General features: G+C 64.7%; 52 protein-coding genes (1 of these 52 running past the window's edge). 39 read left to right on the top strand and 13 right to left on the bottom strand.

The genetic code is table 11. From position 1 onward, the window contains the following. The coding region (locus WCE05_RS02125; RefSeq protein ID WP_368815370.1) for a PAAR domain-containing protein at positions 1-209 on the bottom strand (209 nt) is incomplete at its 3' end. A 273-nt stretch (positions 210-482) separates the two neighbouring features. Here WCE05_RS02125 and WCE05_RS02130 point away from each other — a divergent pair. The 5 genes from WCE05_RS02130 (at position 483) to gcvP (ending at position 7,880) form a co-directional block, all read left to right on the top strand. Beyond that, positions 483-1,484: an extracellular solute-binding protein gene (locus WCE05_RS02130; RefSeq protein ID WP_253090966.1), complete on the top strand. Its 1,002-nt coding sequence runs from the start codon at positions 483-485 to the stop codon at positions 1,482-1,484. 184 nt (positions 1,485-1,668) lie between these two features. After that, the gene (locus WCE05_RS02135; protein ID WP_368815371.1) at positions 1,669-3,291 is read left to right on the top strand and encodes an ABC transporter permease; all 1,623 of its coding nucleotides are present in this window, start codon (positions 1,669-1,671) and stop codon (positions 3,289-3,291) included. 124 nt (positions 3,292-3,415) lie between these two features. Further along, entirely contained in the window at positions 3,416-4,498 is a 1,083-nt protein-coding gene (gene gcvT, locus WCE05_RS02140) for a glycine cleavage system aminomethyltransferase GcvT (RefSeq protein ID WP_225787648.1), read from the top strand. 47 nt (positions 4,499-4,545) lie between these two features. Next, positions 4,546-4,929, top strand: coding sequence for a glycine cleavage system protein GcvH (gene gcvH / locus WCE05_RS02145; RefSeq protein WP_225787647.1), 384 nt, complete (start codon positions 4,546-4,548; stop codon positions 4,927-4,929). 77 nt (positions 4,930-5,006) lie between these two features. After that, the gene (gene gcvP / locus WCE05_RS02150; protein WP_253090967.1) at positions 5,007-7,880 is read left to right on the top strand and encodes an aminomethyl-transferring glycine dehydrogenase; all 2,874 of its coding nucleotides are present in this window, start codon (positions 5,007-5,009) and stop codon (positions 7,878-7,880) included. A gap of 84 nt (positions 7,881-7,964) precedes the next feature. On the opposite strand, the gene WCE05_RS02155 is transcribed toward gcvP, so the two are convergent. From WCE05_RS02155 to WCE05_RS02165, 3 genes are all read right to left on the bottom strand, one after another. Then, the gene (locus tag WCE05_RS02155) at positions 7,965-8,279 is read right to left on the bottom strand and encodes a DUF2388 domain-containing protein (protein WP_225787645.1); all 315 of its coding nucleotides are present in this window, start codon (positions 8,277-8,279) and stop codon (positions 7,965-7,967) included. 89 nt (positions 8,280-8,368) lie between these two features. Continuing rightward, positions 8,369-10,048: a GspE/PulE family protein gene (locus tag WCE05_RS02160; protein ID WP_368815372.1), complete on the bottom strand. Its 1,680-nt coding sequence runs from the start codon at positions 10,046-10,048 to the stop codon at positions 8,369-8,371. 111 nt (positions 10,049-10,159) lie between these two features. Beyond that, on the bottom strand, positions 10,160-10,486 hold the full coding sequence (locus tag WCE05_RS02165) for a hypothetical protein (protein ID WP_368815373.1): 327 nt from the start codon (positions 10,484-10,486) through the stop codon (positions 10,160-10,162). 126 nt (positions 10,487-10,612) lie between these two features. On the opposite strand from WCE05_RS02165, the gene WCE05_RS02170 reads away from it, so the two are divergent. Continuing rightward, entirely contained in the window at positions 10,613-11,083 is a 471-nt protein-coding gene (locus tag WCE05_RS02170; protein WP_368815374.1) for an Lrp/AsnC family transcriptional regulator, read from the top strand. A gap of 57 nt (positions 11,084-11,140) precedes the next feature. Here WCE05_RS02170 and WCE05_RS02175 read toward each other — a convergent pair whose 3' ends face one another. Next, positions 11,141-12,508, bottom strand: coding sequence for a CYTH domain-containing protein (locus tag WCE05_RS02175; protein WP_368815375.1), 1,368 nt, complete (start codon positions 12,506-12,508; stop codon positions 11,141-11,143). 147 nt (positions 12,509-12,655) lie between these two features. On the opposite strand from WCE05_RS02175, the gene argE reads away from it, so the two are divergent. Beyond that, positions 12,656-13,798 carry an acetylornithine deacetylase gene (gene argE, locus WCE05_RS02180; RefSeq protein WP_253079834.1) on the top strand — a complete coding sequence of 381 codons (1,143 nt, stop codon included), beginning with the start codon at positions 12,656-12,658 and terminating at the stop codon, positions 13,796-13,798. A 124-nt stretch (positions 13,799-13,922) separates the two neighbouring features. Further along, on the top strand, positions 13,923-15,221 hold the full coding sequence (gene argA, locus WCE05_RS02185) for an amino-acid N-acetyltransferase (protein WP_225787639.1): 1,299 nt from the start codon (positions 13,923-13,925) through the stop codon (positions 15,219-15,221). An 81-nt stretch (positions 15,222-15,302) separates the two neighbouring features. Here argA and WCE05_RS02190 read toward each other — a convergent pair whose 3' ends face one another. Next, positions 15,303-16,679 (bottom strand): glutamine synthetase family protein, encoded by a 1,377-nt coding sequence (locus WCE05_RS02190; protein ID WP_225787638.1) that lies wholly within the window; start codon positions 16,677-16,679, stop codon positions 15,303-15,305. Positions 16,680-17,346: 667 nt separating this feature from the next. Here WCE05_RS02190 and WCE05_RS02195 point away from each other — a divergent pair. From WCE05_RS02195 to WCE05_RS02295, 21 genes are all read left to right on the top strand, one after another. Next, positions 17,347-18,705 carry a glutamine synthetase family protein gene (locus tag WCE05_RS02195; protein ID WP_225787637.1) on the top strand — a complete coding sequence of 453 codons (1,359 nt, stop codon included), beginning with the start codon at positions 17,347-17,349 and terminating at the stop codon, positions 18,703-18,705. A gap of 48 nt (positions 18,706-18,753) precedes the next feature. Next, entirely contained in the window at positions 18,754-20,115 is a 1,362-nt protein-coding gene (locus WCE05_RS02200; RefSeq protein ID WP_253079835.1) for an aspartate aminotransferase family protein, read from the top strand. A gap of 169 nt (positions 20,116-20,284) precedes the next feature. Continuing rightward, positions 20,285-21,382, top strand: coding sequence for a polyamine ABC transporter substrate-binding protein (locus WCE05_RS02205; protein WP_225787635.1), 1,098 nt, complete (start codon positions 20,285-20,287; stop codon positions 21,380-21,382). Positions 21,383-21,539: 157 nt separating this feature from the next. After that, positions 21,540-22,634 carry a polyamine ABC transporter substrate-binding protein gene (locus tag WCE05_RS02210; RefSeq protein ID WP_317235050.1) on the top strand — a complete coding sequence of 365 codons (1,095 nt, stop codon included), beginning with the start codon at positions 21,540-21,542 and terminating at the stop codon, positions 22,632-22,634. A gap of 72 nt (positions 22,635-22,706) precedes the next feature. Beyond that, positions 22,707-23,849: a polyamine ABC transporter ATP-binding protein gene (potA, locus tag WCE05_RS02215; RefSeq protein ID WP_225787634.1), complete on the top strand. Its 1,143-nt coding sequence runs from the start codon at positions 22,707-22,709 to the stop codon at positions 23,847-23,849. Next, complete coding sequence (locus WCE05_RS02220) at positions 23,846-24,766, top strand: ABC transporter permease subunit (RefSeq protein ID WP_225787633.1); 921 nt, start codon at positions 23,846-23,848, stop codon at positions 24,764-24,766. The genes potA and WCE05_RS02220 overlap by 4 nt, the downstream gene beginning before the upstream one ends. Beyond that, the gene (locus WCE05_RS02225) at positions 24,763-25,653 is read left to right on the top strand and encodes an ABC transporter permease subunit (RefSeq protein ID WP_225787632.1); all 891 of its coding nucleotides are present in this window, start codon (positions 24,763-24,765) and stop codon (positions 25,651-25,653) included. The genes WCE05_RS02220 and WCE05_RS02225 overlap by 4 nt, the downstream gene beginning before the upstream one ends. A gap of 158 nt (positions 25,654-25,811) precedes the next feature. Next, a complete protein-coding gene (locus tag WCE05_RS02230) occupies positions 25,812-26,900 on the top strand; it encodes an efflux RND transporter periplasmic adaptor subunit (protein ID WP_368815376.1) in 1,089 nt (362 codons plus the stop codon). Next, on the top strand, positions 26,897-27,964 hold the full coding sequence (locus WCE05_RS02235) for an efflux RND transporter periplasmic adaptor subunit (RefSeq protein ID WP_368815377.1): 1,068 nt from the start codon (positions 26,897-26,899) through the stop codon (positions 27,962-27,964). The genes WCE05_RS02230 and WCE05_RS02235 overlap by 4 nt, the downstream gene beginning before the upstream one ends. Further along, on the top strand, positions 27,961-31,011 hold the full coding sequence (locus WCE05_RS02240; RefSeq protein WP_368815378.1) for an efflux RND transporter permease subunit: 3,051 nt from the start codon (positions 27,961-27,963) through the stop codon (positions 31,009-31,011). Before WCE05_RS02235 ends, WCE05_RS02240 begins: the two co-directional genes overlap by 4 nt. A 171-nt stretch (positions 31,012-31,182) precedes the next feature. Next, positions 31,183-31,365 carry a sulfur starvation response protein OscA gene (gene oscA, locus WCE05_RS02245; protein ID WP_070092048.1) on the top strand — a complete coding sequence of 61 codons (183 nt, stop codon included), beginning with the start codon at positions 31,183-31,185 and terminating at the stop codon, positions 31,363-31,365. Positions 31,366-31,412: 47 nt separating this feature from the next. Further along, the gene (locus WCE05_RS02250) at positions 31,413-32,420 is read left to right on the top strand and encodes a sulfate ABC transporter substrate-binding protein (protein ID WP_368815379.1); all 1,008 of its coding nucleotides are present in this window, start codon (positions 31,413-31,415) and stop codon (positions 32,418-32,420) included. A gap of 89 nt (positions 32,421-32,509) precedes the next feature. Continuing rightward, positions 32,510-33,328: a sulfate ABC transporter permease subunit CysT gene (cysT, locus tag WCE05_RS02255; protein ID WP_225787627.1), complete on the top strand. Its 819-nt coding sequence runs from the start codon at positions 32,510-32,512 to the stop codon at positions 33,326-33,328. 13 nt (positions 33,329-33,341) lie between these two features. Beyond that, positions 33,342-34,214, top strand: a complete 873-nt coding sequence (cysW, locus tag WCE05_RS02260; RefSeq protein ID WP_368815380.1) for a sulfate ABC transporter permease subunit CysW — start codon at positions 33,342-33,344, stop codon at positions 34,212-34,214. Positions 34,215-34,217: 3 nt separating this feature from the next. Beyond that, complete coding sequence (locus tag WCE05_RS02265; protein WP_368815381.1) at positions 34,218-35,207, top strand: sulfate/molybdate ABC transporter ATP-binding protein; 990 nt, start codon at positions 34,218-34,220, stop codon at positions 35,205-35,207. A 291-nt stretch (positions 35,208-35,498) separates the two neighbouring features. Then, a complete protein-coding gene (locus WCE05_RS02270) occupies positions 35,499-36,290 on the top strand; it encodes an energy transducer TonB (protein ID WP_368815382.1) in 792 nt (263 codons plus the stop codon). Positions 36,291-36,326: 36 nt separating this feature from the next. Then, positions 36,327-37,049 (top strand): MotA/TolQ/ExbB proton channel family protein, encoded by a 723-nt coding sequence (locus tag WCE05_RS02275; RefSeq protein WP_225787623.1) that lies wholly within the window; start codon positions 36,327-36,329, stop codon positions 37,047-37,049. Between the two features lies 1 nt (position 37,050). Further along, positions 37,051-37,452 (top strand): biopolymer transporter ExbD, encoded by a 402-nt coding sequence (locus WCE05_RS02280; RefSeq protein WP_253090970.1) that lies wholly within the window; start codon positions 37,051-37,053, stop codon positions 37,450-37,452. Between the two features lie 181 nt (positions 37,453-37,633). Further along, positions 37,634-38,215, top strand: a complete 582-nt coding sequence (locus tag WCE05_RS02285; protein ID WP_225787621.1) for an alpha/beta hydrolase — start codon at positions 37,634-37,636, stop codon at positions 38,213-38,215. 64 nt (positions 38,216-38,279) lie between these two features. Further along, entirely contained in the window at positions 38,280-39,227 is a 948-nt protein-coding gene (locus WCE05_RS02290; RefSeq protein WP_253079839.1) for a sigma 54-interacting transcriptional regulator, read from the top strand. 184 nt (positions 39,228-39,411) lie between these two features. Beyond that, the gene (locus WCE05_RS02295) at positions 39,412-40,197 is read left to right on the top strand and encodes a MetQ/NlpA family ABC transporter substrate-binding protein (RefSeq protein WP_225787619.1); all 786 of its coding nucleotides are present in this window, start codon (positions 39,412-39,414) and stop codon (positions 40,195-40,197) included. A 418-nt stretch (positions 40,198-40,615) separates the two neighbouring features. On the opposite strand, the gene WCE05_RS02300 is transcribed toward WCE05_RS02295, so the two are convergent. Together WCE05_RS02300 and WCE05_RS02305 are read right to left on the bottom strand one after the other, a co-directional pair. Then, positions 40,616-41,434, bottom strand: coding sequence for an alpha/beta fold hydrolase (locus WCE05_RS02300; protein WP_225787618.1), 819 nt, complete (start codon positions 41,432-41,434; stop codon positions 40,616-40,618). A 108-nt stretch (positions 41,435-41,542) separates the two neighbouring features. Then, complete coding sequence (locus WCE05_RS02305) at positions 41,543-43,924, bottom strand: penicillin acylase family protein (RefSeq protein ID WP_368815383.1); 2,382 nt, start codon at positions 43,922-43,924, stop codon at positions 41,543-41,545. A gap of 85 nt (positions 43,925-44,009) precedes the next feature. On the opposite strand from WCE05_RS02305, the gene WCE05_RS02310 reads away from it, so the two are divergent. Next, positions 44,010-44,576 (top strand): sugar O-acetyltransferase, encoded by a 567-nt coding sequence (locus WCE05_RS02310; RefSeq protein WP_368815384.1) that lies wholly within the window; start codon positions 44,010-44,012, stop codon positions 44,574-44,576. On the opposite strand, the gene WCE05_RS02315 is transcribed toward WCE05_RS02310, so the two are convergent. After that, a complete protein-coding gene (locus WCE05_RS02315) occupies positions 44,555-45,124 on the bottom strand; it encodes a DUF6436 domain-containing protein (protein ID WP_225787615.1) in 570 nt (189 codons plus the stop codon). The genes WCE05_RS02310 and WCE05_RS02315 overlap by 22 nt on opposite strands. Positions 45,125-45,242: 118 nt before the next feature. Between WCE05_RS02315 and WCE05_RS02320 the strand changes: the two genes are divergently transcribed. Further along, positions 45,243-46,169 (top strand): alpha/beta hydrolase, encoded by a 927-nt coding sequence (locus WCE05_RS02320; protein WP_225787614.1) that lies wholly within the window; start codon positions 45,243-45,245, stop codon positions 46,167-46,169. On the opposite strand, the gene WCE05_RS02325 is transcribed toward WCE05_RS02320, so the two are convergent. Further along, positions 46,170-46,922, bottom strand: a complete 753-nt coding sequence (locus tag WCE05_RS02325; protein ID WP_225787613.1) for a DUF2059 domain-containing protein — start codon at positions 46,920-46,922, stop codon at positions 46,170-46,172. 113 nt (positions 46,923-47,035) lie between these two features. Here WCE05_RS02325 and WCE05_RS02330 point away from each other — a divergent pair, with 113 nt between their 5' ends. Together WCE05_RS02330 and WCE05_RS02335 are read left to right on the top strand one after the other, a co-directional pair. Beyond that, positions 47,036-47,656, top strand: a complete 621-nt coding sequence (locus WCE05_RS02330) for a 2OG-Fe(II) oxygenase (RefSeq protein ID WP_225787612.1) — start codon at positions 47,036-47,038, stop codon at positions 47,654-47,656. Beyond that, positions 47,646-48,146, top strand: coding sequence for a DUF523 domain-containing protein (locus tag WCE05_RS02335; protein WP_253079871.1), 501 nt, complete (start codon positions 47,646-47,648; stop codon positions 48,144-48,146). The genes WCE05_RS02330 and WCE05_RS02335 overlap by 11 nt, the downstream gene beginning before the upstream one ends. 41 nt (positions 48,147-48,187) lie before the next feature. Here WCE05_RS02335 and WCE05_RS02340 read toward each other — a convergent pair whose 3' ends face one another. After that, positions 48,188-48,670 (bottom strand): transporter substrate-binding domain-containing protein, encoded by a 483-nt coding sequence (locus WCE05_RS02340; protein ID WP_253079841.1) that lies wholly within the window; start codon positions 48,668-48,670, stop codon positions 48,188-48,190. A 204-nt stretch (positions 48,671-48,874) separates the two neighbouring features. Between WCE05_RS02340 and WCE05_RS02345 the strand changes: the two genes are divergently transcribed. Continuing rightward, positions 48,875-49,351 carry a DUF4399 domain-containing protein gene (locus tag WCE05_RS02345; RefSeq protein ID WP_225787610.1) on the top strand — a complete coding sequence of 159 codons (477 nt, stop codon included), beginning with the start codon at positions 48,875-48,877 and terminating at the stop codon, positions 49,349-49,351. 107 nt (positions 49,352-49,458) lie between these two features. Here the strand turns inward: WCE05_RS02345 and serA are convergent, their stop codons facing one another. Further along, on the bottom strand, positions 49,459-50,688 hold the full coding sequence (gene serA, locus WCE05_RS02350; protein WP_225787609.1) for a phosphoglycerate dehydrogenase: 1,230 nt from the start codon (positions 50,686-50,688) through the stop codon (positions 49,459-49,461). 169 nt (positions 50,689-50,857) lie between these two features. Here serA and WCE05_RS02355 point away from each other — a divergent pair, with 169 nt between their 5' ends. From WCE05_RS02355 to WCE05_RS02370, 4 genes are all read left to right on the top strand, one after another. Then, positions 50,858-52,255, top strand: coding sequence for an FAD-binding oxidoreductase (locus WCE05_RS02355; RefSeq protein WP_225787608.1), 1,398 nt, complete (start codon positions 50,858-50,860; stop codon positions 52,253-52,255). A gap of 20 nt (positions 52,256-52,275) precedes the next feature. After that, positions 52,276-52,941, top strand: a complete 666-nt coding sequence (locus tag WCE05_RS02360; protein ID WP_225787607.1) for a fumarylacetoacetate hydrolase family protein — start codon at positions 52,276-52,278, stop codon at positions 52,939-52,941. A 156-nt stretch (positions 52,942-53,097) separates the two neighbouring features. Beyond that, positions 53,098-54,024, top strand: coding sequence for an SdiA-regulated domain-containing protein (locus WCE05_RS02365; protein WP_368815385.1), 927 nt, complete (start codon positions 53,098-53,100; stop codon positions 54,022-54,024). A gap of 89 nt (positions 54,025-54,113) precedes the next feature. After that, a complete protein-coding gene (locus WCE05_RS02370) occupies positions 54,114-55,025 on the top strand; it encodes an SdiA-regulated domain-containing protein (RefSeq protein ID WP_225787605.1) in 912 nt (303 codons plus the stop codon). Between the two features lie 132 nt (positions 55,026-55,157). Here the strand turns inward: WCE05_RS02370 and rpiA are convergent, their stop codons facing one another. Next, positions 55,158-55,832, bottom strand: coding sequence for a ribose-5-phosphate isomerase RpiA (gene rpiA / locus WCE05_RS02375; RefSeq protein ID WP_225787604.1), 675 nt, complete (start codon positions 55,830-55,832; stop codon positions 55,158-55,160). 134 nt (positions 55,833-55,966) lie between these two features. Between rpiA and ilvA the strand changes: the two genes are divergently transcribed. Further along, positions 55,967-56,798 carry the 5' portion of a threonine ammonia-lyase, biosynthetic gene (ilvA, locus tag WCE05_RS02380; RefSeq protein WP_225787603.1) on the top strand. It continues 683 nt past the right edge of the window, so the window shows 832 of its 1,515 coding nt (coding positions 1-832); it begins with the start codon at positions 55,967-55,969; the stop codon falls past the right edge of the window.

Genomic DNA, 56,798 nt, shown 5'->3' on the forward strand with positions numbered 1-56,798 from the left:
ACGGGTCGGCCATCGGAAATGAAGAAGGGGTACCCCTCGACTATTCGGCCAACCTCGCCACACAGCGGACAGGGTGTCGTGGCGTCGCCCTCTCGAAGGACCATGCGTCCGCCGGAGAAATAACCCGTACCCGTACCGATACAGGTTGCGCCCGTGGTGGTGAGGTCGCCATCGACCGCCTGCCCTTTGCCATCCAGACTCACACGCATGTGCCAGCTCCTTGTGCTTGGTCAAGCCAAGGAACCTAGCAGCTCAGGCTGGGGTTTTTTCCCTGCATGCGGCGTAATAGACGCTTCCTACAAGCAATGCAGAAATTTCCGTTGCGCTGTCGCACTGAGTAAAAAGAGCTGGCCTCGACGCCTCTCCGATCTCGTTTCGCTTGCCATGGGTGGGCTGCAACATTCAGTAACCTCTATGCGGGTGAGAGGAAAAATGGGATTCACTACCATTCGTACCTCTAAACCCATCGAGGAGTGCCTTCCATGTTGCCCCGCAAGCCCCTACTGGCCGCCCTGGCCCTGACCCTGTTCGGCGGCACCGCTCAGGCGGCGGACGAAGTGGTGGTGTACTCCTCGCGCATCGACGAGCTGATCAAGCCGGTGTTCGACGCCTACACCGCCGAAACCGGCGTGAAGATCAAGTTCATCACCGACAAGGAAGCCCCGTTGATGCAGCGCATCAAGGCCGAGGGCGAGAACGGCGTCGCCGACCTGCTGCTCACCGTGGATGCCGGCAACCTCTGGCAGGCCGAGCAGATGGGTATCCTGCAGCCGATCAAGTCGGACGTCATCGACCAGAACATCCCCTCCCAATACCGTGCCTCGTCCCATGACTGGACGGGCCTGAGCCTGCGTGCGCGGACCATCGTCTACTCCACCGAGCGGGTCAAGCCCGAGGAGCTGAGCACCTACGAGGCCCTGGCCGACAAGCAGTGGGAAGGCCGCCTGTGCCTGCGTACCGCGAAGAAGGTCTACAACCAGTCGCTGACCGCCACCCTGATCGAGAACCACGGCGAGGCCAAGACCGAAGAGATCATCAAGGGCTGGGTCAACAACCTCTCCACCGACGTGTTCTCCGACGACACCGCCGTGCTCCAGGCCATCGAGGCCGGCCAGTGCGACGTGGGCATCGTCAACACCTACTACTACGGCCGCCTGCACAAGGAGAAACCCAGCCTGCCGGTCAAGCTGTTCTGGCCCAACCAGGCTGACCGTGGCGTGCACGTGAACCTGTCGGGCATCGGCCTGACCAAGCACGCACCGCATCCGGAGGCCGCGAAGAAACTGGTCGAGTGGATGACCGGCGAGCGCGCGCAGAAGCTGTTCGCTGACGTCAACCAGGAGTTCCCGGCCAATCCGAAGGTCAAGCCTTCCGATGAAGTCGCCGCCTGGGGCAGTTTCAAGGCCGACAGCATTCCGGTCGAAGTGGCTGGCAAGCGCCAGGCCGAGGCGATTCGCCTGATGGATCGGGCTGGCTGGAACTAAGCGGCAGGCCTTATCCTTTGGGGCCATTCAGGCCCTGATTCGCGGCGGTTCGGCGCCCCGACAAGCCCGCTCCCACATGGCCGGGTACATCACATTGTGTGATCGACTCGGCCCCTATTGGGCGCGGGCTTGCCGGGGCGCCGAACCGCCGCGATGCGGTCGCCACGTCACCGAGATTTCAGCTTTGTCCCACGCCCCCCAACGCCGCTGGTACCTCCCGGTCTTCCTCATCGCCGCCCTGGTACTCCTGCCCCTGAGCGTCCTTGCGCTCTCGTGGCAATCGATCGACACGCAGATCTGGTCGCACCTGCTCGACACCCAGATGACCCGGTTGCTGAACAACACCCTCACCCTGGTGCTTGGCGTGGGCATCGGCGTGACCTTGCTGGGTGTGAGCCTGGCCTGGCTCACCAGCCTCTGCGAGTTCCCTGGGCGGCGTTGGCTGGACTGGGCACTCATGTTGCCCTTCGCCATCCCGGCCTATGTGCTGGCGTTCGTCTTCGTCGGCCTGCTCGACTTCGCCGGCCCCGTGCAGACGGCGCTGCGCGAGGTATTCGGGCCCATGCGCCTACCGCGGGTACGCTCCACCGGTGGCGTGATCATCGTCCTGGTGCTGGTGTTCTATCCCTATGTCTACCTGTTGGCGCGGACCGCCTTCCTGGCCCAGGGCAAGGGCCTGATGGAGGCGGCGCGGGTCCTGGGCCTGTCGCCGCTGCAGGCGTTCTGGCGGGTGGCCCTGCCGATGGCGCGGCCGGCCATCGGAGCCGGCATCGCCCTGGCACTGATGGAGACCCTGGCGGATTTCGGCGCCGTGGCCGTGTTCAACTTCGATACCTTCACCACGGCCATCTACAAGACCTGGTACGGCTTCTTCAGCCTGTCCAGCGCTGCCCAGCTGGCCAGCCTGCTGCTGCTGGTCGTGATGCTGGTGCTGTATGGCGAGCGCCGTGCCCGTGGTGCGACCCGCATCGGCAACGAGCGACCCCGAGGCCAGGCGCTCTATCACCTGCGTGGCTTCAAGGCGCTGGCGGCCAGTGGCTGGTGCCTGCTGGTATTCGCCTGCGCCTTCGTCATCCCGCTGCTGCAACTGCTGGCGTGGTTCTGGCAGCGTGGCCGGCATGACCTTGACGAGCGTTACGTCGGGCTGGTCCTGCACACCCTTTACCTAGGCGCCATGGCGGCGCTGATCACCGTCTGCGTGGCCCTGCTGCTGGCTTTCGCCCGGCGCCAGGCGCCGACCGGTGGCGTGCGGGCCGGTGTCGGCCTGGCCAACCTGGGCTATGCCTTGCCCGGCTCGGTACTGGCGGTGTCGATCATGCTGGCCTTCAGTTACCTCGACAACCAACTGGTGGTGCCCCTCTCCAAGTGGCTCGGTGGCGCCGGCAAGCCACTGCTGCTGGGAGGTCTCTCGGCGTTGCTGCTGGCCTACCTGGTGCGTTTCATCGCCGTGGCCTACGGCCCGCTGGAAAGCAGCCTCGAGCGCATCCGCCCCTCGCTGCCGGAGGCATCGCGCAGCCTTGGCGTCGGTGGGGCGAGATTGTTTTTCAAGGTGTATCTACCGCTGCTGGTGCCCGGTGCGCTGAGCGCCGCCTTGCTGGTGTTCGTCGACGTGCTCAAGGAAATGCCGGCGACCTTGCTGATGCGTCCGTTCGGTTGGGACACGCTGGCAGTCCGGGTCTTCGAGATGACCAGCGAAGGCGAGTGGGCACGGGCTTCGTTGCCGGCGCTGACCCTGGTGCTGGTCGGCCTGTTGCCGGTCATCGGCTTGATCCGCCGCTCGGCCCGGCGCCCGGGGCACCCTCGCTGAGGGTGCCAGGCTTCGCCCTTGCAGCTACAATGCGCGGCATTCGCTGCAGCGGGCCTTACAAGATCGGATGACGGACAGACGTCGCCCCCCACCGCTGCTTCGCCACGCCCGGAAGGAGAAACCCATGGGACAGCGTACGCCTCTGTATGACCTGCACCTGGCGCTTGGCGCCAAGATGGTCGATTTTGGCGGTTGGGACATGCCCCTGCACTATGGTTCGCAGGTCGAGGAGCACCACCAGGTGCGCAGCGACTGCGGCGTCTTCGATGTCTCCCACATGACGGTGATCGACGTCGATGGCGTTGCCGCCACCCCTTGGCTGCAGCACCTGCTGGCCAACGACGTAGCGCGCCTGGACGGCCCCGGCAAGGCATTGTACAGCCCGCTGCTCAACGCGCAGGGTGGCGTCATCGACGACCTGATCGCCTACCGTACCGAAAGCGGCTACCGGCTGGTGGCCAACGCCGCCACCCGCGACAAGGTCCTGGCCTGGCTGCAGGCGCAGAGCGCCGGCTTCGCGGTCGGGTTCGTGGAGCGGCCGGAGCTGGCCATCCTGGCTATCCAAGGCCCCCATGCGCGGGAAAAGGTCGCCGACCTGCTCAGTGCCGCGCGCGCCGCGCTGATCCGCGAGCTGCGCCCGTTCGAGGGCGTCGCCGAGGGCGACTGGTTCATCGCCCGCACCGGCTACACCGGCGAGGACGGCCTGGAAATCATCTTCCCCGGCCAGCAGGCGCCGGCCTTCTTCAACGACCTGGTCGGCGCCGGCATCGCGCCGAGCGGCCTGGGCGCCCGCGACACCCTGCGCCTGGAAGCCGGCATGAACCTCTACGGCCAGGACATCGACGAAAACCATACTCCGCTGACGTCCAACCTGGGCTGGAGCGTCGCCTGGGAGCCGGCCGGGCGCGACTTCATCGGCCGTACCGGGCTGCTGGCGGAAATCGAGCACGGCGTGCAGGAGAAACTGGTTGGCCTGGTGCTCGAGGAGCGCGGCGTGCTGCGTGCCCACCAGGTGGTGCGGGTGGCCGGGATTGGCGAAGGGGAGATCACCAGTGGTAGTTTCTCGCCTACGCTGAGCAAGTCCATCGCCCTGGCGCGCGTGCCCATGGCCACCGGCGATCGCGCCGAGGTGGAGATCCGCGGCAAGTGGTACCCGGTGCGGGTGGTCAAGCCGACCTTCGTGCGCCACGGCAAGATCCTGATCTGAACAATTACCGGCGGGCCGACCGCTGAGCCAATCGAGGAATACAAGACATGAGCAATATCCCCGCCGAACTGCGTTTTGCCGAAAGCCACGAGTGGGCGCGCCTGGAAAGCGATGGCAGCGTGACCGTAGGTATCAGCGACCATGCCCAGGAAGCCCTGGGTGACGTGGTCTTCGTCGAGCTGGCGGAAGTGGGCAAGGTGTTCGCCGCAGGCGACGCCGCGGGCGTCGTCGAATCGGTCAAGGCCGCGTCGGACATCTACGCGCCGGTGGGGGGCGAAGTCATCGCCGTGAACGAAGCGCTGGCGGACAGCCCCGAAGAGCTGAACAACGACCCTTACGGTGCCTGGATCTTCAAGCTCAAGCCAAGCAATCCTGCTGAACTTGACAGCCTGCTGGACGCCGCCGGTTATAAAGCCGCCATAGGCGAGTAAGTTTTCCCACGGTATTGGCGATCCCTTCCTAGACTTATAAGTCTCCATGAGACCTGGTCTAGGAAGAGAGCGTCGCCATGTCCCAGTCGCCATCCCTGAGTCAACTGCAAGAGCTCAACCCCTTCCTGCATCGTCACCTGGGGCCTGACGCCTCGGAGCAGAAGGCCATGCTCGACGCCCTCGGCGTCGCCAGCCGCAGCGAACTGATCGAGCAGACCGTCCCGCCAGGCATTCGCTTCGATCGCCCTCTCGACCTGCCGCCCGCCCTGGATGAACAGGCAGCACTGGCCAGGCTGGCCGAGTACGCCGGGCAGAACCAGGTCTGGACCAGCCTGATCGGCATGGGCTACCACGGTACCGTCACGCCGACCGTCATCCTGCGCAACGTGCTGGAGAACCCAGGCTGGTACACCGCCTATACGCCCTACCAGCCGGAGATCGCCCAAGGGCGTCTGGAGGCGCTGCTGAACTTCCAGCAAATGGTCATCGACCTCACCGGCCTGCCCCTGGCCAACGCTTCGCTGCTCGACGAGGCGACGGCCGCCGCTGAGGCCATGGCCCTGGCCCGGCGCGTGGCCAAGAGCAAGAGCAACGCATTCTTCGCCGACGAGCACTGCCATCCGCAGACGCTCTCGGTGCTGCGCACCCGCGCCGAGGGTTTCGGCTTCGAACTGATCGTCGACTCCGTGGATAACCTGGGCCAGCACTCGGTGTTCGGCGCCTTGCTGCAATACCCCGACACCCATGGCGAGGTGCGCGACTTGCGGCCACTGATCGACCAGTTGCACGGCCAACACGCCCTGGCCTGTGTCGCCGCGGATATCCTCAGCCTGGTGGTGCTCACGCCGCCAGGCGAACAGGGTGCCGACGTGGTGCTCGGCTCGACCCAGCGCTTCGGCGTGCCCATGGGCTACGGTGGCCCTCACGCGGCCTATTTCGCCTGTCGCGACGAGTTCAAGCGGGCCATGCCAGGGCGCATCATCGGCGTGTCCCGCGATGCCCGTGGCAATACCGCCCTGCGCATGGCCCTGCAGACCCGCGAGCAGCATATCCGCCGTGAGAAGGCCAACTCGAACATCTGCACCGCCCAGGTGCTGCTGGCCAACATCGCTGGTTTCTACGCGGTCTACCACGGCCCCGAGGGGCTGCGACGGATCGCCCAGCGGGTGCACCGGCTGACCTTCATCCTCGCCGCCGGGCTGGAGGCAAAGGGCATCAAGCGGCTGAATGCGCACTTCTTCGACACGCTGACCCTCGACGTGGGCGGCACCCAGGCGGCCATCATCGAGAGCGCCGAGGCTGCGCACATCAACCTGCGCATCCTCGGCCGTGGCCACCTGGGCGTCAGCCTCGACGAGACCTGCACGGAAAAAACGGTGCTACGCCTGTTCGACATCTTCCTCGGCGTCGACCACGACCTGGACATCGCCGAGCTGGACCACAAGGCCCTGCCCGAAGGCATTCCCGCAGCTCTGGTGCGCCGCACACCTTTGCTCGAGCACCCGGTGTTCAACCTGCACCACAGCGAAACCGAGATGCTGCGTTACCTCAAGCAACTGGAGAACAAGGACCTGGCGCTGAACCAGTCGATGATCCCGCTGGGTTCCTGCACCATGAAACTCAACGCCACCAGCGAGATGATTCCCATCACCTGGCCGCAGTTCGCCCAGTTGCACCCCTTCGTGCCAGAGGCCCAGGCCCAGGGTTACAAGGCGATGATCGACGAGCTGGAACGCTGGTTATGCGCCATCACCGGTTTCGATGCCATCTGCATGCAGCCGAACTCCGGTGCCCAGGGTGAATACGCCGGGTTGATGGCGATCACCCGCTATCACCGCAGCCGCCACCAGCCCCAGCGCACCTTGTGCCTGATCCCGTCGTCGGCCCATGGCACCAACCCGGCGTCGGCGCAGATGGCGGGGATGGAGGTGGTGATCGTCGAGTGCGACGACGACGGCAACGTCGATATCGACGATCTCAAGGCCAAGGCCCATGCCGCCGGGGACAGGCTTTCCTGCCTGATGATCACGTATCCGTCGACCCACGGTGTGTACGAGGAAGGTATCCGCGAGATCTGCGAGGTGGTCCACCGGCAGGGGGGACAGGTCTACATGGACGGCGCCAACCTCAATGCCCAGGTCGGCCTGGCGCGGCCGGCGGACATCGGCGCCGACGTCTCGCACATGAACCTGCACAAGACCTTCTGCATCCCCCATGGCGGTGGTGGCCCAGGCATGGGGCCGATCGGCGTGCGCGCTCATCTCCAGCCATTCGTCGCCAGCCACCCGGTGGTACCGGTGCCGGGCCTGGACCCGAACAACAGCGCGGTCAGCGCCGCACCCTGGGGTAGCGCCAGCATCCTGCCGATCAGCTGGATGTACATTGCCATGATGGGGCCGCAACTGGTCGACGCCAGCGAGGTGGCGATCCTCTCGGCCAACTACCTGGCCAGCCAGCTGGGCGGGGCTTTCCCGGTGCTCTATCGTGGGCGCAACCAGCGCGTGGCCCACGAGTGCATCCTCGACCTGCGGCCGTTGAAGGCGCTGACCGGCATCACCGAGGAAGACGTGGCCAAGCGCCTGATGGACTACGGCTTCCATGCGCCGACCATGTCGTTCCCGGTGCCGGGTACCTTGATGGTCGAGCCGACCGAGAGCGAGTCCAAGGCCGAACTGGACCGTTTCGTCGAGGCCATGCTGGCGATCCGCGCCGAGATCGGCGAGGTGCAAGAGGGCAACTGGCCCGCCGAGGACAACCCGCTCAAGCATGCGCCGCATACCCTGGCCGACGTGCTGGCGCCGTGGGAGCGGCCGTACAGCCTGGAGCAGGGCGTTGCGCCCAGCGCTCACGTGCGCCAGCACAAGTACTGGCCGGCGGTGAACCGGGTCGACAATGTGTATGGGGACAGGAACCTGTTCTGTGCGTGCGTGCCGGTGGAGGCGTATCGCTGAGGGAGTGGCTTTGGGGCTGCAAAGCAGCCCCAGGATTACAACGCGCCTACAGGGTGAGCGACCTCGAAGCTCGCCCGAGGAGGTTTATTCGACGACGGCATTCTTGGCCAGGATCGCGTTGGCCAGTTCCATGTCGCTGGCTTGCACACCCGGATTGTCGGCACGCACCTGGCGGATCGCCGCCTCCAGGAACGGCCCGCGGATCGCGCCGTCGCTGGCGACGAAGCTGCCGGCGTCGTCCTGGGCGGCAACGATCAGCTTGTGGTCCTTGAACGTCAGGTAAGTCGATGCCGTGGTCGCGCCTGACGAGATGATATTGCGCCAGAAGGTGTCGGCCAGGGCAGAGCCAAAGGGTAACGAGAGCAGGGCAGTGACTGCGATGGCGGTTTTAAGACGCATGATGGTTTCACCTCGGTTGGTGAGGGCTGTGGATGACCGCTTTGAGCGTGTCGCGATGACGTAAGTTCCCTGTATACAAGGGGTTTTCCTCAGGAACAGACCCGTAGCACTTCCGCTGGGCTGGTCAGGCCGCGAGTCACTTTTTCGTCCCCGCAGCGCCGCAGATCGCGCAGTCCCTCGGCCAGGGCCAACTGGCGCAAGGCGGCGAGGTCCGTGCCGGGGCCGATGCTGGCGCGCAGGCGCTCGCCCGGCAGCAGCAGCTCGAACAGGCCGGTGCGGCCGTGATAGCCGGTGCTCCGGCAGGTCCGGCAGGAGGCTGCCCCGTGCTGGGCACTGCCCCGGCAGTCCTGGCATAGGGTGCGTACCAGGCGCTGGGCCATGACGCCGATCAGGGTGGCCTTGATCAGGTAGTCGGCTACGCCAAGCTCCTGCAGGCGGGTCACTGCGCCGCAGGCATCGTTGGTGTGCAGGGTCGAGAGCACCAGGTGCCCGGTGAGGGCGGCCTGGACTGCGACCTGGGCGGTCTCGCGGTCGCGTATCTCGCCGATCATGATGATGTCTGGGTCCTGGCGCAGCAGGGCGCGCACGCCATTGGCGAAGCCCAGGTCCAGCGCAGGCTGGACCTGCAACTGGTTGAAGGCTGGCTCCAGGCGTTCGATGGGGTCTTCGATGGTGCACAGGTTGACCTGCGGCGTGGCCAGTTGCTTGAGGCTGGCATAGAGCGTGCTGGTCTTGCCCGAACCGGTCGGGCCGGTGACCAGGATGATGCCTTGGCGCTGGCGCAGCAGGGCCTGCCAGCGTTGCAGCAGTTCGCCATCCAGGCCCAGGTTGTCGAAGTCTTCGTGCAACTGTTGCGGATCGAACAGGCGCAGCACCAGTTTCTCGCCGAAGGGCGTCGGCAGGGTGGACAGGCGCAGTTCCACTTCGCTTCCACCGGGCAGGCGGCTTTTCAGGCGGCCGTCCTGGGGGCGGCGTTTTTCGGCTACGTCCATGCGCCCCAGGTGCTTCAGGCGGCTGACCAGCGCCAGGGTGACCCCGGCGGGGAAGGCGTAGACGGTGTGCAGCAGGCCGTCGATGCGATAGCGCAGGCGGCCCTGCTCGCGGCCGGGTTCGAGGTGGATGTCGCTGGCGCGCTGCTCGATGGCGTACTGCAGGATCCAGTCGACGATGTGCACGATATGGGCATCGTCGGCGCTGGCTTCGGCCTGGCGCTTGCCAAGCTCCAGCAGTTGCTCCAGCTCCCCCAGGCCAGTGGCCTGGTATTGCGCGCCCTGTACCGAGTGGGCCAGGCGCACGAAGGTCTGGCCCAGTTGGCGGATCTGCACCGGGTTGGCCAGCACGCGACGGATCGGCTTGCCCAGGCTGCGGGCCAGGTCGATTTCCCAGTCGCGCTGGCAGGGTTGTGCGCTGGCCACGGTGACGCCGTGTTCATCGACCGCCACGGCGAGGATGCCATGGCGCTGGGCGAAGGCAGGGGAGATCAGCCCGGCGACCTGCGACAGCTCCAGTTGCAGCGGGTCGAGGCGCAGGTAGGGTTGGCCCACCTTGCCGGCCAGCCACTGGCCCAGGCTGTCCAGGTCCAGGCGCTGGCCGGGCTGCTGGCGATCGTCCAGGGCCAGGCTGGCGAGGGTTTCCAGGGGATGTTCGTCGGGGTGGCTCGCGGCCCGTTCGAGCACGCGCATGACGTCGTTGGCGTCCAGGCGTCGCTCGGCCAGCAGGGCGTCGAGCAGGCGATTAAGGTCCAGGGCATGGTGTTGGTCGGTATACATGGCGGCGTCCGTGCCAGGTGTAGGTGTCCTGGGGAAGGCTAGCCGGGGGGAAGCAGATGCGCGCTGGCAAAGGGTTTCCGGATCTTGCGGCACGGGCCTTGCGCGATGAGTTCAGCCCGCCGCGAGTTCGACCATCTTCGGCATGTTCTCCAGGCTGACGTCACCCACGCACACCAGGTTGCGCAGCTTCTGCGCGATCACCTCGGCCCGGTGCCAGCTCAGGCCGTCGACGCCCACTTCGATGTCGAGCAGGTCATCCCGCTGGTTGACCTGGACGCGATGTGGCGTGAGGAACTGCAAGGCGAACAGGTTGAGCACCCGGCACAGGCTGTCTGGCTCGGCTTCGGCCTGCAGGCGGTAGTGCACGGTGCAGTGGACGGCGCTGGCGGCCCAGGTGTCGGTGCGGTGCGGGGTGTCGGGCCGTTCGAGTGCGTTCATGCCGGTCTCCATCGGTGAGGGAGAAATTCTTGCACGCCTTGGCGGGTATTTTTTCGCTATGATTCCATCAATTTGCCTATTGGGCAGATAGATCTATTCGCCATTAGGCAGATTGGAGAATCATTCATGCAAGGTGAGCTGGACGCCTACGACCGACGCATCCTGGCGCTGCTGCAAGAAGACGCCTCGCTGTCCAGCGCGCAGATTGCCGAGCGCGTGGGCCTGTCGCAATCGCCGTGCTGGCGGCGTATCCAACGGCTCAAGGAGGAAGGGGTGATCCGTGGCCAGGTGACCCTGCTCGATCGCAAGAAGGTCGGCCTGAACACGCAGATATTCGCCGAAGTGAAGCTCAACGCCCACGGGCGCTCCAACTTCGCCGAGTTCACCGAGGCGATCCGGGGCTTTCCAGAGGTGCTGGAGTGCTATGTGCTGATGGGGTCGGTGGACTTCCTGCTGCGCATCGTGACCTCGGACATCGAGGCTTACGAGCGTTTCTTCTTCGAGAAACTGTCGAATGTGCCGGGGATCCAGGAAGTCAACTCGATCGTCGCGTTGTCGGAGATCAAGTCCACGACCAGCTTGCCGCTGGGGCGGTGATGCCGCCAGTTGGGACTGCAAAGCAGCCCCAATATCGCTTCGGCGGCCCCGGGTGGCTCAAGCCTTGAGCAGGTGCTTCCAGGCGCGGCTCTTGTCCACCAGACGTGCCTGCTCGACGCGGGCTTCCAGCAACTCATCCGACAGTGGCCGTTCGGCCAACTGGTGCAGCTTGTTCAGCTCACCATAGAGACGGTCCAGCTGCGGCGCCTCGACCACCTGGCGGGCATGGTGCAGCCAGGCCTGCAGGCGCTCGATACGTGGCAGTTGCTCGGCCAGGTCTTCCGGGCGCTGGGCATACAGTGGCAACTGCAGGGCGCGGGCTTCCTCGGCGAGCAGGTGCAGCAGCCAGCTGGCCAGTTGCGCCTTGCCCTGGCGCTCGCCGCGGCCGGTGCGTTCGGCGGTCCAGGCGCGAGCCAGCAGCCAGCGCGAGGTCTCCAGGGAGAACTGGCCCCAGCGGGTGTCTTCCAGCTCCTCGGCGAACTGCTCCGGGGCGGCGCGGCGCACGTCCTCGTCGTCGTTGCCGGCTTGTACCAGTGGACGCCAGTCTTCCAGCAGGGCATCGAGGCTGGTGCGCAGGGTGCGGGTGCTGGTCCGTGGCGCAGCCTGGCCCAGGCTGCCGACCAGGGCACGCAGTTCGACCAGGCAGCCGACCCAGTCCTGCAGCAGGCGCCAGTGGCCGTTGTGGCGGTATTGCTCGGCCAGGCGCTGGCTGCTGCCCAGCAACTGCCAGGCGAGGGCGGCGAAGGCGTCGTCCAGCGCCATCTCGGCGTCCAGCTGGGTGCTCGGCAGGCTCAATTCGTAGCTGTCGGGCTCGAGCAAGCGGTAGCCGCGCTCGGCCTTGCTGATGTCGCAAGGCATCAGCGGCAGGCTGGCGGCCAGCTCCGCCGCGAGCTCCAGCAGGGCTTCGGGGGCGCCTTCACGCAGTTCCAGCTCCAGTTCGCTGATCGCTTCCTTGCGCTTGCCGGCGATGACGAAACCCTGGTCGAGGGCGGCCTCGATCACCACCTTGGCCTTGCCGCGGCCCCAGGCGATCTCGGCGTATTCGCGGGTGAAGTCGGTGGTGAACAGCGGCTTGATGGTCTTCTTGTCCAGGTCGGCCAATTGCGCCGGCCAGCAACTGTCGTCGAGCTTCTTCAGGTCGAGCTTGACCTTGTCCAGGTACCATTCGTACTCGTTGCGCTCGGACAGGCCGGCCACGCTCTGGCCACGGCACTTGAGGGTCTGGATGATCACCTCGCCGTCGCGGCGCAGGCGCAGGGCGACGCGGGCGGCGGCGAGGTCGCGGGCCGGGGTGTCGAAGTACTGGTTGAGCAGCTCGCGGGTCTGCCAGCCGGACTTGTTGCGCTTTTTCAGCAAGGGGTGCTCGCGCAGCGCGGCGAGGGTTTCGCGGCTGGCACGGAGCTTGAGTTCGGTTTCTTTGTGCATCGCAGGCTCGAAGGAGAGGGCATCGTTGCCAGGCAGTTTACAGGAGTCGCTTGCGCACTGTGGGTTTACTGCTGGGGGCGGGCCGTCAGCTTGCCCGGGGACGGGCGTGCGTTGCTATGATGGGCAACGATTCCGAGGAGAACGTGCATGCCCTTGCCGTCGCTGAAAGACCAGTTCGCCGCCCTGATCGCCGCCCCCTCGGTCAGTTGTACCCAGCCTGCGCTGGACCAGTCCAACCGCCAGGTCATCGATCTGCTGGCCAGCTGGCTGGGCGACCTGGGGTTCGCCTGCGAAATCCGCCAGGTCACGCCGGGCAAGTTCAACCTGCTGGCCAGCCGTGGCAGCGGCCCGGGCGGCCTGGTGCTGGCCGGACACAGCGATACCGTGCCTTGCGACCCGAATTTGTGGGCCAGCGACCCGTGGACGCTGACCGAAGTCGATGGCCGTTGGATAGGCCTGGGCAGTTGCGACATGAAAGGCTTCTTCGCCCTGGTCATCGAGGCGGTCAGGCCCTTGCTGGAGCATGGCTTCAAGCGACCGCTGCTGATCCTCGCCACCTGCGACGAAGAAAGCTCCATGTCCGGCGCCCGCGCCCTGGCCGAGGCCGGGCAGCCTCTGGGGCGTGCGGCAGTGATCGGCGAGCCTACCGGCCTGCGGCCGATCCGCATGCACAAGGGGATTCTCATGGAGCGCATCGAGGTCCTTGGTCGCAGTGGCCACTCGTCGGACCCGAGCCTGGGCCGCAGCGCCCTGGAAGCCATGCATGCGCTGATGGGCGAGCTGATGGGGCTGCGCCAGCAATGGCAGCAGACCTATCGCAACCCGCAGTTCACGGTACCGACGCCGACGATGAATTTCGGTTGCATCCACGGTGGCGACAACCCCAACCGTATCTGCGGCCAGTGTGCCCTGGAGTTCGATCTGCGCCCCTTGCCGGGCATGGACGCCGAGCAGTTGCGTGCGGCGATCCGCGAGAAGCTGGTGCCGGTGGCGGAGCGTTTCGAGGTGCAGATCGACTATGCGCCGCTGTTCCCCGAGGTGCCGCCGTTCGAGCAGGCCGCCGATGCCGAGCTGGTGCAATTGGCCGAACGTCTGACCGGCCATCGCGCCGAAGCGGTGGCCTTCGGCACCGAAGCGCCTTATCTTCAGCAACTCGGTTGCCAGACCATCGTGCTCGGTCCCGGTGACATCGCCTGCGCCCACCAGCCGGGCGAATACCTGGAAATGTCACGAATCGAGCCTACCGTACGTCTATTGCGTGACCTGATCCGGCATTATTGCCTGAGCTAAACGCCCATTGACCTGATTCGTTCCTGCCTAGAGGAGAGCGCGCGTGACCGCAAGCCTGTTCCGACGATGATTTTGAACCGCGTCCGTTTCGCCGTTCTCCGTTCACTTATCCACAGGCCCCGTCATGCCCGAATACGTCAACTGGCTACGTCATGCCTCCCCGTACATCAATGCCCATCGCGACTGCACCTTCGTGGTCATGCTGCCCGGCGATGGGGTGGCGCATCCCAATTTCGGCAACATCGTCCATGACCTGGTGCTGCTGCACAGCCTCGGCGTGCGGCTGGTGCTGGTGCATGGCTCTCGTCCACAGATCGAGAGCCGCCTGGCCGCCCGCGGGTTGACCCCGCACTACCACCGCGGCATGCGCATCACCGACGCGGCGACCCTCGAATGCGTGATCGATGCGGTGGGCGCCCTGCGCATCGCCATCGAGGCGCGCCTGTCCATGGACATGGCGGCGTCGCCCATGCAGGGCTCGCGCCTGCGGGTGGCCGCCGGCAACCTGGTCACCGCCCGGCCGATCGGCGTGCTCGAAGGGGTCGACTATCACCACACCGGCGAGGTGCGGCGGATCGACCGCAAGGGCATCAACCGCCTGCTGGACGAGCGCTCCATCGTGCTGCTGTCGCCCCTGGGCTATTCGCCCACCGGCGAGATCTTCAACCTGGCCTGCGAGGACGTGGCGACCCGCGCCGCCATCGAGCTGGGAGCCGACAAGCTGCTGTTGTTCGGTGCCGAGTCGGGCCTGCTCGACGAGCACGGCAAGCTGGTGCGCGAGCTGCGTCCGCAGCAGGTCGCACCGCACCTGCTGCGCCTGGGCAGCGACTACCAGGGCGAGTTGCTGGACGCTGCGGCCGAGGCCTGCAAGGGCGGCGTGGCGCGCAGCCATATCGTCAGCTATGCCGAGGACGGTGCGCTGCTCACCGAGCTGTTCACCCGTGATGGCGGCGGCACCCTGGTGGCCCAGGAGCAGTTCGAGATCGTCCGCGAGGCGTCGATCGAGGATGTCGGCGGCCTGCTGGAGCTGATCAGCCCGCTGGAAGAGCAGGGCATCCTGGTGCGGCGTTCGCGCGAGGTGCTGGAGCGGGAGATCGAGCAGTTCAGCGTGGTCGAGCGTGACGGCATGATCATCGCCTGCGCGGCGTTGTACCCGATCGCCGATTCCGAGGCGGGGGAGTTGGCGTGCCTGGCGGTGAACCCGGAGTATCGCCATGGTGGGCGGGGGGACGAGTTGCTCGAGCGGATCGAGAGCCGGGCGCGCAAGCTTGGGCTCAAGACCTTGTTCGTGCTGACGACCCGTACCGCCCACTGGTTCCGCGAGCGTGGCTTCGCGCCCAGTGGCGTGGAGCGGCTGCCGGCGGCGCGGGCGTCGCTGTACAACTACCAGCGCAATTCGAAGATCTTCGAGAAGCCCCTGTAAGTAGCCTGTAGCGCGGTTTCTGTGTGGGAGCGGCCTTGTGTCGCGAAAGGCCGCTCCCACATCTGGGGGCGGCGTTTTCGTTTACACGGTATGCAGGTACCAGTTGTACTCGAGGTCGGAGATCGAATGCTCGAACTCCTCCAGCTCGCTCTCCTTGCACGCGACGAAGATGTCGATGTACTTCGGATCGATGTACTTGTTCAGGATCTCGCTGTCGTCCAGCGTACGCAGGGCATCGCGCAGGTTGTTCGGCAGGCTCTGCTCCAGCTGCTCGTAGGCGTTGCCTTCGATCGGAGTGCCTGGGTCGACCTTGTTGGTCAGGCCATGGTGCACGCCGGCCAGGACAGCGGCCATCATCAGGTACGGGTTGGCGTCGGCGCCGGCCACGCGGTGCTCGATGCGCACGGCGTCCGGGGTGCCGGTCGGCACGCGCAGGGCCACGGTACGGTTGTCCAGGCCCCAGCTCGGCGCATTCGGCACATAGAACTGCGCACCGAAGCGGCGGTAGGAGTTGACGTTCGGGCAGAGGAACGCCATGGACGCGGGCAGGGTCTCGAGCACACCGCCGACCGCGTGACGTAGCGCGGCGTTCTGCTCGGGATCCTCGCTGGTGAAGATGTTGTTGCCATCCTTGTCCAGCACGGAGATGTGTACATGCAGGCCGTTGCCTGCCTGGCCCGGGTAGGGCTTGGCCATGAAGGTGGTGTCCATCTCATGGTCGTAGGCGATGTTCTTGATCAGGCGCTTGAGCAGCACCGCGTAGTCACAGGCCTTGAGCGGGTCGGCGACGTGGTGCAGGTTGACCTCGAACTGCGCCGGGGCGCTTTCCTTGACGATGGCGTCGGCCGGGATGCCTTGTTCCTTGGCGCCTTCGAGGATGTCCTGGAGGCAGTCGGCGTATTCGTCGAGGTCGTCGATCAGGTAGACCTGGGTCGACTGCGGGCGCTTGCCGGAGATCGGCGAGCGCGGCGGCTGCGGACGGCCATTCACGTTCTCCTGGTCGATCAGGTAGAACTCCAGCTCGAACGCCGCGCAGATGGTCAGGCCCATGTCGGTGAACTTGCTCACCACCTGGCGCAGCACTTCGCGCGGGTCGGCGAAGAACGGCTCGCCTTCGAGCTCGTGCATGGTCATCAGCAGCTGGGCGGTGGGGCGCTTCTGCCAGGGTTCGTTGGACAGGGTGCCGGGGATCGGGTAGCAGATGCGGTCGGCATCGCCGATGTCCAGGCCAAGGCCTGTGCTCTCGACGGTGGAACCGTTGATATCCAGGGCGAAGAGGGAGGCGGGCAGGTTGATGCCTTTCTCGTAAACCTTGTGGAGGCTGGTGCGTTCGATGCGTTTGCCACGCACCACACCATTCATATCTGCAATCAGAAGGTCAACGTAGAGAACCTCGGGATGTTCCTTAAGGAACGCGTTCGCTTCGTTAAGCTGAACGGCACGCGGGGGTACCGACATGATGCAACACCTTTGTTGTTAAAAATATCAATCAAGGGGGGCTTGCAAGCCCAGTCAATCCGAAAGACCAGGTGAAGTCAAGCCAGCCCCATGATGCCCTGAAATGGCACATCGACGGCAGATTTGCTGCATATAGGGGCGTGCCATTATCCGCTATTTTGCCGTGGAAGGGCTATCTCGGGCTTAACGTGTTTTATTTTTTACAGAGGTGTTGTGTAAAAAAATGAACAAGGCTAAGCTCGGTCTCAACCCAGAACACAATAATACGAGGGTCACATGGTCCGCCTGCCGCGACCTGAAAGCGCCGCCTGCGCCGCGCAGTCAGGTATTTCCGTCACTTGCCGCAAGGGCTTCGCACGCATCGCCGATCGCGTGAGCGCTCTGGCCGCAATAATTGACGGCGGGTACAGCCCATCCTCCTTTCGTAGCAGTTTACTGCACGCTTTTTCGCTCATCTGCCCTTCGAGTTCTGCCCGGACGCACTCCACTGGCGTGTATCCACTGTCGTCCTGCGCGGGGGTTTTTGCTTTAGCAATCCACTCCATCCAGAATCAAGGCACGGGTCTGCCGCGGCCGTTCGGGTCGCACGGCAACCCCCTTGACCGACGCCAGGCGTCAGCGGCGCCCGGCTTTCGCCGGCCGGGCCACATTACCTCCTGAGGTATTTATGAGTAACAACCTCGACCAGCTCACCGATTGGTTGAAAGAGCACAAGATCACCGAAGTCGAATGCCTGATCAGCGACCTGACCGGCATCACCCGCGGCAAGATCTCGCCTACCAACAAGTTCATCGCCGAAAAAGGCATGCGCCTGCCCGAGAGTGTCCTGCTGCAGACCGTGACCGGCGACTACGTCGACGACGACATCTATTACCAACTGCTGGACCCGGCCGACATCGACATGATCTGCCGCCCCGACGAGAACGCGGTGTTCCTCGTGCCTTGGGCGATCGAGCCGACCGCCCAGGTGATCCACGACACCTACGACAAGAAGGGCAACCCGGTCGAGCTGTCGCCGCGCAACGTACTCAAGAAAGTCCTCAAGCTCTATGCCGACAAGGGCTGGCAGCCGATCGTCGCGCCGGAGATGGAGTTCTACCTGACCAAGCGCAGCGAAGACCCGGACTTCCCGCTGCAACCGCCGGTGGGCCGCTCCGGTCGTCCGGAAACCGGGCGCCAGTCGTTCTCCATCGAGGCCGCCAACGAATTCGACCCGCTGTTCGAGGACGTCTACGACTGGTGCGAGCTGCAGCAGCTGGACCTCGACACCCTGATCCATGAAGACGGCACGGCGCAGATGGAGATCAACTTCCGTCATGGCAACGCCCTGCACTTGGCCGACCAGATCCTGGTGTTCAAGCGCACCATGCGCGAGGCCGCGCTCAAGCACAACGTGGCGGCCACCTTCATGGCCAAGCCCATGACCGGCGAGCCGGGCAGCGCCATGCACCTGCACCAGAGCGTGGTCGACGTCGCCACCGGCAAGAACATCTTCGCCAACGAGGACGGCAGCATGAGCGAGCTGTTCCTCAACCACATCGGCGGCCTGCAGAAGTTCATTCCCGAGGCGCTGCCGCTGTTCGCCCCCAACGTCAACTCGTTCCGCCGCTTCCTGCCAGACACCTCGGCACCGGTGAACGTCGAATGGGGCGAAGAGAACCGCACCGTCGGCCTGCGCGTACCGGACGCCGGCCCGCAGAACCGCCGCGTGGAGAACCGCCTGCCGGGCGCCGACGCCAACCCCTACCTGGCCATCGCCGCGAGCCTGCTGTGCGGCTATATCGGCATGGTCGAAGGCATCGGTGCCAGCGCGCCGGTCCAGGGGCGGGGCTACGAGCGGCGTAACCTGCGCCTGCCGCTGACCATCGAGGATGCGCTGGAGCGCATGCAGAACTGCCGGGCCCTGGACCAGTACCTGGGCAAGAAATTCATCACCGGCTATGTCGCCACCAAGCGGGCGGAACATGAAAACTTCAAACGGGTAATCAGCTCCTGGGAGCGCGAGTTCCTGCTGTTTGCCGTCTGATCAACCCTGGGGCCGCAGGAGCGCGGCTGTCGGATAACGGAGAAGCACATGAGCGTCAACAACCCGCAAACCCGTGAATGGCAAACCCTGAGCGGTGAGCACCACCTGGCTCCCTTCAGCGACTACAAGCAACTGAAGGAGAAGGGGCCGCGCATCATCACCAAGGCCCAGGGCGTGCATTTGTGGGACAGTGAGGGCCACAAGATCCTCGACGGCATGGCGGGCCTGTGGTGCGTGGCGGTCGGCTATGGCCGTGAAGAGCTGGTGCAGGCGGCCGAAAAGCAGATGCGCGAACTGCCGTACTACAACCTGTTCTTCCAGACCGCCCACCCGCCGGCGCTGGAGCTGGCCAAGGCGATCACCGACGTGGCGCCCAAGGGCATGACCCATGTGTTCTTCACCGGCTCCGGCTCCGAGGGCAACGACACCGTGCTGCGCATGGTGCGCCACTACTGGGCGCTCAAGGGCAAGCCGGGCAAGCAGACCATCATCGGCCGGGTCAACGGCTACCACGGCTCCACCGTGGCCGGCGCCAGCCTCGGTGGCATGAGCGGCATGCACGAGCAGGGCGGCCTGCCGATCCCAGGCATCGTGCACATCCCGCAGCCGTACTGGTTCGGCGAAGGGGGCGACATGACCCCGGACGAATTCGGGGTCTGGGCCGCCGAGCAGTTGGAGAAGAAGATCCTGGAAGTCGGCGAGGACAAGGTCGCCGCCTTCATCGCCGAGCCGATCCAGGGGGCTGGCGGTGTGATCATCCCGCCCGAGACCTACTGGCCGAAGATCAAGGAGATCCTCGCCAAGTACGACATCCTGTTCGTCGCCGACGAAGTGATCTGCGGTTTCGGCCGCACCGGCGAGTGGTTCGGCTCCGACTACTACGACCTGCAACCCGACCTGATGACCATCGCCAAGGGCCTGACCTCCGGTTACATCCCCATGGGCGGTGTGATCGTGCGTGACACCGTGGCCCAGGTGCTCAGCGAGGGCGGCGACTTCAACCACGGCTTCACCTACTCCGGTCACCCAGTGGCGGCCGCGGTGGGCCTGGAAAACCTGCGTATCCTGCGCGACGAGAAGATCGTCGAGCGTGCCCGCACGGAAACGGCACCCTATTTGCAAAAGCGTCTGCGTGAGCTGCAGGACCACCCGCTGGTGGGCGAGGTACGCGGCCTGGGCCTGCTCGGCGCGATCGAGCTGGTCAAGGACAAGGCGACCCGCAGCCGCTACGAAGGCAAGGGCGTGGGCATGATCTGCCGTAATTTCTGCTTCGAAAACGGCTTGGTCATGCGTGCGGTGGGCGACACCATGATCATCGCACCGCCTCTGGTGATCAGCCGTGAGGAGGTCGACGAGCTGGTGGAAAAGGCGCGCAAATGCCTGGACCTGACGCTCGAAGCGGTCCGCTGACCGCCTGCTACGCTAGCGAAGTGACATTAAGCGGTTACAAGGCCCTGCTTTCCTTGAAACAGCGCCTTGTAACTTGCCAGACTAGCGGCTGTTTCAGTCGCCCAGCGCTGCACCGTGGGATCTTGGCTGCTGAACAGATGGCTTGATAATAAATTCTGGAGCATTACGCATGAAGAAAATGGGCAAGACGCTGCTGGCCACGGCCCTGATGGGTGTCATGGCGACCGCTGTTCAGGCTGACGACAAGGTGCTGCACGTCTACAACTGGTCGGACTACATCGCCCCGGACACCGTGGCCAAGTTCGAGAAGCAGAGCGGCATCAAGGTGGTCTACGACGTCTTCGACAGCAACGAGACCCTCGAAGCCAAGTTGTTGGCGGGCAAGTCCGGCTACGACGTGGTCGTGCCATCGAACAACTTCCTGGCCAAGCAGATCAAGGCCGGCGTCTACCAGGAGCTGGACCGCTCCAAGCTGCCGAACTGGAAGAACCTCGACGAAGACCTGCTCAAGGCCGTCGGTGATGCCAGCGACCCGGGCAACAAGTACGCCTTCCCCTACATGTGGGGCTCCATCGGCATCGGCTACAACCCGGAGAAGGTCAAGGCCGCGCTGGGCGTGGACAAGATCGACTCGTGGGATGCCGTGTTCAAGCCGGAGAACATCGCCAAGCTCAAGAGCTGCGGCGTGAGTTTCCTCGATGCTCCGACCGAGATGATCCCGGCGGCCCTGCACTACTTGGGCAAGCCGACCGACAGCAAGGACAAGCAGGACCTGAAGGCCGCCGAGGAGCTGTTCCTGAGCGTCCGGCCGTCGATCACCTACTTCCATTCCTCCAAGTACATTTCCGACCTGGCCAACGGCAACATCTGCGTGGCCGTCGGCTACTCGGGCGACTTGGAGCAGTCCAAGGCCCGTGCCCACGAGGCCGGCGACAAGGTCAAGCTGGAATACGTCATTCCGAAGGAAGGCGCCGGTACCTTCTATGACATGGTCGCCATCCCCAAGGACGCCACGAACGTCGAAGGCGCCTACAAGTTCATGGACTTCCTGATGCAGCCGGAAATCATGGCCGAGATCACCAATGCCGTGCGCTTCCCGAACGGCAACAAGGCGGCCACCCCGCTGGTGGACAAGGAAATCTCCGGCGACCCGAGCATCTACCCCTCGGATGACGTGAAGAAGCAGCTGTATGCGATCAGCGACCAGGATGCAGGCACCCTGCGTCTGATCACCCGCAGCTGGACGAAGATCAAGTCGGGCAAGTAAGCCCGTCGCGGGCCCTCTGGGCCGGGGCTTCCCGGCCCAGAGGCGATGTGAGGCAAATAAGTTTGCGGCATCGATGCCGCGAAGGTAAGTTGCGCGCCGGTTTTGCGTGTACGGCCGCTTCGCGCCGTCACAGGCACTGATTGAGAGGACCACCCACTTGTCTATTTCCATATTTCGCAAGGCCATGATGGCTGGAGCGGGTCTGACGCTGGCATTCGGCGTCCAAGCAGCGCCTACGGTGCACATCTACAACTGGTCCGACTACATCGGCCCGACGACCCTTGCCGACTTCCAGAAGGAAACCGGTATCGCGGCCAAGTACGATGTCTTCGACTCCAACGAAACCCTGGAAGGCAAGTTGCTGGCCGGCCGTACCGGCTACGATGTGGTGGTGCCGTCCAACCATTTCCTCGGCAAGCAGATCAAGGCGGGCGCTTTCCAGAAGCTCGACAAGAGCCTGCTGCCCAATTATTCCAACCTGGATCCGGCGCTGATGAAGCGCCTCGAGAAGAACGATCCGGGCAACCAGTACGCCGTGCCTTACCTGTGGGGCACCAACGGTATCGGCTACAACGTCGAGAAGGTCAAGGCCGCGCTGGGCACCGACACGATCGACTCCTGGGCGGTGTTGTTCGAGCCGCAGAACATGGAAAAGCTCGCCAAGTGCGGCGTGGCCTTCCTCGATTCGGCCGACGAGATGCTGCCGGCGGTCCTCCAGTACCTGGGCCTGGACCCCAACAGCACCGACCCCAAGGACTACCAGAAGGCCGAGGAGAAGCTCCTGGCCGTGCGTCCCTACGTGACCTACTTCCATTCTTCCAAGTACATCACCGACCTGGCCAACGGCGACATCTGCGTCGCCGCCGGCTTCTCCGGCGATGTATTCCAGGCCAAGGCCCGCGCCGAAGAGGCCGGCAAGGGCGTGAAGCTGGCCTACGCCATTCCCAAGGAAGGCGGCAACCTCTGGTTCGACGTGCTGGCCATCCCCAAGGATGCCAGCAACGCCAAGGAGGCCCATGCCTTCATCAACTACTTGCTGAAGCCTGAGGTTATCGCCCAGGTCAGTGACTACGTCGGTTATGCCAACCCCAACCCCAAGGCTGGCGACCTGATGGACCAGGATGTGAGGACTGACGCTGCGGTTTACCCACCGCAGGAAGTACTGGACAAGATGTTCGTCAATGCCGAGTTGCCACCCAAGGTACAACGTTTGATGACCCGCAGCTGGACCAAGGTCAAGTCGGGCAAATAACAATCCAGAGCCGCCGCGCGCCCTGCAGCGACAGGGTGTGCGGGCATAAAAATCTTGTTGGGAGTTTCATTCATGGCAGTTGCCTCCGGAGCCTATAAGAAAGCCCTCGAGGGTAGCCAGCAGCCCAAGCAGGTGCTGGTCAAGATCGATCGGGTCACGAAAAAGTTCGACGAAACGGTAGCTGTGGACGATGTGTCCCTGGAAATCAGCAAGGGCGAGATCTTCGCCCTGCTGGGTGGCTCCGGCTCCGGCAAATCGACCTTGCTGCGCATGCTGGCGGGCTTCGAGCGCCCGACCGAAGGGCGGATCTTCCTCGATGGTGTCGACATCACCGACATGCCGCCCTACGAGCGGCCGATCAACATGATGTTCCAGTCCTACGCCCTGTTCCCACACATGACCGTGGCGCAGAACATCGCCTTCGGCCTGCAACAGGACAGGATGCCCAAGGCCGAGATCGACGCCCGCGTGGCCGAGATGCTCAAGCTGGTGCACATGACCCAGTACGCCAAGCGCAAGCCGCACCAGCTCTCCGGTGGCCAGCGCCAGCGTGTGGCCCTGGCCCGTTCGCTGGCCAAGCGGCCGAAGCTGTTGCTGCTCGACGAACCCATGGGCGCGCTGGACAAGAAGCTGCGCTCGCAGATGCAACTGGAACTGGTCGAGATCATCGAGCGGGTCGGCGTGACCTGCGTGATGGTGACCCACGACCAGGAAGAGGCCATGACCATGGCCCAGCGCATCGCCATCATGCACCTGGGCTGGATCGCCCAGATCGGCTCGCCGGTGGACGTCTACGAGACCCCGACCAGCCGCCTGGTCTGCGAATTCATCGGCAACGTCAACCTGTTCGAGGGTGAAGTGGTCGACGATGCCGAGGGCCACGCGCTGATCGCCTCGCCGGAGCTCGAGCGCAACATCTATGTGGGCCATGGCGTCACGACCTCGGTCGAGGACAAGCGCATCACCTATGCCCTGCGGCCGGAGAAGCTGCTGGTCACCACCGAGCAGCCGACCTGCGAGCACAACTGGTCGCGCGGCAAGGTCCACGACATCGCCTACCTGGGCGGCCACTCGGTGTTCTACGTGGAGCTGCCCACCGGCAAGGTCGTCCAGTCGTTCGTCGCCAACGCCGAGCGCCAGGGTACCCGGCCGACCTGGGGCGACGACGTGTACGTCTGGTGGGAAGACGACAGCGGCGTGGTACTGCGCTCATGAACATCCGCAAGCTCAAGCGAGCACTCAACAAGGTCACCCCGCAGGGGCGCCACCTGGTGATCGGTGTGCCGTTCATCTGGTTGTTCCTGTTCTTCATGCTGCCGTTCTTCATCGTCCTGAAGATCAGCTTCGCCGAAGCCGACGTGGCGATCCCGCCCTACACGGAGATCTACAGCTACGTCGAGGACAAGGTGCAGCTGGTGCTGAACCTGGCCAACTACGGCTTGCTGACCGAGGACGAACTGTACATCTCGGCCTACCTGGGCTCGTTGAAGATCGCTTTCTTCAGCACCCTGCTGTGCCTGTTGATCGGCTACCCCATGGCCTACGCCATCGCCAATGCACGCAAGGAAACCCAGACCGTACTGTTGCTGCTGATCATGATGCCGACCTGGACCGCGATCCTGATCCGCGTCTATGCCTGGATGGGCATCCTCAGCAACAACGGCTTGCTCAACAGCTTCCTGCTGTGGCTCGGGGTGATCGACCAGCCGTTGCAGATCCTCAACACCAACCTGGCGGTGTACATCGGCGTGGTCTATTCGTACCTGCCGTTCATGATCCTGCCGTTGTACGCCAACCTGGTGAAGCACGACCCAAGCCTGCTCGAGGCCGCGTCGGACCTGGGTTCGAGCACCTTCAACAGCTTCTGGAAGATCACTGTGCCGCTGTCGAAGAACGGCATCATCGCCGGCTGCATGCTGGTGTTCATCCCGGTGGTGGGCGAGTTCGTCATCCCCGAGCTGCTCGGCGGCCCGGAAACCCTGATGATCGGCAAGGTGCTGTGGCAGGAGTTCTTCAACAACCGTGACTGGCCGGTGGCGTCCGCCCTGGCGGTGGTGATGCTGGTGATCCTGATCGTGCCTATCCTGCTGTTCAACCGCAGCCAGGCCAAGGAAATGGAGGGCAGGGCATGAAGCGTTTCAGTTTCTCCACATTGATGCTGGTGCTCGGCTTGCTGTTCATCTACCTGCCGATGCTGATCCTGGTGATCTACTCGTTCAACGCCTCCAAGCTGGTGACGGTCTGGGGCGGCTGGTCGGTGAAATGGTACGTCGGCCTGCTCGACAACTCCCAGCTGATGGGTTCGGTGATGCGCTCGCTGGAGATCGCCTGCTACACCGCGGTCGCCGCGGTGGCGCTGGGGACCCTGGCGGCGTTCGTGCTGACCCGGGTGACCCGCTTCAAGGGCCGCACGCTGTTCGGCGGCCTGGTCACCGCGCCGCTGGTGATGCCCGAGGTGATCACCGGTCTGTCGTTGCTGCTGCTGTTCGTGGCCATGGCCCAGATGATCGGCTGGCCCCAGGAGCGCGGCATCGTCACCATCTGGATTGCCCACACCACCTTCTGCGCGGCCTATGTGGCGGTGGTGGTGTCGGCGCGCCTGCGCGAGCTCGACCTGTCCATCGAGGAAGCGGCCATGGACCTGGGGGCCAAGCCGTGGAAGGTGTTCTTCCTGATCACCATCCCGATGATCGCCCCGTCGCTGGCGGCGGGCGGCATGATGTCGTTCGCCCTGTCGCTGGACGACCTGGTACTGGCCAGCTTCGTGTCCGGTCCGGGCTCGACCACCCTGCCGATGGAAGTGTTCTCTGCCGTGCGCCTGGGCGTGAAGCCTGAGATCAACGCGGTGGCCAGCCTGATCCTGCTGTCGGTATCGCTGATGACCTTCCTGGTCTGGTATTTCAGCCGCCGCGCCGAAGAGCGTCGCCGCCGGGCGATCCAGCAGGCGATCGAGGAGAGTGCCGCCGGCGAGTGGCGCCAGCCAGAGGGCCAGCGCCCACCGGCTGCAGCATCCGCCTGATCCACTTCCTGGGGCCGCTTCGCGGCCCCAGGATGACAACGTCCCCGCCTGACTGCCCCACCTCGCCTCGAACACACCGCCCCAGTGCTGTTTATCGAACCCTGATCTACGCTAACAGTCGCATCCCTCGAATCATTGCGCGCAAACAAGGAGCCTGCATGACGTTGACGCGTCTGCTGTTGGTCGTTTGCCTGGTGCTGCCGTACATGCTGTCGGGCTGTAGCAGGGAAGAGAGCACGCCAGCGCTGCCCAGGGTCGGTGTCCTGCGGGTCGAGCCCACCGATTTCGCAGCCCGGGTGACCTTGACCGGCGATGTCCAGGCGCGGGTCCAGACCGACCTGTCGTTTCGCGTGGGCGGCAAGATCATTTCCCGCAGTGTCGATGTGGGCGACCACGTCAAGGCCAACCAGGTGCTGGCGCGCCTGGACCCGAAGGACCTGCAGAACAACGTCGACTCGGCCAAGGCCGAGGTGTTCGCCGAGCAGGCGCGGGTCACCCAGGCCAGCGCCGCCTTCGTGCGCCAGCAGAAACTGCTGCCCAAGGGCTATACCAGCCAGAGTGAATACGACGCCGCCGAAGCCGCCCTGCGCAGCAGCCAGAGCGCTCTGAAGGCCGCCCAGGCGCAGTTGGCCAACGCTCAGGAGCAACTGGGCTATACCGCGTTGGTTTCCGAGGCGGACGGCGTGATCACCGCGCGCCAGGCCGAGGTCGGCCAGGTGGTGCAGGCGACCATGCCGATCTTCAGCCTGGCCCGCGACGGCGATCGCGACGCGGTGTTCAACGTCTACGAGTCCCTGCTGGTGGCGCCGGCGAGCGATGAGGGCGTGATCGTCAGCCTGCTGGACGATCCGCGTGTCCGTGCCGAGGGGCATGTCCGCGAGATCACCCCGACCGTTTCCGCCCAGAGCGGTACGGTGCAGGTCAAGGTGGGCCTGCGCAACGTGCCGCCGGGCATGCGCCTGGGCTCGCCGGTGACCGCCACGGCCAGTTCCCAGGGGCGGCCGAGCGTCGAGCTGCCTTGGTCGGCCCTGACCAAGGCGCTGCACGAGCCTGCGGTATGGGTGGTGGGCGAGGGCGACAAGGTGGAGCTGCGCAAGGTCCAGGTGTCGCGCTACCTGACCGGCAAGGTGGTGATCGCAGGTGGCCTCAAGAGTGGCGAGACCGTGGTGGTCCGTGGCGGCCAGTTGTTGCATCCGGGCATGCAGGTGGAAAAGGTCGACACCCAGGATGAAGGGGGCGATCCATGAAGCGCCTGCTGCCGATGTTCTGCGCTGCCTTGCTGCTGGCCGCGTGCAGCAGCGATGAGCAAAACACCGAACCGGTGCGCCCGGTGCTGTCCACGCTCGTCGAACCCCAGGTACAGGCGCAATTGGGGCGCTTCGCCGGCAGCATCCAGGCGCGCTACGAAAGCACCCTGGGTTTTCGCGTGTCCGGGCGCATCGCCCGGCGCTGGGTGGACGTGGGCACCCAGGTGAAGCCAGGCGACACCCTGGCCACCCTCGACCCGACCGACCAGCAGAACCAGTTGCGCGCCGCCGAGGGCGACCTGGCCAGGGTCCAGGCGCAGTGGATCAATGCCCAGGCCAACGCACGCCGCCAGCAGCAGTTGTACGACCGTGGCGTCGGCGCCCAGGCCCAGCTGGACATCGCCCAGACAGACCTGAAGACCACCGGTGCCTCCCTGGAGCAGGCGCGCTCGGCAGTCAGCCAGGCCCGCGACCAGCTCGACTACAGCACCCTGCGCTCCGACCACGCGGCGGTGGTGACGGCCTGGCAGGCCGAGGCCGGGCAGACGGTCAGCGCCGGCCAGGCGGTGGTCACCCTGGCGCGGCCGGACGTCAAGGAGGCCGTGATCGACCTGCCGATCCACCTGGCCGAACAGTTGCGCAAGGACCTGACCTTCACCGTCGCCTTGCAGCTCGAGCCCAGCATCCACACCACCGCGACCTTGCGCGAGCTGGAGCCCCAGGCCGACGCCACCACCCGTACCCGGCGCGCCCGCCTGACCCTGGCCAGTACCCCCGATGCCTTTCACCTGGGCACTGCGATCAGCGTCACCCTGACCTCGGCGGTTTCCCCTCGCAGCGAACTGCCGAGCACCGCGCTGCTCGAGCGCGACGGCAAGACCCAGGTGTGGGTGGTCGACCCGCAGCAAAAGACCGTGGCCACCCGTGACGTCACCCTGATCGAGCGCAGCGCCAAGCGTATCGTCCTGGCCTCCGGCGTGCAGCCGGGCGAGCGGGTGGTCACCGCCGGCGTCAACAGCCTCAAGTCTGGCCAGAAGGTCACCTTCGACGAGGACGCGCGATGAAAGGAAGCTTCAACCTGTCCGAATGGGCCCTCAGGCACCAGTCCTTCGTCTGGTACCTGATGTTCGTTGGCCTGCTGATGGGTGTGTTCTCCTACTTCAACCTGGGCCGCGAGGAAGACCCTTCGTTCACCATCAAGACCATGGTGATCCAGACCCGCTGGCCCGGTGCGACCCAGGACGAGACGCTCTACCAAGTCACCGACCGCATCGAGAAAAAGCTCGAGGAGCTGGATTCGCTCGACTACGTCAAGAGCTACACCCGCCCGGGCGAGTCCACCGTCTACGTCTACCTGCGCGACACCACCAAGGCCGAGGACATTCCGGACATCTGGTACCAGGTGCGCAAGAAGATCCAGGACATCCGTGGCGCGTTTCCCCAGGGCATCCAGGGGCCGGGCTTCAACGACGAGTTCGGCGACGTGTTCGGCTCGATCTACGCTTTCACCGCCGACGGCCTGACCCTGCGCCAACTGCGCGACTATGTGGAGCAGGTGCGTGCCGAGGTCCGCGATGTCCCCAACATCGGCAAGATCGAGCTGATCGGCACCCAGGACGAAGTGCTCTACCTGAACTTCTCGACCCGCAAGCTGGCGGCCCTGGGGATCGACCAGCGCCAGGTCATGCAGGCGCTGCAAGCGCAGAACGCGGTGACCCCGGCGGGGGTGATCGAGGCCGGGCCCGAACGCATCTCCGTGCGCACCACCGGCCAGTTCGCCTCGGAGAAAGACCTGGAAGGCGTCAACCTGCGTATCAACGACCGTTTCTTCCGCCTGGCCGACATCGCCGACATCGAGCGAGGCTATGCCGATCCACCGTCACCGATGTTCCGCTACAACGGCCAGACCGCGATCGGCCTGGCCATCGGCATGAAGGCCGGCGGCAACATCGAGGTGTTCGGCCAGTTGCTCAAGACGAAGATGGACAGCGTCATCGGCGAGCTGCCGGTAGGGATTGGCGTGCACACGGTGTCCGACCAGGCGGTGGTGGTCAAGCAGGCAGTCGGCGGCTTCACCAGTGCGCTGTTCGAGGCGGTGGTGATCGTCCTGGTGGTGAGCTTCGTCAGCCTCGGCATTCGTGCCGGCCTGGTGGTGGCCTGCTCGATCCCGCTGGTGCTGGCCATGGTCTTCGTGTTCATGGAGTACAGCGGCATCACCATGCAGCGGATTTCCCTGGGCGCGCTGATCATCGCCCTGGGCCTGTTGGTGGACGATGCGATGATCACCGTGGAGGTGATGGTCACCCGCCTGGAGATGGGTGAGAGCAAGGAGCAGGCGGCGACCTTCGCCTACACCTCCACCGCCTTTCCCATGCTCACCGGCACGCTGGTGACCGTGGCCGGCTTCGTGCCGATCGGGCTCAATGCCAGCTCAGCGGGCGAGTACACCTTCACCCTGTTCGCGGTGATCGCCGTGGCATTGCTGGTGTCCTGGGTGGTGGCGGTGTTCTTCGCCCCGGTGCTGGGCGTGCATATCCTCAGCACCCAGGTCAAACCCCACGCGGCGGAGGCGGGGCGGGTCGGCAAGGCGTTCGAGCATGGCCTGCTGTGGTGCATGCGCCATCGCTGGCTGACGGTGATCGGCACCATCGTGCTGTTCGCCCTGTCGGTGGTCAGCATGCGTTTCGTGCAGAACCAGTTCTTCCCGTCCTCGGACCGGCCGGAGATCCTGGTGGACCTCAACCTGCCGCAGAATGCCTCGATCGAGGAAACCCGCAAGGTGGTCGATCGCCTGGAGGCGACCCTGAAGGGCGACCCGGACATCGAGCGCTGGAGCACCTATATCGGCCAGGGCGCGATTCGTTTCTACCTGCCGCTGGACCAGCAGTTGCAGAACCCCTACTACGCCCAGTTGGTGATCGTCAGCAAGGGACTGGAGTCCCGTGGCGCGCTCATGGCGCGCCTGCAGGAGCGCCTGCGCAAGGACTTCGTCGGCATCGGCACCAACGTCCAGTCGCTGGAAATGGGCCCGCCGGTGGGCCGGCCGATCCAGTACCGGGTCAGCGGCAAGGACATCGACCAGGTGCGCCGTCATGCCATCGAGTTGGCCACGCTGCTCGATGGCAACCCGCATATCGGCGAGATGATCTACGACTGGAACGAGCCGGGCAAGGTGCTGCGGGTGGAGATCGCCCAGGACAAGGCGCGCCAGTTGGGGCTGTCGTCCGAGGATGTGGCCAACGTGATGAACAGCATCGTCAGCGGCGTGCCGATCACCCAGGTCAACGACACTATCTACCTGGTCGACGTGATCGCACGCGCCGAGGACAGCGAGCGTGGCTCGCCCGACACCCTGCAGAACCTGCAGATCGTCAGCCCCAACGGCACGTCCATCCCGCTGCTGGCCTTCGCCACCGTGCGCTACGAACAGGAGCAACCATTGGTCTGGCGGCGCGACCGCAAGCCGACCATCACCATCAAGGCTTCGGTCAACGGCGACATCCAGCCCACCGACCTGGTGGCCCAGCTCAAGCCCAGCATCGACGCGTTCGCCAGCCAGTTGCCGGTCGGCTACGAGGTGGCCACCGGTGGTACGGTGGAGGAGAGCAGCAAGGCCCAGGGGCCGATCGCCAAGGTCATCCCGCTGATGCTATTCCTCATGGCGACCTTCCTGATGATCCAGCTGCACAGCGTTCAGAAGCTGTTCCTGGTGGTCAGCGTGGCGCCGCTGGGGCTGATCGGCGTGGTCCTGGCGCTGGTGCCCACGGGGACGCCGATGGGCTTCGTGGCGATCCTCGGGATCCTCGCGCTGATTGGCATCATCATCCGCAACTCGGTGATCCTGGTGACCCAGATCGACGAGTTCGAGGCGCAGGGGTACGCCCCCTGGGATGCGGTGATGGAGGCGACCAACCACCGGCGTCGGCCGATCCTGCTCACGGCAGCGGCGGCCAGCCTGGGCATGATCCCGATCGCCCGGGAGGTGTTCTGGGGGCCGATGGCCTACGCCATGATCGGCGGCATCATCAGTGCAACGCTGCTGACGCTGCTGTTCCTGCCGGCGTTGTACGTGGCCTGGTACAAGATCCGCGAGCCAGAGACGCAAGGCTGAAGACCGGCCAGGGCTGCAAAACAGCCCAGGCCTCTCACATCCAATGACGGTTGGTTATATAAAAATTCTTAAACAGTATTTTTCAGAATAAATACCGCTCTCTAAGATTGCCCTCAAGCCAGGCGCAAACCCCTTCCTCTGCCCGGCGCCCTCATTCACAGGAGAACGAGCATGAGTGCATCTGTGCGTAGCATCGACGGCCAGGACGAAGCCACCATTCTGCGTGAGATCCAGAGCGCACTGCGGGATCTGCGTTTCGGCGCGGTGGAGATCACCGTGCATAACGCCCAGGTGGTGCAGATCGAGCGCAAGGAGAAGTTCCGCCTGCAACAGCCGGGCAACAAGTCCGGCTGACACTGCATCACTTCCAACTAGAAAAAATGCCAATCGGGAGCTTCACCATGTCCATCCGCCGTTATGCCCTGGCCGCCCTGGCCAGTGCCGTTTTTGCCGGTTCCGCGATCGCCAAGGACTACGAACTGCTGAACGTGTCCTACGACCCGACCCGCGAGCTGTACCAGCAGTACAACGCCGAATTCATCAAGCACTGGCAGCAGTCCCACCCGAGTGACAAGGTGAAGATCCAGCAATCCCATGGCGGCTCCGGCAAGCAGGGCCGTGCCGTGATCGACGGCCTGCGTGCCGACGTGGTGACCCTGGCCCTGGCCGGTGACATCGACGAGATCGCCAAGCTCGGCAAGACCCTGCCGGAGGACTGGCAGAAACGCCTGCCGGACGCCAGCACGCCCTACACCTCGACCATCGTGTTCCTGGTGCGCAAGGGCAACCCCAAGGGCATCAAGGACTGGGGCGACCTGGTCAAGCCGGACGTCTCGGTCATCACCCCCAATCCCAAGACCTCCGGCGGCGCCCGCTGGAACTTCCTCGCCGCCTGGGCCTACGGCCTGAAGACCGGCGGCAGCGAAGAAAAAGCCAAGGAATACGTCCAGGAACTGTTCAAGCACGTGCCGGTACTGGACACCGGCGCCCGTGGTTCGACCATCACCTTCGTCAACAACGGCCAGGGCGATGTCCTGCTGGCCTGGGAGAACGAGGCCTTCCTGGCACTGAAGGAAGACGGTGGCAACGACAAGTTCGAGATCGTCGTGCCGTCCCTGTCGATCCTCGCCGAACCGCCGGTGGCCGTGGTCGACAAGAACGCCGAGAGAAAAGGCAACACCGAGATCGCCACCGAGTACCTCAAGCACCTGTACAGCCCCGCCGGGCAGAAGATCGCGGCAGAGAACTTCTACCGTCCGCGTGACGAGAAGGTCGCCGCCGAATATGCCAAGCAGTTCCCGAAACTCGAACTGGTGACCATCGACAAGGACTTCGGTGGCTGGAAGACTGCACAACCGAAATTCTTCAATGACGGTGGCGTGTTCGACCAGATCTACCAGGCACAGTGATATTGTTGCCCGACACGAGCTTCACCCTTCAGTAGCCTGCATGGGCCCGGGACGCGTCCCGGGCTTCGTGCGTTCAACCAGGGACCTTTATGTCACGTCGTATTTCCCCCGTCATACCCGGCTTCGGGCTGACACTGGGCTACACCTTGGTGTATCTCAGCCTGATCGTGCTGATACCACTGGCCGCCATGTTCGTGCATGCCGCGCAGCTCACCTGGGAGCAGTTCTGGAGCATCGTCAGCGCACCACGGGTGCTCGCCGCGCTCAAGCTGAGCTTCGGCACCGCCCTGGCCGCCGCCCTCATCAATGGCGTGATCGGCACCCTGCTGGCCTGGGTGCTGGTGCGCTATGACTTCCCCGGGCGCAAGATCATCGACGCGATGATCGACCTGCCGTTCGCCCTGCCCACCGCCGTCGCCGGCATCGCCCTGACTGCCTTGTACGCGCCCGCCGGCTGGGTCGGCCAGTTCGCCACCGACCTTGGCTTCAAGATCGCCTACACGCCGCTGGGCATCACCCTGGCGCTGACCTTCGTTACCCTGCCGTTCGTGGTGCGCACGGTGCAGCCGGTACTCGCCGACATCCCCCGCGAGGTCGAGGAGGCCGCCGCCTGCCTGGGGGCCAGGCCATTGCAGGTGTTCCGCCACGTGCTGGCACCGGCGCTGCTGCCGGCCTGGCTGACCGGCTTCGCCCTGGCCTTCGCCCGGGGTGTCGGCGAATACGGCTCGGTGATCTTCATCGCCGGCAACATGCCGATGAAGACCGAGATCCTGCCGCTGCTGATCATGGTCAAGCTGGACCAGTACGACTACACCGGCGCCACCGCCATCGGCGTGCTGATGCTGGTGGTTTCCTTCATCCTGCTGCTGCTGATCAACCTGCTGCAGCGGCGCATCGAAACCCCTTGAAGGAGGCCCGGTAATGTCTTCGTCATTCCTTGGCGCCGCCGCCGCGGCCAATGCCGCCCGCCGTAGCAGCGCCACTTCGCGGCGCGTACTGGTCGGCCTGGCCTGGCTGGTGTTCGCGCTGTTCTTGCTGTTGCCGCTGTTCATCGTGGTGTCCCAGGCTTTGAAGAACGGCTTTGGCACCTTCTTCGAGGCGATCTTCGAACCCGACGCCCTGGCGGCGCTCAGGCTCACCTTGCTCGCGGTGGTCATCTCGGTGCCGTTGAACCTGGTGTTCGGTGTCTGCGCCGCCTGGTGCGTGAGCAAGTACGACTTTCGCGGCAAGAGCGTGCTGGTCACCCTGATCGACCTGCCGTTCTCGGTCTCGCCGGTGATCGCCGGCCTGGTCTACGTGCTGATGTTCGGCGCCCAGGGCCTGCTCGGGCCATGGCTGCAGGACCACGACATCCAGATCGTCTTCGCCCTGCCGGGCATCGTCCTGGCGACCATCTTCGTCACCGTGCCCTTCGTCGCCCGCGAGCTGATCCCGCTGATGCAGGAGCAGGGCACCCAGGAAGAAGAAGCCGCACGCCTGCTCGGCGCCAACGGCTGGCAGATGTTCTGGCACGTGACCTTGCCGAACATCAAGTGGGGCCTGATCTACGGCGTGGTGCTGTGTACCGCTCGGGCCATGGGCGAGTTCGGCGCGGTGTCGGTGGTATCCGGGCATATCCGTGGCGTCACCAACACCTTGCCGCTGCACGTCGAGATTCTCTACAACGAGTACAACCACGTCGCGGCCTTCAGCGTGGCCAGCCTGCTGCTGATCCTGGCGCTGTTCATCCTGCTGCTCAAGCAGTGGAGCGAATCCCGTATTGACCGCCTGCGCCACGGCGCAGCGGAGGAATAATTCATGTCGATCGAAGTTCGTAACGTCAGCAAGCGCTTCAATACTTTCCAGGCCCTGGACAACATCAACCTGGACATCAACAGTGGCGAGCTGGTGGCCCTGCTTGGCCCCTCCGGTTGCGGCAAGACCACCCTGCTGCGCATCATCGCCGGCCTCGAGACCCCGGACCAGGGCAACATCGTGTTCCATGGCGAGGATGTCTCCGGCCATGACGTGCGTGACCGCAACGTCGGTTTCGTGTTCCAGCACTACGCCTTGTTCCGCCACATGAGCGTGTTCGACAACGTCGCCTTCGGCCTGCGCATGAAGCCCAAGGGTGAGCGCCCGAGCGAGCGCAAGATCGCCGAGAAGGTGCATGAGCTGCTGAACATGGTCCAGCTCGACTGGCTCGCCGACCGCTACCCCGAGCAGCTTTCCGGTGGCCAGCGCCAGCGCATCGCCCTGGCCCGCGCCCTGGCGGTGGAGCCCAAGGTACTGCTGCTCGACGAGCCGTTCGGGGCTCTTGACGCCAAGGTGCGCAAGGAGCTGCGCCGCTGGCTGGCGCGGTTGCACGAGGACATCAACCTGACCTCGGTGTTCGTGACCCACGATCAGGAAGAGGCGATGGAAGTGGCCGACCGTATCGTGGTGATGAACAAGGGCGTGATCGAGCAGATTGGCTCGCCCGGCGAGGTGTACGAGAAGCCGGCCAACGACTTCGTCTATCACTTCCTGGGCGATTCCAACCGGTTGAGCCTGAGCGACGACCATCATGTGCTGTTCCGTCCCCACGAGGTGTCGCTGTCGCGCCATGAGACCGAAGGCCACCATGCCGCCGAGGTTCGCGACATCCGCCCGCTGGGGGCGACTACCCGGGTCACCCTCAAGGTGCCGGGGCAGAGCGAGCTGATCGAAGCCGAGGTGGTCAAGGACCATGACAGCCTGACGGGGCTGGCGCGCGGAGAGACCTTGTTCTTCCGGCCGAAGGTCTGGCAGAAGGTGGTGGATATTTGATCGACCGTCAGGTTGAGAGGGCTAGGGGCTGCTTTGCAGCCCTTCGCTGGCAAGCCAGCTCCTCACCAGTTCCTCTCGCCGGCATCGATGCCTTGCATGAATATTTCGCATGCCCACGCTGCATCGCGATTCCGCTGCCCCGCTGCAGCCCTTGAATGACGCGGCTCAGCGGTAAATCATGAAAATTAATATTCAATAAAGTTCTATTTTTTAAGTTTAAACATTACTTTCAGAGATAAGCCTCTGGCACCGATGATTCAGCCATGAATCAACACCCCAGGAGTGTTATCGATGGGTAATGTCCAGACGGCCGTCAGGGCCTACGACCAGCCGTGGCGCCCGGCGCCAGGCGACCTGGTCGAGCTTGGACGGGCGCTTCGTCTGCCACTGTCGCACGCGCGCCTGCAACGCACACCGGTCAGCGGCCTCAAGCGTCGCGACAAGCTGGCGCTGGGGCTGCTGGTCCTGGCCCTGCACGGTGCCGCCGCCTACTGGATCAGCCAGAAGCCGATAACGCAGCTGCCGGTGGTGCCGCCGCAGGTTCCCCCCATGACCATCGAGTTCGCCGCACCTGCGCCGCCCGTGGTCGAACCACCACCGCCCGCACCGGCCCCGGCGGTCGTCGAACCGCCACCACCGCCGGTGGTCGACGAGCTGGCGGCCAAGCCTGCAGCCAAGCCCAAACCGAAGCCTGCACCCAAGCCGGTGGCCAAGCCCCAACCCAAGCCCAAGCCGGTCGAGGCACCTCCTGCCCCGCCCGTGGCGGCCCCCGCGCCGCCGGCGCCGCCCGCACCGGCACCGGTCACGCCGCCGTCGGCCAACGCCGCCTACCTGAAGAATCCGGCGCCGGAATACCCGCAGATGGCCTTGCGTCGTGGTTGGGAGGGCACCGTGCTGCTGCGCGTCGAGGTACTGGCCAGCGGCAAGCCCGGGCAAATCCAGGTGCAAAAGAGCAGTGGTCGCCAGGCACTGGACGCCGCCGCCCTGGCTGCCGTGAAGCGCTGGAGCTTCGTGCCGGCCAAGCAGGGCGATGTGGCCCAGGCCGGCTGGGTCAGCGTGCCCATCGATTTCAAGCTTCGTTAACCCGCGTCCCTCGGCCGAACATAGGAAGACATCATCATGAGCCTGTTGGCATCCCCCCTCGAATCCGTTGAAAGCGCAGTCATCTGGCTGCTGGTCGGCTTCTCCGTCGTCACTTGGGCGTTGGCCCTGGTCAAGGTGGCGCAGTTCGTGCGCCTGAAGAACCAGGACAGGCGCTTCCATGCGCAGTTCTGGGCGGCCTCCAGCCTGGACTCGGCTGCGCCGACCAGTCATGAACTGCCAGGCCCTGCCGCCCGTGTGGCCCAGGCCGGCTACGCTGCCATCGCCGTTGGCGAGCCGGGCCAGGCCAACGACCTGAGCCACGCCATCAATCACCAGGACCGCCTCGAGCGTGCCCTGCGCCAGCAGATCGTTCGCGAGCGTCGCTCTCTGGAGACTGGCCTGGCGGTGGTTGCCAGTATCGGCAGCACCTCGCCCTTCATCGGCCTGTTCGGCACCGTGTGGGGCATCATGGAAGCGCTCAAGGGCATCAGCGCGGCAGGCTCGGCCAGCCTGGAGACCGTCGCCGGCCCGATCGGCGCAGCCTTGGTGGCCACGGGCGTGGGGATCGCCGTCGCGGTGCCGGCGGTGCTGGTCTACAACTACTTCCTCCGGCGCCTCAAGCTGACCGCTGCCGACCTCGACGACTTCGCCCACGACTTCTACAGCCTGGCCCAGAAGAGCGCCTTCCGCGTGCTGGTGCACCCGACCGCGCACAAGCCCCAGGCCGGTTTCACCCAGCCGGTGAAGGAGGCCTCCTGACATGGCGTTCTCGACCCAGGACAGCGACGAAGTCCTCAGTGAAATCAACGTCACGCCGCTGGTGGATGTCATGCTGGTGTTGCTGGTGGTGTTCATCGTCACGGCGCCACTGCTGACCAACGCTATCCCCATCAACCTGCCCAAGACCGAGGCCGTGGCGCCGGTGGAGCAGAAGGACCCGCTGGTGGTGAGCATCGACGGCGATGGCAAGTTGTTCATCAACAAGGACGAGATCCAGCCCGACCTGTTGGAAACCCACCTCAAGGCCGCCAAGGACAAGGACGCCGAGCTGCGTGTGCAGCTGCAGGCCGATGACGGCGTGAACTACGGCGAGGTGGCGCGGGCGATGGCGGCCATCGAACGCGCCGGGATCACCAAGCTGGCGGTGATTACCGCGCGCTGATCCGCCCACCCCTCTTCAGGCAAGTGCTTCAGGGCCATATCTCTTGGCAGGGGATGGCCCTTCTTTTTTAGCTGCAAGCTTTCAGATAAAAAGTTATTAATAAATATCTTATTATTCCTTTACGAATATATTCGCCTCCCTATACTGGTCCCAAGCACGCAAACTTCCAGGAGGCGTCCCCATGCGCAATGAGTCGATTCGTTACCTGATTGTGCCGGGCTGGCAAGGATCGCCAGACAACCATTGGCAGAGTCACTGGCAGCGTACGTTGCCCAACAGTGCGCGCGTCGAGCAGCAGGACTGGCTGACACCGCAGCGGCACGACTGGGTGCAGGCGTTGGAGCAGGCGATTGCCGCCGAACGCTCGCCAGTGATCCTCATCGCCCATAGCCTGGGCTGCGTCACCGTTGCCCATTGGGCTGCCCAGGCCTCCCCAGCCTTGTTGCGCCGTGTACGCGGGGCCTTGCTGGTGGCGCCGGCGGATGTCGAGCGGCCAACCTGCGCGCCGGCCCTGCGCAACTTCGCACCTATTCCGCTGCAGGCCTTGCCGTTCCCCTGCCAGGTGGTCAGTTCCGATAACGATCCGGCAGTGAGCGTACCGCGGGCGCTTTACCTGGCCCGGGCCTGGGGCGCCGAGGCGGGGCTGCTGGCCAACGCTGGGCATATCAACGTCAAGTCCGGCCACGAACGCTGGGAGCAGGGCTTCGCCTACCTCTATCGCCTGCAGGGTCGGATCGAACAGCGCGCGCTGCGTCGCGCCTGATCCGGCGATTATCCATCGAATGCCTTGACGCCCGGCCGGCAACGGCCCTGGGCGGGAGTTCGTCATGACATTTCACAACACCTTCGGCCAGCCCTTGCTGACCTTTCCTGAACTGGATAAAAGCCCCCTGAGCATCCGTGCCAAGGCGCTGGTGTTCATCGATCCGCGCTCGCAGCAACTGCGCGAGGCCCTCGAGCACCTGGCGCCGCAGCCATTGCCGGTGCTGATCCGCGGCGAGACCGGCACCGGCAAGGAGCTGCTGGCCCGCCAGGTGCATCGCGCCAGCGACCGCAGCGGGTTGTTCGTCTCGGTGAGTTGCGCGGCGATCAGCCCGACCTATGCCGACGCCGAACTGTTCGGCTACAGCGCCGGAACCCACGGCGGTACTGCCAGCAGCCGGGCTGGCTGGTTCGGCTCGGCCAATGGCGGCACCCTGTACCTGGACGAGATCGCCGACCTGCCACTGGTGATCCAGGGCAAGCTGCTGGCGGCGCTGGAAAACCGTGAAGTCACCCGGGTAGGCGCCCAGCGTCCGCAGCCGGTGGATGTACGGCTGGTCGCCGCCACCAGCATCGACCTGGCCCAGGCCGTGCGTGCCGGGCGTTTCAACGAGCGACTATACCTCTACCTGCGCGAAGGCGAACTGGAACTGCCGGCCCTGCGCGAGCGGGTGGGCGACATCCTGCCTTTGGCCGAATACTTCGTCGGCATCTACAGTGCGCGCCTGGGCCGCGCGGTGCCGTTGATCAGCGAGCCGGCCCAGCAGGCCCTGGAAGCCCATGCCTGGCCAGGCAATACCCGCGAGCTGGAAAACGTCATCCATTTCGCCCTGCTGGTGAGCGACGGCGAGCAGATCCTGCCCGAGCACCTGGACCTGCCGGACACAACGCCCTTGGCCAGCCTGGCCGGCCAACTGGCGCAACTGGGGCGCAGCCGCGAACCGGAAACCCTGGCGACCCTGCGCCAGATCCTGCTGGCATCCCTGGCCAGCCTGGAGGAACCCGCGCGCTAGAGCGGCGCGAAGTCGGTCATAAGCAAAAGCCGTAATGGCTTTTTGTTTTTGGAATAAGCAGCTAAGCAAAAGATATTGTTACGGAATAAAAATTCCCGGTATCGTCCGCTTCACGCTCCTGCAGATAGCGGTGAGCAACCGACTTCGCCATCCCCGATGGCCCCAGCTTGATACAAGGATCGCCATGAAGAAAACCCTGCTGACCACCGCCCTGGCTGCCGCCCTGTCGTTGACTGGCCTGGCCCAGGCGGCCGAGAAACTGGTGGTGGCTGCCACCCCCGTACCCCACGCCGAGATCCTCGAGCTGATCAAGCCGACCCTGGCCAAGGAAGGGGTGGACCTGCAAGTGAAGGTCTTCACCGATTACGTCCAGCCCAACGTGCAAGTCGACCAGAAGCGCCTGGACGCCAACTACTTCCAGACCTTGCCGTACCTGAAGAACTTCAACGAGGGCAAGGGCACCCACCTGGAAACCGTGATCGGCGTGCACGTCGAGCCTTTCGGTGGCTACTCGAAGAAGGTCAAGAGCCTGGACGAGCTGAAGGAAGGCGCCACCGTCGCCATCCCCAACGAAGGCAGCAACAGTGGCCGTGCCCTGCTGCTCCTGCAGAAGGCTGGCCTGATCACCCTGAAGGATCCGAAGAATGCCCTGGCCACGCCCAAGGACATCGCCGAGAACCCGAAGAAGCTGAAGTTCCGCGAGCTGGAATCGGCCATGCTGCCGCGCGTGCTGGACCAGGTCGACCTGGACATGATCAACACCAACTACGCACTCGAAGCCGGCCTGAACCCGGCCAAGGATGCCCTGGTGATCGAAGGCAGCGACTCGCCTTACGTGAACTTCCTGGTGGCCCGCCCGGACAACAAGGACAGCGACGCCATCCAGAAGCTGGCCAAGGCGCTGACCAGTCCGCAAGTGAAGGCATTCATCGAGAAGAAGTACAGCGGTGCGGTACTGCCGGCGTTCTGATCGCCACGGCATTGCCCATCAAAGAACGCCGACGCATTTGCGTCGGCGTTTTCGTTTGTGCGGTGCACAGAACAGCAGGGCTGCAACGCAGCCCCAGTTCAGCGCTGCTCCCCAAGGGCCTTGCGCAAGGCCAGCAACCACTGGAGTTGTTCGTTCGAAGCCGGTGTGCTGGGGCTGTTCATCGCTATCGTCCTGGTTGCTCTTGGATGGGCCATGCAGGCCACAGTTCGAAAACTGTTTGAGGCGGCTTTTGCAGGAAAAATCCCGAGCAAACAAAGGAAATTTGCGGTTACCCGTCGGTGCAGGCGCTCGACATGCATATGCAAGGAATTGAGCGAGGGTACCAAGCCTGGGAGCGTAGGGCCGGAGACAGGGGATGTTCCCCGGGGGCTGCAAAGCAGCCCCAGTGGATCAACCGCTAGCGATTGCGTGGCAACCAGTTCAGCAGGAAATCACTCACGACCTGCGGGTTCTCCAGGCAGGAGATATGCCCGGCGCATGGAATTTGCGCCGCCAGGCAATCGATGAGCCGCGCCATCTCGTTGGACTCATGCGCCGGCCTTGGAATGTCCTGGTCGCCGCAGAGCACGATGGTACGCTCGGCCGCTAGCTCGCCCAAGCGAGACAACAGGTCCGGGCGCCCGAAGATCACCCGGCCCAGCGGATCGAGGCTGTTGCGGATGGCTTCGGCGCTACTGGCCTTGAGCTCGGCACGGAAGCGTTCGCGGATGTGTGGAACGGTCTGCCCACCGGCATGGAAGAAGATCGGCACGATGATGTCGAGCAACTGATCGGTGAACTCACCCGCCGCGCTGGCCATGTCGAGCAGCGCGAAGTACTTCTGCCGGGTCTCCTCCGGTTCGGCACCCAGGTAGGTGTCCATCAGCACCAGTCGATCGATCCGCTCGGCATGTTCGATGGCCAATGGCGCGCCCCACATGCCGCCGACCGACAGGCCCACCAGGTGGCATCGCTGGATGTCCAACGCATCGAGGAAGGCCACGTGCTGACGGGTGAGCGCGCTCATGTCGGTGGTCGTGGCCGGTGGCGCCTCCGAGTCGCCATGGCCCCAGAGTTCAGGCACCAGGACCCGGAAGTGCTTTGACAGTTGTTCGATCTGCGGCGCCCACATGGCGGCCGACCACAGGTAGCTGTGGCCTAGCACCACGGGGAAGCCTTGGCCTTGGTCGACGTAGCTCATCCTGGCTCCGTCGATTTCTACGAATTGCTTGCGCATGGACGCTTCCTTACCGAGAGAGGGGAAGAAGGAAAAGTAGCCGTACCGCTGCGCCACGGCTACTGGTAGAAATGACAGTCATCGTCAGGCGATTCCCAGGGTAAGGCTTCACTGCCCGGACGCCGCCCCTGCCGTCGGCACCAGCCGCAAGGTGCTGTGCGCCGGGATCGGCCCCAGTCGGGCCTTGTGGTAACGCCCTTCGATGTAGGCCTCGGCCTGGTCGTCGTAGTGCCTGTCGAAGGGCACACCGCTTTGCCCGACCGGGTTGATGGTCAGTGCCTGGCCTGCGTCGGCGAAGTCGATCAGGCGGCGGGTCGAGGGGCCATAGTTGACCGGCCAGGGCGCCGGGCCGATCTTCGCCGACAGGTTGTTCGGCACCTCGTGGGTGCCCGGCGCGGCGAAGGTGCCGACGTTGAACAATAGGTGCAGTGGCTTCTTCGCCCCCAGCGGGTGATTGTGGGTGAGGGTATGCGCCTTGCCCCACTGCCAACGGGTCGGGTCCTTGCCCATGCTGTCGCGCAGGTGGGCGAGGCTGCGTTGCCAGGCCAGGCGCACGATGGCCTGGCGATCGCTTCGCTCGTTGGCGCCCCGCAGGTTCCACCAGGGCGAATCCGGGTTGGCGGCCAGCCTCGGCAGGGCGGCATCGATGGCACGGGTGCCGATCAACACCGGGAACCAGGTATCGCCCAGCTCATCGTGCAGGGCGGCGAACGCCAGCTCGTAGAGGAACTGGTTGAACAGTGTGGCGCTGGTGGAGTCCAGTGGATAGTCGCCGCGCCAGGCTGCCAGTTGCTCGACCAGCTCGCGCTCCTCGTCGTTCGCGGCGACCGTGCGCAGGGTGCCGAGCAGTGGTGCCAGGGTGCGGGGGCCATAGTCGGTGGCGGTATCCAGTTGCAGGGCCTGGCTGTTCTGCGTGTCCCATTTCACTTGCGGGTCGGCCAGGTGACGATCGAGCTGGCGGCCACGGTCGGGCAGGTTGTAGTAGCCCGGCACCGGGATCACGGCTGGCGGCTGGTAGTTGGCCGAGACGATATAGCCACTGGCTGGGTTCTCCTGCTGCGGATTGACGCTGAACGGGTAGAAACCGAGCTTGTCGGCCTGGGCGCTGCTGCCGTCGAGGATGAACGCCGGATCGACCCCATCGGGGCGGATCGGCAGTTGCGCCGCGGCCCACCAGCCGATGTCGCCCTGGGCGTTGGCCCAGACCAGGTTGAGCCCAGGTGCCTGGATCTTCGCCGCGGCCTCGCGCATCTTGTCCAGGGTGTCGGCGCGGTTGAGCTGGTGGAAGCCGTCCAGGATCGGGTTCTCGGTTTCCAGGAATGCCCACCACATGGCGATCGGCGTGGGGCCGGCCGTCTCGCCGAGCACCTCGTTGACGACAGGGCCATGGGGCGAGCGGCGCAGGGTGATGCTGACCGGCGCCTCGCCCTTTACCGCGATTCGTTGCGTGGTCTTTTCCAGCGTTCGCCATTGGCCATCGACCCTGACTTGGTCGGGGTCCTGTGGATTGACCTGTTCCGCGACCAGGTCGACGTCGTCGTTCTGGAACATGGTCAGGCTCCAGCCGAAGTCACGGTTGTGGCCCAGCAGGGCGAAGGGGTTGAGGGCCTGGAAGTAGCCATACAGCTCGAAGCCCGGCGCCGACAGCTCGGCCTCGTACCACACCGCCGGCACGGCGAAGCTGATGTGTGGGTCGCCAGCCAGCAGGGGCTTGCCGCTGCGGGTCCGGCTGCCGGCCACCGCCCAGGCGTTGCTGCCTTCGAACTGGGGCAGGGCGGCATTGCCCAGGGCTTCGTGGCTCAGGCGTGCCAGGTGCTCGAGGCTGCGCCAGTCGGCATCGGCCAGGGGCGTGGAGAGGGCGCCGTCGGGTTGCCAGCCGAGGTCGAAGATCTCCAGGTATTCAGGGCCCAAGCGGTCACGGATGTAGGTCAGTGCAGGCTCGGTGCGAAAGGCCGCGGCGAAGCTGTAGGCCAGGTAGCCGGCGATGCTCAGGGTGTCCTCGGCGGTGAAAGGGCGCGGGGCGATGCCCAAAAGATCGAACTCCGCGGGCTTGGGGTGGCTGGCCTGCCAGGCGTTGACGCCCTCCAGGTAGGCCTGCAGGGCGAGCCAGGCGGGGGATTGCCGGTCCTGGCGCGCCAGCATGCGTTCGGCCTGCTCACCGATGCGCAGGCTGCGGAACAGGGTATCGGTGGGCAACAGCGTGCTGCCGAGGATCTCGGCCAGCTCGCCCCGGGCCAGGCGGCGCATGATCTCCATCTGGAACAAGCGATCCTGGGCGTGCACGTAGCCCAGGGCGCGGTACAGGTCAGGTTCGTTGCGTGCCTGGATATGCGGCACGCCGCGATCGTCGTAGCGCACGCTGACCGGCGCTTGCAGCCCCGCCAGCGCCACCTCGCCATCCCGCTGTGGCAGCTTGCCCTGCACGTACCAGTAACCGGTGCCGGCGGCCACGGCGATCACCACCGCCAGCAGGGTCAGGCTGCGCTTCATTGAAACTCCTTGTGCATTCGGGCAGAAATTGTGGTCCGATCATCGGCGCAATCGCGAACTGAGACTAGTCCTGAAAGGAGTTTGCATGGCTCTCAGCGAAAAACAGAAGATGCTCAGCGGCCAGCTCTATCACGCCGGCTGTCCTGAACTGCAGGCCGAACAGATCGCCAACAAGCATTGGATGCACCGTTACAACGCCAGCGTCGAGCTGCTCAACGACGCGCGCCATGGCCTGTTGGTCGAGCATTTCGCCCAGGTTGGCGAAGGGGCGGTGATCCGCCCGCCATTCTATTGCGACTACGGCTACAACATCAGTGTCGGTGCCAACACCTTCATGAACTTCAACTGCGTGATCCTCGACGTGCTGCCCGTGCGCATCGGTGCCGACTGCCAGATCGGTCCGGCCGTACAGATCTACACCGCCGATCACCCGCTCGACCCTGAGGTACGCCGCACAGGGTTGGAAAGCGGGCGGCCGGTCACGATCGGCGACAACGTCTGGATCGGTGGCGGGGCGATCATCCTGCCGGGTGTGACCATCGGCGACAACGCGGTGGTCGGCGCAGGGAGCGTGGTCACTCGCGATGTGCCGGCCGGGGCGGTCGTGGTGGGCAACCCCGCACGGGTGCGTCAGCCGGCCCAGGGGCAGTAGCAGCCCACCGCCAGGGTGTTGGAGGCATTGACCTGGCGGCCGTCGATGAGCGCCTTGAGGATTGGCTCGACGAAGCTGTTGCTGGCATTGCACACGGCACCCTCGCTGTAGGGGCCGAAGTAGGCCAGGCGACCCTGGTGGTCCCAGATGGCCACGGCGGGGCTGGCGGGCAGGCGCTCGCTGCCGGGCAGTTGCGTCAGGGGCTGCAAGGCGCCCAGGTCGGCCGGTGGTTGGCCATGGCTGCCGGGCTTGGACAGCACGTGGAAGGTGACACCCTGGGCGGCGAAGCGTTCGACCAACTCGCCCAGGTGCTGCTGGTTGCCGACGTTGCACGGGCAGCCTGGGTCCCAGAAGTGCACCACGCGGATCGGGCCTGGGCCGGCCAGCTCGGCGGGCAGGCGCAATTGGCTGCCGTCGAACAGCGTGGCCTGGCTGTCGAAAGGGCGCAGGTAGCGGGACTGGAAGCTGTCGTAGGCCCACCAGAGGGCGGCGGCGCAGAGCAGAACGGCGAGCAGGGTCAGCAGTCGTTTGAGGGGTCGTGGAGCCATGAGTTGTCCGCAAGGGCCTGGGGCCCGGCCTGTCTTGCCCGTTGCAAAGGTGCTCCAGCTTGCCACGACGAGGCCCAGAGCTGAATATCGCAGATCAATACTCGCTCCGGATGTACCGATGCCCGCCTCATTCCACCCCGATCTGCTGCGCGCCAGCCTGTCTCCCCTCGCGCATCGCCAACCCCTGTCGGCCCAGGCCGGCGACTACCAGCGCTACTACGGCCTGGACCTGCCGGCACAGAGCTGGCTGGGCAGCTTCCGGGCCGCGGGGTTCGAGCTGGTCGGGCAAGTCTGGTTGCCTGAGGCGCCGGTGGCGACCTTGTTCCTGCTGCACGGTTACTACGATCACATGGGCCTGTACCGTCATGTGATCGAGTGGGCCTTGCAGCAAGGTTTCGCGGTAATCAGCTGCGACCTGCCAGGCCATGGGCTGTCCAGCGGCGAGCGTGCCAGCATCGCCGACTTCGGCCTCTACCAGCAGACGCTCGATGCCCTGTTCGAACAGGCACGCGACCTCGACCTGCCACGCCCCTGGCACCTGTGCGGGCAGAGTACCGGCGGCGCGATCGCGGTGGATCATCTCCTGCACCGTGGCGAACAGAGCCCGGTCGATGGCCAGGTGATCCTGCTGGCCCCCTTGGTGCGGCCACGGGCCTGGTACTGGTCGAAATTCAGCTATTGCGTGCTGCGCCACTTCGTCAATGGCATCGAGCGGCGTTTCACCGACAACAGCAGCGACCCGGCCTTCCTGCCCTTCCTCGAGGCCGACCCGCTGCAGCCCAGGCGCCTGCCGACCGCCTGGGTCGGGGCGCTGGTGGCCTGGGTCAAGCGTATCGAGGCGGCGCCGCATAGCCTGCGCCGGCCTTTGATCGTGCAAGGGGAAGCGGACGCCACGGTGGACTGGCCCTACAACCTCAAGGTACTCAAGGCCAAGTTCGCCGAACCGCAGATCCTCATGCTGCCCGAGGCACGCCACCATCTGGCCAACGAGCTGCCGGGCATCCGCCAGCGCTACTTCAGTTTCATCGACCAGCGCCTGGGCTGATCACTGCAGGTCGGCGGTGCTCTGGCCTACCGCCAGGCCTGCGCGTACCGCCGCCAGGGCCGCCTTGTAGTAGGCCTGGCCCTCCGTGGATTCGGCAAAGGTGGCGAACGCCTCCAGCTCGGTATCGGACAGATCCCGGTAGACGTACAGCAGGGTATTGTTCAGGTCTTCGCCGATCTGCTGCATCAAGCGCTGACGCTGGCCATCGAGCAGGCCCTGGGCCTGGCCTGCGCCGAACAGGCCGGGGATCATCGAGCTGAGACTGTCGGCCGCCACGCCGGCGATCGCCAGGCTGACCTCGGCACCGGCTTCGCGGGCCGGCAGGGCCTGGGCCAGGTGACCGATGATCAGCAGGCGGTCGTCGCTGGCCTGGACCTTCGGCAGCCCCTTGGCGTGCTTGGCCAGTTGGTCCTTGCGGGTGGCCAGCAGCTCGGCGGCCACCACCTTGCGGCCGAGCGGCGACTGGAAGAACGCCAGGGCGGGCGTGGGATTCGCCAGGTTGGCGCGCAGTTGCGCCTGGGCGCGACGGTCCATGGCCTGGGGCTGGAAGCGTTGGTTGCTGTTGCTGACCAGCGCCTGGTAGACCGCAGGTGGCAGGCTGTTGCGGTAGCGCTGCTGGGCGGCGTTCACGGCATCGATGAAATGGGCGCGCTGGTCGGGCCAGCCGGCGGCCTTGTACAACTGGTCGAGGGTGTCTGCCCAGACAGGCATGGTGCAGATCATCAGCAGAAGCAGGGAAAACAAGCGGCGCATTCAGGACTCCTGTCGGCAGGTCGCTATTGTCCTTGGCGTGGCGGGGCTTTGTCGAGACGCAATGGCGACCGTCGGCCAAGTGGCGCTGGAGGGCTTCGGGGCGAGTGGCTATCATGCGCGCCATGCACACTTCATCCGAACATCCCCTGCGTTGGGCCATCGTCGACGACCTGGCGTCCCGTGGCTGGAGCCGGCAGGACGCCGTCCTGCCGCCAGGCCTGCTGCGCCAGCTTGCCGCCGAGTGCCGTCAACGCGAACTGAGCCCGGCCAGCGTCGGCCGTGGCGCCGGCCAGGAGGTCCGCGAAGCGATCCGTGGCGACCGCATCCAGTGGCTCGAAGCGGGCCAGTCCGAGGCCTGCGACCAGTATCTGGCGGCCATGGACGATCTGCGTCAGGCGCTGAACCAGGGCCTGTACCTGGGCCTGGAGGACTTCGAGTGCCATTTCGCCCTGTACCCACCGGGTGCGTTCTACCGTCGGCACCTGGACCGCTTCCGCGATGACGACCGACGCACCGTTTCGGCGATCCTCTACCTCAACGAAGACTGGCAGCCCGAGGACGGTGGCCAGTTGCGCATGTTCCTCGCCGACGAGGTGGTGCACGACGTGCAGCCGCAGGCCGGGTGCCTGGTGGTGTTCCTCTCCGGCGACATCCCCCACGAAGTCCTGCCGGCCGGGCGTGAGCGCCTGTCGCTGACCGGCTGGTTCCGCCGCCGTGGCAACGATCCGTTCTGACCTGCCGAAGGTCCTGGTCAGCGCGTGCCTGCTGGGCCAGCCGGTGCGCTACGACGGGCGTGACAGTGGCCATCCGGGCCTGCTGCAACGCTGGCAGGCCGAGGGGCGCGTGGTGCCGCTCTGCCCGGAGGTGGCGGGCGGCTTGCCGACGCCGCGTCCGCCTGCGGAGATTCTGGGCGGGCAGGGCGCGCAAGTGCTGGAGGGGCAGGTACAGGTGCTGACGGTCGGTGGCGAGGATGTCAGCGAGGCCTTTCTCGCCGGTGCCCGGCAGGCCCTGGAGCTGGTGCGCCGGTATGGGATCCGGGTGGCGGTGCTCAAGTCCGGCAGTCCGTCCTGTGGCAATCGGCTGACCTACGACGGTAGCTTCAGCGGCGTGAAGGTGGCGGGTGAAGGGGTGACCACGGCGTTGTTGCGACGGGAAGGGGTGCAGGTGTTCAGCGAGCTGGAGCTGGAAGCGGCGCAGCAGGTGCTGGATGGGATAGCCCTGTAGCTGGGGCCGCTTTGCAGCCCCAGCGCTGGAACGCCGAAAGCCTACGGTTCATTCGCTGCCCGCCCCTCGAGCCACTTCTGCTCCAGCGCCGCCAGCCGTCCATCCGCCTCGATCCGCTGCAGGGCGTTGTTCACCGCGCTCTCGAAGGCCGGGTTGTCTTTCTGGAAAGGAATCACCAGGCTCTCGCGGCCATAGGGCTGGCTGAGGTCCAGTGCGCCGTCGGTTTTCTGTTCGGCGCCTGTCTGGTTGAGGGCGATGTCGTACTTGCCGTTCTCCACGCCCGGCAGCATGTCATCGGCGGTCGTTTCGATGAACTCCACGCGCACGTCCAGCTCGTTGGCCAGGGCCTGGCCAAGCTCGATCTCGAAACCGGTCAGGTGCTCGTTTTCCCTGTAGGCATAGGGCGGCGTGTCGGCCTGTACGGCAATGCGCAGCTCGCCCCGGTCATTGACCTCGTCTATCAGTTCGGCCTGGGCCAATGGGCTGATCAGTGCTGCCAGCAGTACGCCAATGGTCAAACGCATGGATGCTCCCTTTCCTGTGCGGTGGGTGAATGGCCTTCGCCGCGACGCAGGCTATGACCTCGACACCTTGGCGATGTTTAGGCCTTGCGGAAATATTTCTGGCGGCGCCGAAGGACACCTTTGGCCACAATTGGACTATGTTGAACTACCGCTGCCATTCGTTAAACCGGTAGCGGTCAATGAAGTGAATCACAGGAGAAGTGAATGAACAGCCTATTTTCGCGTGCTGCCGTTGCCGGCCTGCTGATGGGGGCGTCGGTGTTCGCCAGCGCCGCGGATGCCCTGAAGAGCCAGGAGCCGCCGGAGGGCGCCAAGGTCTTCATCGTTTCCCCCGCCGACGGTGCGACGGTCGAGAAGACCTTCACGGTCAAGTTCGGTATCGAGGGCATGGACCTCAAGCCTGCGGGTGATGCGACCCCTCATACTGGCCACCATCACCTGCTGGTGGACGTGAACGAGGCGCCTGCCGCCGACCAGCCGTTGCCCACCAGCCTGATGCCGGAGAACAACCAGCCGCTGCCGGCTGGTCCGCAAGTGCTGCACTTCGGCAAGGCGCAGACCGAAGCGACCATCACCCTGGCGCCGGGCAAGCACACCCTGCAATTGGTGCTGGGTGACCTGTACCACGTGCCGTTCAAGCCGAGCGTGGAATCGCAGAAGATCACCGTCGACGTCAAGTAGCCTCAACGGCACAAGGCCGCCCCGCAGGCCCACCGCTCTCTCGAAATGGGCGATGGATCTGCAGGGGCGGCCTTGTGCCGTGATGGGCCGCGTGGCAGCCCTTGGGATCAGAACAGTACGCGGGAGCGGATGGTGCCCTTGACGTGCTGGAGTTTCTCCTGGGCCAGATCGGAGTACTCGGCATCCACGTCGATGACCACGTAACCCACTTTCTCGTCGGTCTGCAGGAACTGGCCGGAGATGTTGATGCCGTTTTCGGCGAACACCTTGTTGATTTCGCTGAGCACGCCCGGGATGTTCTGGTGGATGTGCAGCAGGCGGTGCTTGCCCGGGTGCGCCGGCAGGGCCACTTCCGGGAAGTTGACCGACGATACCGAGGTACCGTTGTCGCTGTACTTGACCAGCTTCTCGGCCACTTCCAGGCCGATGTTGGCCTGGGCCTCGGCGGTGGAACCACCGATGTGCGGGGTCAGGATCACGTTGTCCAGGCCACGCAGTGGGCTTTCGAACTGCTCGTCGTTGGAGCGCGGCTCGACCGGGAATACGTCGATGGCAGCGCCGATCAGGTGCTTGTCCTTGATCGCGGCGGCCAGGTGGTCCAGCTCGACTACGGTGCCACGGGCGGCGTTGATGAGGATCGAGCCCTTCTTCATCGCGCGGATTTCCTTCTCGCCGATCATCCACTGGGTGGAGGGCAGCTCAGGCACGTGCAGCGAGACGATGTCGGCCAGGCCCAGCAGTTCGTGCAGGCTGGTCACCTGGGTGGCGTTGCCCAGCGGCAGCTTGGTCAGCGGGTCGTAGAAGTAGACCTGCATACCCAGGCTTTCGGCCAGGACCGACAGTTGGGTGCCGATCGAGCCGTAGCCGACGATGCCCAGCTTCTTGCCACGGATCTCGAAGGAGTTGGCCGCGCTCTTGATCCAGCCGCCACGGTGGCAGGAGGCGTTCTTCTCGGGGATGCCGCGCAGCAGCAGGATGGCTTCGGCCAGCACCAGCTCGGCGACGGAGCGGGTGTTGGAGTAGGGCGCGTTGAACACGGCGATGCCGCGCTCGCGGGCCGCGTTGAGGTCGACCTGGTTGGTACCGATGCAGAAGCAGCCGACCGCGACCAGTTTCTTCGCGCAGTCGAAGATCTCTTCAGTCAGTTGGGTGCGCGAGCGGATGCCGATGAAATGGGCATCGGCGATCTTTTCCTTCAGCTCGGCTTCCGGCAAGGAACCAGTGAGGTACTCGATGTTGGTGTACCCGGCAGCCTTGAGGGTATCGACCGCATTCTGGTGGACACCTTCAAGAAGAAGGAACCTGATCTTGCTCTTTTCGAGAGAAGTCTTGCTCATCTGCGTAAACCTGTATCCCGGAGAAAAAATGGCAGGGGGTGAAGCGGCGCGGCGTCGGCCTTAGCACGAACAGCGGGAGGGCTATGCTAGCATACGCGACACAATCTGAGCTTATCCCGACAGGTGAAGAGTGCTCAGGGTGACTATGAATAGTTCGAGAGTTCTACCGATGACCCAAGCCGCGGTACTTGATGAGCTGATGACCCTGGTCGACCCTGGCAAGGTCCTCACCGACCCGGCCTCGCTGGAGGCCTACGGCAAGGATTGGACCAAGCATTTTCCGCCCGCACCCAGCGCCATCGTCTTCCCCAAGACCATCGAGCAGGTGCAGGCCATCGTCCTGTGGGCCAACCGGCACAGGGTGGCGCTGGTGCCTTCGGGCGGGCGCACCGGCCTGTCGGGAGCCGCGGTCGCCGCCCATGGCGAGGTGGTGGTGGCCTTCGACTACATGAACCGGATCCTCGACTTCAACGCCTTCGACCGCACCGTGGTGTGCGAGCCGGGCGTGGTCACCCGCCAGTTGCAGCAGTTCGCCGAGGACAACGGCCTTTATTACCCAGTGGATTTCGCCTCGTCCGGTTCCAGCCAGATCGGCGGCAACATCGGCACCAATGCCGGTGGGATCAAGGTCATTCGCTATGGCATGACCCGCAACTGGGTCGCCGGCCTCAAGGTGGTGACCGGCAAGGGCGAACTGCTGGAGCTGAACAAGGACCTGATCAAGAACGCCACCGGCTACGACCTGCGCCAGCTGTTCATCGGCGCCGAGGGCACCCTGGGCTTCGTGGTCGAGGCGACCATGCGCCTGGAGCGCACCCCGCGCAACCTCACCGCCATGGTGCTGGGCACGCCGGACTTCGACTCGATCATGCCGGTATTGCATGCATTCCAGGGCCGGCTCGACCTGACCGCCTTCGAGTTCTTCTCCGACAAGGCCCTGGCCAAGGTCATGGGCCGCGGCGACGTGCCGCCGCCATTCGACACCGCCTGCCCGTTCTACGCCTTGCTGGAGTTCGAGGCCAGCACCGAGCAGGTGGCCAATGAAGCCCTCGCCACCTTCGAGCACTGCGTCGAGCAGGGCTGGGTGCTCGACGGCGTCATGAGCCAGAGCGAGACCCAGCTGAAGAACCTGTGGAAGCTGCGCGAGTACATCTCCGAGACCATCTCCCACTGGACGCCCTACAAGAACGACATTTCAGTCACCGTGTCCAAGGTGCCGGCGTTCCTGCGCGACATCGATGCTATCGTCGGCGAGCACTACCCGGACTTCGAGGTGGTCTGGTACGGCCACATCGGCGACGGCAACCTGCACCTGAACATCCTCAAGCCCGACGACATGGCCAGGGACGAGTTCTTCGCCCGCTGCGCGACGGTCAACAAATGGGTGTTCGAGATCGTCGAGCGCTACAACGGTTCGATCTCCGCCGAGCACGGCGTGGGCATGACCAAGCGCGACTACCTGGGCTATAGCCGTTCACCGGCGGAAATCGCCTGCATGAAGGCGATAAAGACGGTATTCGACCCGAACGGCATCATGAATCCGGGTAAGATCTTCGCTCCTGAATAAAAAGCAGTGAGGAGTCGGCCATGAGTTACCAGCACCAGTACCTAGACGGCACACGCATCCACTTCCCCCTGGGCAAGGTGGTGTGCATTGGCCGCAACTATGCCGAACATGCCAAGGAGCTGGACAACCCCATTCCCAGCGAGCCGCTGCTGTTCATCAAGCCGGGTAGTTGCGTGGTGCCCCTGGACGATGGCTTCAAGATCCCGACCGACCGGGGCGCGGTGCACTACGAGGCGGAAATCGCCGTGCTGCTGGGCAAGCCGCTGTCCACGCACCCGACCGAAGAGGAAGTGCGCGATGCCATCTCCGGCTTCGCCCCGGCGCTGGACCTGACCTTGCGCGAGGTCCAGGCCAAGCTCAAGGAAAAGGGCCTGCCCTGGGAGCTGGCCAAGAGTTTCGATGGCGCCTGTGTGTTGCCGCCTTTCGTGGTCGCCGACTGCTTCGAGGACCTGGCCGACATCGGCATCCGCCTGTCGATCAACGGTGAAGTCCGCCAGGATGGCAACAGCGCGATGATGCTCAACCCTATCGTGCCGATCATCCAGCACATCGCCGCGCACTTTTCCCTGCAGCCGGGCGACGTGATCCTCACCGGTACCCCGGCCGGCGTCGGCCCACTGAATGTGGGCGATGAGCTGGTGCTGGAACTTCCGGGCGCGAGCCGGTTCGAAAGCCGCGTGCTCTGATCTTGTGGCGACGGCAGCCCTAGGGCTGCCATCGTGCGCCGTGCCCGCCTGGCGGTGTTTTGCCGTTTTTTTCACAAATGATCCGGATAATGCACGCGATAACGTCCATTCGCCGGTGTTAGGGAGAACTCGGCCAGCCTCCAGGAACTACCTTAAATGGCATTTTCTTCCAGTGCTTCCCTTCCTCCGCTGCGCAAGCGTGGCGTTCTCCTGCGTTGGCAATTCTGGCTGCTCCTGGCCGTGGTGGTGGGCTATGGCTTGTCCGTGGCCATGCACTGGGACGATCGTGGCCTGCTGTGGGTGCAGGAACGTTTCGAAAGCACGCTCGAGCGCCGCGAAAGCGTGTGGCTGCCGGACTACGTGGCGGACATCGACGCCAAGGTCCTGCCGGGGATGGAAGACGACGAGGCCTCCGACCTGGCCTTCAACCCGCATACCCGTACCCTGTTCGCGGTCATGGGCAAGAACCCCTTCCTGGTCGAGCTGAGCCTCGACGGCGATGTGCTGCGCAAGATGCCGCTGGTCGGCTGGAGCAATCCGGAAGGGGTCGCCGTCATGCAAGACGGGCAACTGGCGATCGTCGATGAGCGTGAGCACGACCTCACCCTGGTGACGGTGGATGCCCACACCACGTCGCTGAAGTACGCCGATTTCCAGCACTACGACCTGGGCGAGTCGGTGAAGAGCAACAAAGGGTTCGAAGCGGTCGCCTGGGACCCGCAGCAGCGGCGCCTGGTGATCGGCGAGGAGCGGCCGCCGAAGCTGTTCACCTGGGGTGTGGATGAGCGTGGTGCGCTCAAGGGCGAGAAACAGGTGCTGCCCAATGACGAGCTCGACCTGCGCAATCTTTCTGCCTTGAGCGTCGATCCGCGCACGGGCCACCTGCTGGTGTTGTCGGCCGATTCCAACATGCTGCTGGAGCTGGACGAGAAGGGCGAGCAAGTCAGCTTCATGACGGTGCTGGGTGGCTTCAACGGCCTTAAGGACACTATCCCACGGGCCGAGGGCGTCGCCATGGACGACCGCGGCAACCTGTACATGGTGAGCGAACCCGATCTTTTCTATCGTTTCAGGAAGCACTGACGCCATCATCCGGTTTTCGATGCTGGCATTTAAGCTTTACTTCAGCTGTTCGTGGTTAGATTCGTGCCTCCTTTGTCGAGTCTGCCTTCATGCGCCGTCCATCACGTCTTACCCGGTTGGTTGTTTTCCTGGCCCTGGCCGTACTGCTTCTGCTGGGCGTGGCGGCCCATGAGTTTCGCTTGTTCGAGCGCGGCTGGTTCAATCTCAAGACCTGGTGGCAGCCTGCCGAGCAGAGCATCGGTCTGGATCGCTATCGCGCGGTGATCCAGGCCCAGCCCATAGAAGGGCTGGACGACGATATCTCGGCGCTGACCTACGACCCTGATCGCAAGACCCTGTTCACCGTTACCAACCAGCGCGCGGAGCTGATCGAGCTGTCGCTGGACGGGCGCATCCTGCGCCGGGTGCCGCTGACGGGGTTTGGCGACCCGGAGGCGGTGGAGTATGTCGGACCCAACAGCTACGTGATCACCGATGAGCGCCAGCAGCGGTTGATCCGAGTGCATCTGGACGACGACACCCTGTTTCTCGACGCCAAGGATGCCGAGCAACTGACCCTCGCTATCGGTCGCAGCGGCAACAAGGGCTTCGAGGGCCTGGCCTACGATTCGGCGGGCAAGCGCCTGTTCGTGGCCAAGGAGCGCGACCCGATGATGATCTACGAGATCCATGGTTTTCCCCACGACAATGCCGGGCAGCCCTATGCCGTGCACGTGGTGCAGGACCGCAAGCGTGATTCGCGGCTGTTCGTGCGGGACCTGTCGAGCCTGCAGTTCGACGAGCGCAGCGGGCACCTGCTGGCGCTGTCGGACGAGTCTCGGCTGGTGGTGGAACTGGATGTGAAGGGCAAACCGTTGAGCACCCTGTCGCTGAACAAGGGGTTCCAGGGCTTGGAGCGCAGCGTGCCGCAGGCGGAGGGGATCGCCATGGACGATGCCGGGACCATCTACCTGGTCAGTGAACCGAACCTGTTCTACGTGTTCCGCCAGCCGGCCGATTGAGGCGGAGCCTGGGTTGGCCAATTCGCCGGAAGCCCCCACAGGTCCCTGCTAAATCAATGAGTTAGCGTTTGTTCTATGAGAGGCGGCTTGCCGGCGATGGGCTGCAAGGCAGCCCTAATTCAAGTGACTGGCTTACTCGGCCGTGAGGGTCTTCACGCCTTCGGCGGTGCCCAGCAGCAACAGGTCGGCCGGCCGTGCCGCGAACAGGCCATTGGTCACCACGCCGACGATGGCGTTGATCTGGCGCTCCAGGCCTACCGGGTCGGTGATCTGCAGGTTGTGCACATCGAGGATGACGTTGCCGTTGTCGGTCACCACGCCTTCGCGGTACACAGGATCACCCCCCAGCTTGACCAGTTGGCGCGCCACATGGCTGCGGGCCATCGGGATTACCTCGACCGGCAGCGGGAAGGCGCCCAGTACCGGGACCAGCTTGCTGGCATCGGCGATGCAGATGAAGGTCTTGGCCACCGCCGCGACGATCTTCTCGCGGGTCAGGGCCGCGCCGCCCCCCTTGATCAGGTTCAGGTGCGCGTCGCTTTCGTCGGCGCCATCGACGTAGAACTCCAGCTCGCTGACGCTGTTCAGCTCGTAGACCGGGATGCCATGGCCCTTCAGGCGTTCGGCGGTGGCCTCGGAGCTGGCGACCGCGCCGTCGAAGGCGGTCTTGTGCTTGGCCAGGGCGTCGATGAAGAAGTTGGCGGTCGAACCGGTACCGACGCCGACGACGCTTTTCTCATCCAGCTTGGGCAGAATGAAGTCGACGGCGGCCTGGGCGACGGCCTGTTTGAGTTGGTCCTGGGTCATGCGGGCTCCGGGAGGGGCGGGGGCGGTTGGAAATTCGCCTAGTATAACGGCTCGTGCGGCTTTGCTGTGGTCGCCCGACGCAGCGCTGGGGTAGACTCCCAGGCCTTGTCCCGCGGCCCAGTGATGCTTTCCCGATGCTCGAACAGTACGTCAAGAAGATCCTCACCTCGCGCGTCTACGACGTCGCTGTCGAAACCCCGCTGCAAAGCGCCAGCCAGCTGAGCAAGCGGCTGGGCAACCAGGTCTTGCTCAAGCGCGAGGACCTGCAGCCGGTGTTTTCCTTCAAGATCCGCGGGGCCTACAACAAGCTGGCGCAACTGAGCCCGGAGGAACTGGCCCGCGGCGTGGTCACCGCGTCGGCTGGCAACCATGCCCAGGGCGTGGCCCTGGCGGCGCGCGAGCTGGGTATCAAGGCGACCATCGTGATGCCCAAGACCACCCCGGAGATCAAGATCGAGGGCGTTCGCTCCCGGGGCGGCAAGGTGGTGCTGCATGGCGACTCCTTCCCCGAGGCGCTGGCCTACTCGCTGAAGCTGGTCGAGGAAAAGGGCTACGTCTATATCCATCCCTATGACGATCCACACACCATCGCCGGGCAGGGCACCGTGGCCATGGAAATCCTGCGCCAGCACCCGGGCCGATTGGACGCGATCTTCGTGCCGGTCGGCGGTGGCGGCCTGATCGCCGGTATCGCCGCCTATGTGAAGTACCTGCGCCCGGACATCAAGATCATCGGCGTCGAGCCGGACGACTCCAACTGCCTGCAGGCCGCCATGGCTGCCGGCGAGCGCGTGGTGCTGCCGCAGGTGGGGCTGTTCGCCGATGGCGTGGCGGTGGCGCAGATCGGCCAGCACACCTTCGACATCTGCAGGCACCATGTGGACGAGGTGGTGACCGTCAGTACCGACGAGATCTGCGCGGCAATCAAGGATATCTACGACGATACCCGCTCGATCACCGAACCTG

Origin of the sequence: Pseudomonas sp. I2 (assembly GCF_040984075.1) — a bacterium.
In the GTDB taxonomy this organism is placed as follows: Bacteria; Pseudomonadota; Gammaproteobacteria; order Pseudomonadales; family Pseudomonadaceae; genus Aquipseudomonas; species Aquipseudomonas guariconensis_B.

Bases quoted from the DNA above. Each gene is read 5' to 3' on its own strand.
- gcvH (WP_225787647.1), top strand. From the start codon at position 4,546: ATGAGCAATATCCCCGCCGAACTGCGTTTTGCCGAAAGCCACGAGTGG.
- WCE05_RS02165 (WP_368815373.1), bottom strand. From the start codon at position 10,486: ATGAACGCACTCGAACGGCCCGACACCCCGCACCGCACCGACACCTGG.
- WCE05_RS02175 (WP_368815375.1), bottom strand. From the start codon at position 12,508: ATGCACAAAGAAACCGAACTCAAGCTCCGTGCCAGCCGCGAAACCCTC.
- WCE05_RS02200 (WP_253079835.1), top strand. From the start codon at position 18,754: ATGAGCGTCAACAACCCGCAAACCCGTGAATGGCAAACCCTGAGCGGT.
- WCE05_RS02155 (WP_225787645.1), bottom strand. From the start codon at position 8,279: ATGCGTCTTAAAACCGCCATCGCAGTCACTGCCCTGCTCTCGTTACCC.
- WCE05_RS02340 (WP_253079841.1), bottom strand. From the start codon at position 48,670: ATGCGTTTGACCATTGGCGTACTGCTGGCAGCACTGATCAGCCCATTG.
- WCE05_RS02315 (WP_225787615.1), bottom strand. From the start codon at position 45,124: ATGGCTCCACGACCCCTCAAACGACTGCTGACCCTGCTCGCCGTTCTG.
- WCE05_RS02285 (WP_225787621.1), top strand. From the start codon at position 37,634: ATGCGCAATGAGTCGATTCGTTACCTGATTGTGCCGGGCTGGCAAGGA.
- cysW (WP_368815380.1), top strand. From the start codon at position 33,342: ATGTCTTCGTCATTCCTTGGCGCCGCCGCCGCGGCCAATGCCGCCCGC.
- WCE05_RS02170 (WP_368815374.1), top strand. From the start codon at position 10,613: ATGCAAGGTGAGCTGGACGCCTACGACCGACGCATCCTGGCGCTGCTG.
- WCE05_RS02345 (WP_225787610.1), top strand. From the start codon at position 48,875: ATGAACAGCCTATTTTCGCGTGCTGCCGTTGCCGGCCTGCTGATGGGG.
- WCE05_RS02195 (WP_225787637.1), top strand. From the start codon at position 17,347: ATGAGTAACAACCTCGACCAGCTCACCGATTGGTTGAAAGAGCACAAG.
- argA (WP_225787639.1), top strand. From the start codon at position 13,923: ATGCCCGAATACGTCAACTGGCTACGTCATGCCTCCCCGTACATCAAT.
- WCE05_RS02290 (WP_253079839.1), top strand. From the start codon at position 38,280: ATGACATTTCACAACACCTTCGGCCAGCCCTTGCTGACCTTTCCTGAA.
- WCE05_RS02305 (WP_368815383.1), bottom strand. From the start codon at position 43,924: ATGAAGCGCAGCCTGACCCTGCTGGCGGTGGTGATCGCCGTGGCCGCC.
- WCE05_RS02295 (WP_225787619.1), top strand. From the start codon at position 39,412: ATGAAGAAAACCCTGCTGACCACCGCCCTGGCTGCCGCCCTGTCGTTG.
- oscA (WP_070092048.1), top strand. From the start codon at position 31,183: ATGAGTGCATCTGTGCGTAGCATCGACGGCCAGGACGAAGCCACCATT.
- argE (WP_253079834.1), top strand. From the start codon at position 12,656: ATGCCCTTGCCGTCGCTGAAAGACCAGTTCGCCGCCCTGATCGCCGCC.
- WCE05_RS02250 (WP_368815379.1), top strand. From the start codon at position 31,413: ATGTCCATCCGCCGTTATGCCCTGGCCGCCCTGGCCAGTGCCGTTTTT.
- rpiA (WP_225787604.1), bottom strand. From the start codon at position 55,832: ATGACCCAGGACCAACTCAAACAGGCCGTCGCCCAGGCCGCCGTCGAC.
- WCE05_RS02280 (WP_253090970.1), top strand. From the start codon at position 37,051: ATGGCGTTCTCGACCCAGGACAGCGACGAAGTCCTCAGTGAAATCAAC.
- WCE05_RS02225 (WP_225787632.1), top strand. From the start codon at position 24,763: ATGAAGCGTTTCAGTTTCTCCACATTGATGCTGGTGCTCGGCTTGCTG.
- serA (WP_225787609.1), bottom strand. From the start codon at position 50,688: ATGAGCAAGACTTCTCTCGAAAAGAGCAAGATCAGGTTCCTTCTTCTT.
- WCE05_RS02330 (WP_225787612.1), top strand. From the start codon at position 47,036: ATGCGCGCCATGCACACTTCATCCGAACATCCCCTGCGTTGGGCCATC.
- cysT (WP_225787627.1), top strand. From the start codon at position 32,510: ATGTCACGTCGTATTTCCCCCGTCATACCCGGCTTCGGGCTGACACTG.
- WCE05_RS02365 (WP_368815385.1), top strand. From the start codon at position 53,098: ATGGCATTTTCTTCCAGTGCTTCCCTTCCTCCGCTGCGCAAGCGTGGC.
- WCE05_RS02360 (WP_225787607.1), top strand. From the start codon at position 52,276: ATGAGTTACCAGCACCAGTACCTAGACGGCACACGCATCCACTTCCCC.
- WCE05_RS02130 (WP_253090966.1), top strand. From the start codon at position 483: ATGTTGCCCCGCAAGCCCCTACTGGCCGCCCTGGCCCTGACCCTGTTC.
- WCE05_RS02190 (WP_225787638.1), bottom strand. From the start codon at position 16,679: ATGTCGGTACCCCCGCGTGCCGTTCAGCTTAACGAAGCGAACGCGTTC.
- WCE05_RS02275 (WP_225787623.1), top strand. From the start codon at position 36,327: ATGAGCCTGTTGGCATCCCCCCTCGAATCCGTTGAAAGCGCAGTCATC.
- WCE05_RS02265 (WP_368815381.1), top strand. From the start codon at position 34,218: ATGTCGATCGAAGTTCGTAACGTCAGCAAGCGCTTCAATACTTTCCAG.
- WCE05_RS02310 (WP_368815384.1), top strand. From the start codon at position 44,010: ATGGCTCTCAGCGAAAAACAGAAGATGCTCAGCGGCCAGCTCTATCAC.
- gcvP (WP_253090967.1), top strand. From the start codon at position 5,007: ATGTCCCAGTCGCCATCCCTGAGTCAACTGCAAGAGCTCAACCCCTTC.
- WCE05_RS02370 (WP_225787605.1), top strand. From the start codon at position 54,114: ATGCGCCGTCCATCACGTCTTACCCGGTTGGTTGTTTTCCTGGCCCTG.
- WCE05_RS02235 (WP_368815377.1), top strand. From the start codon at position 26,897: ATGAAGCGCCTGCTGCCGATGTTCTGCGCTGCCTTGCTGCTGGCCGCG.
- gcvT (WP_225787648.1), top strand. From the start codon at position 3,416: ATGGGACAGCGTACGCCTCTGTATGACCTGCACCTGGCGCTTGGCGCC.
- WCE05_RS02270 (WP_368815382.1), top strand. From the start codon at position 35,499: ATGGGTAATGTCCAGACGGCCGTCAGGGCCTACGACCAGCCGTGGCGC.
- WCE05_RS02230 (WP_368815376.1), top strand. From the start codon at position 25,812: ATGACGTTGACGCGTCTGCTGTTGGTCGTTTGCCTGGTGCTGCCGTAC.
- WCE05_RS02325 (WP_225787613.1), bottom strand. From the start codon at position 46,922: ATGCGCCGCTTGTTTTCCCTGCTTCTGCTGATGATCTGCACCATGCCT.
- WCE05_RS02160 (WP_368815372.1), bottom strand. From the start codon at position 10,048: ATGTATACCGACCAACACCATGCCCTGGACCTTAATCGCCTGCTCGAC.
- WCE05_RS02220 (WP_225787633.1), top strand. From the start codon at position 23,846: ATGAACATCCGCAAGCTCAAGCGAGCACTCAACAAGGTCACCCCGCAG.
- WCE05_RS02320 (WP_225787614.1), top strand. From the start codon at position 45,243: ATGCCCGCCTCATTCCACCCCGATCTGCTGCGCGCCAGCCTGTCTCCC.
- WCE05_RS02205 (WP_225787635.1), top strand. From the start codon at position 20,285: ATGAAGAAAATGGGCAAGACGCTGCTGGCCACGGCCCTGATGGGTGTC.
- WCE05_RS02240 (WP_368815378.1), top strand. From the start codon at position 27,961: ATGAAAGGAAGCTTCAACCTGTCCGAATGGGCCCTCAGGCACCAGTCC.
- WCE05_RS02355 (WP_225787608.1), top strand. From the start codon at position 50,858: ATGACCCAAGCCGCGGTACTTGATGAGCTGATGACCCTGGTCGACCCT.
- potA (WP_225787634.1), top strand. From the start codon at position 22,707: ATGGCAGTTGCCTCCGGAGCCTATAAGAAAGCCCTCGAGGGTAGCCAG.
- WCE05_RS02300 (WP_225787618.1), bottom strand. From the start codon at position 41,434: ATGCGCAAGCAATTCGTAGAAATCGACGGAGCCAGGATGAGCTACGTC.